Source organism: Nonomuraea sp. NPDC049152 (assembly GCF_040648355.1).
GTDB lineage: Bacteria > Actinomycetota > Actinomycetes > Streptosporangiales > Streptosporangiaceae > Nonomuraea.
In genome coordinates, this window is record NZ_JBEZDO010000043.1 from 1 (window position 1) to 53,610 (window position 53,610).

General features: G+C 68.9%; 59 protein-coding genes and 2 pseudogenes (1 of these 61 only partly in view). 20 read left to right on the forward strand and 41 right to left on the reverse strand.

The annotated features are described in order from the left end of the window. Window positions 1-81: 81 nt before the first annotated feature. From AB0B45_RS45955 to AB0B45_RS45980, 6 genes are all read right to left on the reverse strand, one after another. On the reverse strand, window positions 82-621 hold the full coding sequence (locus AB0B45_RS45955; protein WP_358144470.1) for a hypothetical protein: 540 nt from the start codon (window positions 619-621) through the stop codon (window positions 82-84). Window position 622: 1 nt separating this feature from the next. Further along, window positions 623-877, reverse strand: a complete 255-nt coding sequence (locus tag AB0B45_RS45960; RefSeq protein ID WP_358144472.1) for an Ada metal-binding domain-containing protein — start codon at window positions 875-877, stop codon at window positions 623-625. An 89-nt stretch (window positions 878-966) separates the two neighbouring features. Next, entirely contained in the window at window positions 967-1,788 is an 822-nt protein-coding gene (locus tag AB0B45_RS45965) for a 2OG-Fe(II) oxygenase (RefSeq protein WP_358144473.1), read from the reverse strand. 188 nt (window positions 1,789-1,976) lie between these two features. Further along, window positions 1,977-2,483, reverse strand: a complete 507-nt coding sequence (locus AB0B45_RS45970) for a disulfide bond formation protein DsbA (protein ID WP_358144587.1) — start codon at window positions 2,481-2,483, stop codon at window positions 1,977-1,979. Further along, window positions 2,386-2,886, reverse strand: coding sequence for a GNAT family N-acetyltransferase (locus AB0B45_RS45975; protein WP_358144588.1), 501 nt, complete (start codon window positions 2,884-2,886; stop codon window positions 2,386-2,388). Before AB0B45_RS45975 ends, AB0B45_RS45970 begins: the two co-directional genes overlap by 98 nt. Before the next feature lie 274 nt (window positions 2,887-3,160). Next, window positions 3,161-3,463: a helix-turn-helix transcriptional regulator gene (locus AB0B45_RS45980; RefSeq protein ID WP_358144475.1), complete on the reverse strand. Its 303-nt coding sequence runs from the start codon at window positions 3,461-3,463 to the stop codon at window positions 3,161-3,163. A gap of 66 nt (window positions 3,464-3,529) precedes the next feature. On the opposite strand from AB0B45_RS45980, the gene map reads away from it, so the two are divergent. Both map and AB0B45_RS45990 read left to right on the forward strand, forming a co-directional pair. Further along, entirely contained in the window at window positions 3,530-4,312 is a 783-nt protein-coding gene (gene map / locus AB0B45_RS45985; RefSeq protein ID WP_358144477.1) for a type I methionyl aminopeptidase, read from the forward strand. Between the two features lie 559 nt (window positions 4,313-4,871). Next, window positions 4,872-5,435 (forward strand): hemerythrin domain-containing protein, encoded by a 564-nt coding sequence (locus AB0B45_RS45990; RefSeq protein ID WP_358144479.1) that lies wholly within the window; start codon window positions 4,872-4,874, stop codon window positions 5,433-5,435. Window positions 5,436-5,557: 122 nt separating this feature from the next. On the opposite strand, the gene AB0B45_RS45995 is transcribed toward AB0B45_RS45990, so the two are convergent. Both AB0B45_RS45995 and AB0B45_RS46000 read right to left on the reverse strand, forming a co-directional pair. Further along, window positions 5,558-6,394, reverse strand: a complete 837-nt coding sequence (locus tag AB0B45_RS45995) for a class II glutamine amidotransferase (RefSeq protein WP_358144481.1) — start codon at window positions 6,392-6,394, stop codon at window positions 5,558-5,560. Between the two features lie 256 nt (window positions 6,395-6,650). Then, window positions 6,651-7,328, reverse strand: a complete 678-nt coding sequence (locus AB0B45_RS46000) for a helix-turn-helix domain-containing protein (protein WP_358144482.1) — start codon at window positions 7,326-7,328, stop codon at window positions 6,651-6,653. On the opposite strand from AB0B45_RS46000, the gene AB0B45_RS46005 reads away from it, so the two are divergent. Then, entirely contained in the window at window positions 7,327-8,154 is an 828-nt protein-coding gene (locus AB0B45_RS46005) for an alpha/beta hydrolase (RefSeq protein ID WP_358144484.1), read from the forward strand. The two genes, AB0B45_RS46000 and AB0B45_RS46005, sit on opposite strands and share 2 nt — an antisense overlap. 194 nt (window positions 8,155-8,348) lie before the next feature. On the opposite strand, the gene AB0B45_RS46010 is transcribed toward AB0B45_RS46005, so the two are convergent. The 3 genes from AB0B45_RS46010 to AB0B45_RS46020 all read right to left on the reverse strand — a co-directional run bounded on the left by AB0B45_RS46010 (window position 8,349) and on the right by AB0B45_RS46020 (window position 11,107). After that, the gene (locus AB0B45_RS46010; protein WP_358144487.1) at window positions 8,349-9,500 is read right to left on the reverse strand and encodes a serine hydrolase domain-containing protein; all 1,152 of its coding nucleotides are present in this window, start codon (window positions 9,498-9,500) and stop codon (window positions 8,349-8,351) included. 106 nt (window positions 9,501-9,606) lie between these two features. After that, window positions 9,607-9,912 (reverse strand): transcriptional regulator, encoded by a 306-nt coding sequence (locus AB0B45_RS46015; protein WP_358144489.1) that lies wholly within the window; start codon window positions 9,910-9,912, stop codon window positions 9,607-9,609. Between the two features lie 82 nt (window positions 9,913-9,994). Beyond that, window positions 9,995-11,107 carry a DUF2867 domain-containing protein gene (locus tag AB0B45_RS46020; protein WP_358144589.1) on the reverse strand — a complete coding sequence of 371 codons (1,113 nt, stop codon included), beginning with the start codon at window positions 11,105-11,107 and terminating at the stop codon, window positions 9,995-9,997. Window positions 11,108-11,187: 80 nt separating this feature from the next. Between AB0B45_RS46020 and AB0B45_RS46025 the strand changes: the two genes are divergently transcribed. Continuing rightward, on the forward strand, window positions 11,188-11,760 hold the full coding sequence (locus AB0B45_RS46025; RefSeq protein ID WP_358144491.1) for a TetR/AcrR family transcriptional regulator: 573 nt from the start codon (window positions 11,188-11,190) through the stop codon (window positions 11,758-11,760). A 61-nt stretch (window positions 11,761-11,821) separates the two neighbouring features. Here AB0B45_RS46025 and crcB read toward each other — a convergent pair whose 3' ends face one another. From crcB to AB0B45_RS46055, 6 genes are all read right to left on the reverse strand, one after another. Beyond that, window positions 11,822-12,196, reverse strand: coding sequence for a fluoride efflux transporter CrcB (gene crcB / locus AB0B45_RS46030; RefSeq protein WP_358144493.1), 375 nt, complete (start codon window positions 12,194-12,196; stop codon window positions 11,822-11,824). Continuing rightward, the gene (locus AB0B45_RS46035; protein WP_358144495.1) at window positions 12,193-12,351 is read right to left on the reverse strand and encodes a hypothetical protein; all 159 of its coding nucleotides are present in this window, start codon (window positions 12,349-12,351) and stop codon (window positions 12,193-12,195) included. Before AB0B45_RS46035 ends, crcB begins: the two co-directional genes overlap by 4 nt. Further along, complete coding sequence (locus AB0B45_RS46040) at window positions 12,348-12,818, reverse strand: CrcB family protein (RefSeq protein ID WP_358144496.1); 471 nt, start codon at window positions 12,816-12,818, stop codon at window positions 12,348-12,350. Before AB0B45_RS46040 ends, AB0B45_RS46035 begins: the two co-directional genes overlap by 4 nt. Window positions 12,819-13,249: 431 nt before the next feature. Beyond that, entirely contained in the window at window positions 13,250-13,678 is a 429-nt protein-coding gene (locus AB0B45_RS46045; RefSeq protein WP_358144498.1) for a hypothetical protein, read from the reverse strand. Between the two features lie 453 nt (window positions 13,679-14,131). Continuing rightward, window positions 14,132-15,379, reverse strand: a complete 1,248-nt coding sequence (fmdA, locus tag AB0B45_RS46050; protein WP_358144500.1) for a formamidase — start codon at window positions 15,377-15,379, stop codon at window positions 14,132-14,134. 79 nt (window positions 15,380-15,458) lie between these two features. After that, window positions 15,459-16,124, reverse strand: a complete 666-nt coding sequence (locus tag AB0B45_RS46055; RefSeq protein WP_358144502.1) for an AmiS/UreI family transporter — start codon at window positions 16,122-16,124, stop codon at window positions 15,459-15,461. On the opposite strand from AB0B45_RS46055, the gene AB0B45_RS46060 reads away from it, so the two are divergent. After that, window positions 16,123-16,299, forward strand: coding sequence for a hypothetical protein (locus tag AB0B45_RS46060; protein WP_358144592.1), 177 nt, complete (start codon window positions 16,123-16,125; stop codon window positions 16,297-16,299). The genes AB0B45_RS46055 and AB0B45_RS46060 overlap by 2 nt on opposite strands. Here the strand turns inward: AB0B45_RS46060 and AB0B45_RS46065 are convergent. The 6 genes from AB0B45_RS46065 to AB0B45_RS46090 all read right to left on the reverse strand — a co-directional run bounded on the left by AB0B45_RS46065 (window position 16,226) and on the right by AB0B45_RS46090 (window position 19,384). After that, complete coding sequence (locus AB0B45_RS46065; RefSeq protein ID WP_358144503.1) at window positions 16,226-16,510, reverse strand: zinc ribbon domain-containing protein; 285 nt, start codon at window positions 16,508-16,510, stop codon at window positions 16,226-16,228. The genes AB0B45_RS46060 and AB0B45_RS46065 overlap by 74 nt on opposite strands. 384 nt (window positions 16,511-16,894) lie before the next feature. Further along, entirely contained in the window at window positions 16,895-17,350 is a 456-nt protein-coding gene (locus AB0B45_RS46070) for an XdhC family protein (protein WP_358144504.1), read from the reverse strand. Between the two features lie 71 nt (window positions 17,351-17,421). Further along, window positions 17,422-17,790, reverse strand: a complete 369-nt coding sequence (locus AB0B45_RS46075; protein WP_358144505.1) for a hypothetical protein — start codon at window positions 17,788-17,790, stop codon at window positions 17,422-17,424. A gap of 35 nt (window positions 17,791-17,825) precedes the next feature. Further along, window positions 17,826-18,599 (reverse strand): rod shape-determining protein, encoded by a 774-nt coding sequence (locus AB0B45_RS46080; protein ID WP_358144506.1) that lies wholly within the window; start codon window positions 18,597-18,599, stop codon window positions 17,826-17,828. After that, window positions 18,596-18,892: a TraR/DksA C4-type zinc finger protein gene (locus AB0B45_RS46085; protein ID WP_358144507.1), complete on the reverse strand. Its 297-nt coding sequence runs from the start codon at window positions 18,890-18,892 to the stop codon at window positions 18,596-18,598. Before AB0B45_RS46085 ends, AB0B45_RS46080 begins: the two co-directional genes overlap by 4 nt. Window positions 18,893-19,027: 135 nt before the next feature. Next, on the reverse strand, window positions 19,028-19,384 hold the full coding sequence (locus AB0B45_RS46090; RefSeq protein ID WP_358144508.1) for a hypothetical protein: 357 nt from the start codon (window positions 19,382-19,384) through the stop codon (window positions 19,028-19,030). Between the two features lie 125 nt (window positions 19,385-19,509). On the opposite strand from AB0B45_RS46090, the pseudogene AB0B45_RS46095 reads away from it, so the two are divergent. Further along, window positions 19,510-20,340, forward strand: a pseudogene (locus AB0B45_RS46095) (alpha/beta hydrolase); the annotation flags it as partial. 116 nt (window positions 20,341-20,456) lie between these two features. On the opposite strand, the gene AB0B45_RS46100 reads toward AB0B45_RS46095, so the two are convergent. Continuing rightward, window positions 20,457-21,188 carry a class I SAM-dependent methyltransferase gene (locus AB0B45_RS46100; protein ID WP_358144509.1) on the reverse strand — a complete coding sequence of 244 codons (732 nt, stop codon included), beginning with the start codon at window positions 21,186-21,188 and terminating at the stop codon, window positions 20,457-20,459. Between the two features lie 77 nt (window positions 21,189-21,265). After that, window positions 21,266-21,457: a hypothetical protein gene (locus AB0B45_RS46105; RefSeq protein WP_358144510.1), complete on the reverse strand. Its 192-nt coding sequence runs from the start codon at window positions 21,455-21,457 to the stop codon at window positions 21,266-21,268. 166 nt (window positions 21,458-21,623) lie between these two features. Between AB0B45_RS46105 and AB0B45_RS46110 the strand changes: the two genes are divergently transcribed. Continuing rightward, entirely contained in the window at window positions 21,624-22,484 is an 861-nt protein-coding gene (locus AB0B45_RS46110; protein WP_358144511.1) for an SDR family NAD(P)-dependent oxidoreductase, read from the forward strand. Between the two features lie 10 nt (window positions 22,485-22,494). Further along, complete coding sequence (locus AB0B45_RS46115; protein WP_358144513.1) at window positions 22,495-22,941, forward strand: MerR family transcriptional regulator; 447 nt, start codon at window positions 22,495-22,497, stop codon at window positions 22,939-22,941. Window positions 22,942-23,006: 65 nt separating this feature from the next. Here AB0B45_RS46115 and AB0B45_RS46120 read toward each other — a convergent pair whose 3' ends face one another. Beyond that, entirely contained in the window at window positions 23,007-23,432 is a 426-nt protein-coding gene (locus tag AB0B45_RS46120) for an STAS domain-containing protein (RefSeq protein WP_358144516.1), read from the reverse strand. 417 nt (window positions 23,433-23,849) lie between these two features. On the opposite strand from AB0B45_RS46120, the gene AB0B45_RS46125 reads away from it, so the two are divergent. From AB0B45_RS46125 to AB0B45_RS46140, 4 genes are all read left to right on the forward strand, one after another. After that, window positions 23,850-25,577 (forward strand): hypothetical protein, encoded by a 1,728-nt coding sequence (locus tag AB0B45_RS46125; protein ID WP_358144517.1) that lies wholly within the window; start codon window positions 23,850-23,852, stop codon window positions 25,575-25,577. Window positions 25,578-25,984: 407 nt separating this feature from the next. Next, complete coding sequence (locus tag AB0B45_RS46130) at window positions 25,985-26,842, forward strand: ABC transporter substrate-binding protein (protein WP_358144519.1); 858 nt, start codon at window positions 25,985-25,987, stop codon at window positions 26,840-26,842. Between the two features lie 3 nt (window positions 26,843-26,845). After that, window positions 26,846-27,673, forward strand: coding sequence for an amino acid ABC transporter permease (locus AB0B45_RS46135; RefSeq protein ID WP_358144520.1), 828 nt, complete (start codon window positions 26,846-26,848; stop codon window positions 27,671-27,673). Next, window positions 27,670-28,413, forward strand: coding sequence for an amino acid ABC transporter ATP-binding protein (locus tag AB0B45_RS46140; protein ID WP_358144522.1), 744 nt, complete (start codon window positions 27,670-27,672; stop codon window positions 28,411-28,413). Before AB0B45_RS46135 ends, AB0B45_RS46140 begins: the two co-directional genes overlap by 4 nt. Before the next feature lie 167 nt (window positions 28,414-28,580). On the opposite strand, the gene AB0B45_RS46145 is transcribed toward AB0B45_RS46140, so the two are convergent. From AB0B45_RS46145 to AB0B45_RS46155, 3 genes and pseudogenes are all read right to left on the reverse strand, one after another. Next, window positions 28,581-29,060, reverse strand: a complete 480-nt coding sequence (locus AB0B45_RS46145) for a hypothetical protein (RefSeq protein WP_358144524.1) — start codon at window positions 29,058-29,060, stop codon at window positions 28,581-28,583. Window positions 29,061-29,305: 245 nt separating this feature from the next. After that, window positions 29,306-30,181, reverse strand: coding sequence for an alpha/beta hydrolase (locus AB0B45_RS46150; protein ID WP_358144526.1), 876 nt, complete (start codon window positions 30,179-30,181; stop codon window positions 29,306-29,308). A gap of 114 nt (window positions 30,182-30,295) precedes the next feature. Further along, window positions 30,296-30,433: pseudogene (locus tag AB0B45_RS46155) on the reverse strand (malonate decarboxylase subunit alpha); the annotation flags it as partial. 252 nt (window positions 30,434-30,685) lie between these two features. Between AB0B45_RS46155 and AB0B45_RS46160 the strand changes: the two are divergent. Beyond that, the gene (locus AB0B45_RS46160; protein WP_358144528.1) at window positions 30,686-31,702 is read left to right on the forward strand and encodes an ATP-binding cassette domain-containing protein; all 1,017 of its coding nucleotides are present in this window, start codon (window positions 30,686-30,688) and stop codon (window positions 31,700-31,702) included. Continuing rightward, window positions 31,699-32,535: an ABC transporter permease gene (locus tag AB0B45_RS46165; protein ID WP_358144530.1), complete on the forward strand. Its 837-nt coding sequence runs from the start codon at window positions 31,699-31,701 to the stop codon at window positions 32,533-32,535. Before AB0B45_RS46160 ends, AB0B45_RS46165 begins: the two co-directional genes overlap by 4 nt. Here the strand turns inward: AB0B45_RS46165 and AB0B45_RS46170 are convergent. The 4 genes from AB0B45_RS46170 to AB0B45_RS46185 all read right to left on the reverse strand — a co-directional run bounded on the left by AB0B45_RS46170 (window position 32,517) and on the right by AB0B45_RS46185 (window position 38,025). Then, complete coding sequence (locus AB0B45_RS46170) at window positions 32,517-35,675, reverse strand: BTAD domain-containing putative transcriptional regulator (RefSeq protein ID WP_358144532.1); 3,159 nt, start codon at window positions 35,673-35,675, stop codon at window positions 32,517-32,519. The genes AB0B45_RS46165 and AB0B45_RS46170 overlap by 19 nt on opposite strands. Before the next feature lie 145 nt (window positions 35,676-35,820). After that, window positions 35,821-36,003: a hypothetical protein gene (locus tag AB0B45_RS46175; protein ID WP_358144534.1), complete on the reverse strand. Its 183-nt coding sequence runs from the start codon at window positions 36,001-36,003 to the stop codon at window positions 35,821-35,823. 16 nt (window positions 36,004-36,019) lie between these two features. Further along, window positions 36,020-37,780 carry a bifunctional UDP-sugar hydrolase/5'-nucleotidase gene (locus AB0B45_RS46180; RefSeq protein WP_358144536.1) on the reverse strand — a complete coding sequence of 587 codons (1,761 nt, stop codon included), beginning with the start codon at window positions 37,778-37,780 and terminating at the stop codon, window positions 36,020-36,022. 80 nt (window positions 37,781-37,860) lie between these two features. Beyond that, window positions 37,861-38,025, reverse strand: a complete 165-nt coding sequence (locus AB0B45_RS46185; RefSeq protein WP_358144538.1) for a hypothetical protein — start codon at window positions 38,023-38,025, stop codon at window positions 37,861-37,863. A 195-nt stretch (window positions 38,026-38,220) separates the two neighbouring features. Between AB0B45_RS46185 and AB0B45_RS46190 the strand changes: the two genes are divergently transcribed. Then, window positions 38,221-39,420, forward strand: a complete 1,200-nt coding sequence (locus AB0B45_RS46190) for an ROK family transcriptional regulator (protein ID WP_358144540.1) — start codon at window positions 38,221-38,223, stop codon at window positions 39,418-39,420. 365 nt (window positions 39,421-39,785) lie between these two features. Here AB0B45_RS46190 and AB0B45_RS46195 read toward each other — a convergent pair whose 3' ends face one another. From AB0B45_RS46195 to AB0B45_RS46205, 3 genes are all read right to left on the reverse strand, one after another. After that, complete coding sequence (locus AB0B45_RS46195) at window positions 39,786-40,481, reverse strand: alpha/beta fold hydrolase (RefSeq protein WP_358144542.1); 696 nt, start codon at window positions 40,479-40,481, stop codon at window positions 39,786-39,788. Between the two features lie 193 nt (window positions 40,482-40,674). Continuing rightward, the gene (locus tag AB0B45_RS46200; protein WP_358144544.1) at window positions 40,675-41,298 is read right to left on the reverse strand and encodes an isochorismatase family protein; all 624 of its coding nucleotides are present in this window, start codon (window positions 41,296-41,298) and stop codon (window positions 40,675-40,677) included. 39 nt (window positions 41,299-41,337) lie between these two features. Beyond that, complete coding sequence (locus tag AB0B45_RS46205) at window positions 41,338-42,540, reverse strand: MFS transporter (RefSeq protein WP_358144546.1); 1,203 nt, start codon at window positions 42,538-42,540, stop codon at window positions 41,338-41,340. 11 nt (window positions 42,541-42,551) lie between these two features. On the opposite strand from AB0B45_RS46205, the gene AB0B45_RS46210 reads away from it, so the two are divergent. Then, complete coding sequence (locus AB0B45_RS46210; protein ID WP_358144548.1) at window positions 42,552-43,379, forward strand: DUF5937 family protein; 828 nt, start codon at window positions 42,552-42,554, stop codon at window positions 43,377-43,379. 322 nt (window positions 43,380-43,701) lie between these two features. Here the strand turns inward: AB0B45_RS46210 and AB0B45_RS46215 are convergent, their stop codons facing one another. Next, window positions 43,702-44,556 carry a hypothetical protein gene (locus AB0B45_RS46215; RefSeq protein ID WP_358144593.1) on the reverse strand — a complete coding sequence of 285 codons (855 nt, stop codon included), beginning with the start codon at window positions 44,554-44,556 and terminating at the stop codon, window positions 43,702-43,704. Window positions 44,557-44,745: 189 nt separating this feature from the next. On the opposite strand from AB0B45_RS46215, the gene AB0B45_RS46220 reads away from it, so the two are divergent. Beyond that, window positions 44,746-45,582, forward strand: a complete 837-nt coding sequence (locus AB0B45_RS46220) for a LysR family transcriptional regulator (protein WP_358144590.1) — start codon at window positions 44,746-44,748, stop codon at window positions 45,580-45,582. A gap of 154 nt (window positions 45,583-45,736) precedes the next feature. Here the strand turns inward: AB0B45_RS46220 and AB0B45_RS46225 are convergent, their stop codons facing one another. Further along, window positions 45,737-46,195: a DUF2690 domain-containing protein gene (locus tag AB0B45_RS46225; RefSeq protein WP_358144551.1), complete on the reverse strand. Its 459-nt coding sequence runs from the start codon at window positions 46,193-46,195 to the stop codon at window positions 45,737-45,739. A gap of 111 nt (window positions 46,196-46,306) precedes the next feature. On the opposite strand from AB0B45_RS46225, the gene AB0B45_RS46230 reads away from it, so the two are divergent. From AB0B45_RS46230 to AB0B45_RS46240, 3 genes are read left to right on the forward strand one after another with little or no spacing between them, the layout of a single operon-like run. After that, the gene (locus AB0B45_RS46230) at window positions 46,307-46,777 is read left to right on the forward strand and encodes a hypothetical protein (RefSeq protein WP_358144553.1); all 471 of its coding nucleotides are present in this window, start codon (window positions 46,307-46,309) and stop codon (window positions 46,775-46,777) included. A 5-nt stretch (window positions 46,778-46,782) separates the two neighbouring features. After that, window positions 46,783-47,070, forward strand: a complete 288-nt coding sequence (locus tag AB0B45_RS46235; RefSeq protein WP_358144555.1) for a DUF3817 domain-containing protein — start codon at window positions 46,783-46,785, stop codon at window positions 47,068-47,070. A gap of 43 nt (window positions 47,071-47,113) precedes the next feature. Continuing rightward, entirely contained in the window at window positions 47,114-47,746 is a 633-nt protein-coding gene (locus AB0B45_RS46240) for an HD domain-containing protein (RefSeq protein WP_358144557.1), read from the forward strand. Window positions 47,747-48,614: 868 nt separating this feature from the next. Here the strand turns inward: AB0B45_RS46240 and AB0B45_RS46245 are convergent. The 3 genes from AB0B45_RS46245 to AB0B45_RS46255 all read right to left on the reverse strand — a co-directional run. Continuing rightward, window positions 48,615-48,815: a hypothetical protein gene (locus tag AB0B45_RS46245; protein ID WP_358144559.1), complete on the reverse strand. Its 201-nt coding sequence runs from the start codon at window positions 48,813-48,815 to the stop codon at window positions 48,615-48,617. A gap of 288 nt (window positions 48,816-49,103) precedes the next feature. Then, window positions 49,104-49,769, reverse strand: a complete 666-nt coding sequence (locus AB0B45_RS46250) for an SDR family NAD(P)-dependent oxidoreductase (protein ID WP_358144561.1) — start codon at window positions 49,767-49,769, stop codon at window positions 49,104-49,106. Between the two features lie 270 nt (window positions 49,770-50,039). Then, on the reverse strand, window positions 50,040-53,610 hold the 3' portion of the coding sequence (locus tag AB0B45_RS46255) for a serine/threonine-protein kinase (protein ID WP_358144562.1). 29 nt of this gene lie beyond the right edge of the window; the window shows 3,571 of its 3,600 coding nt (coding positions 30-3,600); the start codon falls outside the window, past its right edge; its stop codon occupies window positions 50,040-50,042.

Genomic DNA, 53,610 nt, shown 5'->3' on the forward strand with positions numbered 1-53,610 from the left:
GCTGTGGGCCTTGCTGCGCGACAACCGAGTCTTCTCCCCGGTCCCACCGCAGCAGGTCACGGCTGCTGCCGCTTGACATGGTCATTGAGATTCCTCCCAGGTGATCGAATGGCGGCCGATGCGCCAGGAGCCGCCGCGGGACGTGGCGCCGCGCAGCCCGGCCAGGGTGCCGGGACCGGCCAAGGTCACAGTCTCGGGGCTGCCGATGGAGGCGAAGCCGAAGGTCCGCGCCGGGTCCCAGGCGGTGCTGTGCCGCAGGCGGCGGGCCATCTGTGCCCATCCCAGGGGCGCGCCGGCCACCACCCAGGCGTCCGGCTCGCCCGCCGCGAACCGCTGGGCGTGCCGGAGCCAGGAAGCCGCGCTCTCCGGCCAGTGCACGACGGTGAGGAGCCGCCCGCCTCGCGCCTGCCATTCGTCGGCGAACCGCCCGGCGGCCGCCACCGAGGCGGCATCCCGGCCGTGGCCGATGGTGACCGTGTCGATCCGCGGTCGCTGCGCGATGAGCATGGTCACCAGGGCGGCCAGCTCGGCCGCGGTGTGCCCGGCCGGGCGTGTCGGTTCCGCCGTCTCGGCGCTGACCAGTGGCGAGCGGGAGTCGCGAACCATCCGCGTCAAGCTCATGTCATCCTCGCTTGGTTGCTTTCCAGTGGGCGTACCGCTCGGGCAGGCAGCCCGCGCACGGCCGGTAGCCGGCGGCGATCGCGGTGGCCTCATCGGCGAAGAACACCCGATGGCGGACGTAACCGCCACGGGCGATGGCGCGCAGCGCCGAGGGGCAGTCCAGCCGCCCGTACAGCCGCTTTCGCCGATACCCGCCGAGTGTTCCCGGCACCGGGCTCCGGTACGGCCTGCCGTCCGGGCCGGTCAACGTGTACATCGAAGGTCCTTCCCGCTCAGCGGCGTCCCTGGACTGGGCACGAGGCCGCGGGTGTCATCGGTGCGCGGCTCGTCCATGCTGGTCTCGTTTCAGCGGGCGTTGTGGAAGATGACGCCCAGGACGTTGCGGGTTCCGGATTCGACGGCGTTGGTGCCGTGCCGCATGGCGTGGCGGCGGTAGCCGTTGGCGCCCCGGTAGGGCCGGTGCCGGACCGGGAAGATCATTCCTTGGCCGAGTTCCGGCCTGACGACGATGGCCTTGGACTGGGAGCGGGGTCGCTGCTCGACGAACACGTTCTCGCCGCCGGTGAAATCGGCGCCCGGCTGGTTGAGCATGATCGCGATCTGGAGCGGGAAGACGACCTCGCCGTAGATGTCCTGGTGCAGGCAGCTGTAGTCGCCTACGCCGTAGTGCAGGATCAGCGGGGTGGGCCGCGCCTGGCCGGCGGCCGCGCACTCGGCGACCAGGTCGGCGTGGGCGGCGGGGAAGGTGCGCTCGCCGAGCAGGCGGGCCCACTGGTTGGCCATCCACGCCATCGGCGGATAGAGGCTCTCGCGCAGCGTCCGGACCAGCGGGGGCAGCGGGTCGGCATAGTACTTGTAGGTGCCGCGGCCGAAGTCGTAGCGCTGCATCACCACTGTGCTGCGGTACAGGCCCTCATCGCCGAAGGCGTCGACGAGGGCCGTGCACTGAGCCGCTGTCAGCAGCGGCGGTGTCAGCGCCACCCCGGTCTCGTTGAGCCGGCCGTACAGGGCCTCCCAGTCCAGACCGCTCAGCGCGGGAAGCTCCGGATGGTGGCCGATGGCCGGCGCGCCGGAGTCGCCGGGCAGGTCGAACAGAGCAGCCACTCCTCGCTCGCCCACCGGCAGCGGCTCCCCCAGCGGGCTGTCCATGGTCGTGTACACGGTCATCGTCTCGGTCCTTTCGCTCCTCACTAGGTGGAACACCGAGACGGCCACAGAAGTTGGCGGTATTCGGACATCACACTCCGGCAGTCACGTCCGCGTCCGCGGGGTGCCGACATGCGGCAGAAGCCCTGGCGGGAGCTCGCGGCGGTGCGTGGCCGTACGGCGCGCCCTCCTCGCGCTGCCCGGACGGTTCAGCTGACGATCTCCGGAGCTGGTGGTCCTTTCAGCTCGTGGAACCCCGGCGTGCCGGCCACCACCAGCAATCCGTCCCACAACAACCCGGCGTGTTCGCCACGAGGCACCTGCGAAATGACCGGCCCGAAGAAGGCGATGCCGCCCGCCGCGACGATCGGCGTGCCTATGTGGCCACCCACCATCGCGATGCCCCGAGCGGTCGAAGCGCGCAACTCGTCGTCGAGATCTTCGTCGGTCGCCGCCTCGGCCAGCTCGGGAGCCAGCCCCGCCTCCTTCAGAGCTGCGGCGAAGTCCCAGTCGTCTCGCTTGCCGTACATGCTGTAGAACTCACCCAGCGCGGCCTTGCCGTACCGGCGCTCGACGGCCGCGCAGACCCGGGCAGGAAACCAGAGGTAGCCCTCGGTGTCACCTTCCGGATCCTCGTCGAGGTGCTCGTTGAGGGCGGACAGGCTGAGGATCTGCCAGCGCACGGTGACCGGGCGGACCTGGGTCACCTCGAGCAGCCAGCGGGAGGCGTTCCACGTGTAGGGACATGACGGGTCGAACCAGAAGTCGGCGATCACACTCCAAGCCTATTTCGCCGTGATGTGGCGCCCGGGCTCCTGCTGCCGGCCCGTGGCGCCTGGACGGCCCTGAGGGCGAGGTCGACGTCGATGGGCGCCGCCGGCCAGTGCGGCCGTGCTGGGTGTCCCGGACGTCCTCGAGGACGCCGCCCTGGCGCTCGATCGTCTTCGCCGAGGCGACGTTGTCCGCCGCACAGGTGATCAGCACCCGGTCCAGGCCGAGCAAGCGTGCCTCGTCGAGGATCCGGCCCAGTGCCCAGGTGGCCAGCCCGCGCCGGCGCGCGGACGGCCGGATGCCGTAGCCGATATGGCCGAAGTCGTTGGGCTCGTGCCGAAGGGCGATCGCACCAGGCGGGCGAGTCCACCTCGTCGGACGGCTGCAGCCCGAACCCGTCCTCGTGGACGCCTGGACCCCACTCCTGGTGCGCCTCGAGCCAGGCGGCGTACAGGCGGACGGTGGGCGTGATCAGTTCGGGCACGGCGAGGATAACGCGCGGTCACGTCGCGTCTGCTACCGCTCGTCGTGAACTAGCTGTACTGACCGGGGACATTGGTTGAGCACCGCGCCCACGGGCTCTCTGCCGTCGGCACCTGCAACGGAGCTGCGGGCTCGAGACTCACGAGGCCAACCGGTCGCGTGCGTTGCGACCTGATCTTGTGGGTTCGACCTCGCCGTCAGGCTGGTTGATCTCGGCCCACACTTCATCGAGGGAAAGGCCGAGGACATCAGCGATCGCCGCGATGGTCGGGAAGGCAGGGGTGGCTACGCGACCAGACTCGATCTTCCGAAGGGTCTCCGGTGAGACACCTGCATCTAGCGCGGTATCGAGCATCGAGCGCTCCCCCCTGGCCCGACGTAGGAGGGCGCCGAGGCGCTGCCCGCGCTCGACCTCTGCGGGAGTGAGCGGCAACCTGACCATGGCTCCGATTATAGTACCGGTATAGTTTGGCCGGGATAGTTATTGGTAGCACGAGAAGGGCGCCGCATGATCGAGATCCTGAACCCCATCGAACTGGCCCGAGCAAAGGACACAGGCGCCCTGGTCGCCGGCATCCTGCAGACCCTGAAGAGCCGTAGCACGGTCGGCACGAACCTCCTGGACATCGACCGGTGGGCCGAGACCATGATCGTCGAGGCCGGAGCGCTGTCCTGTTACGTCGACTACGAGCCGTCCTTCGGACGCGGACCATTCGGCCACTACATCTGCACGGCCGTCAACGACGCCGTACTCCACGGGCGGCCCCACGACTACACGCTTGCCGACGGCGACCTGCTGACGCTCGACCTCGCCGTTTCCAAAGACGGAGTCGCTGCAGACTCCGCCATCAGCTTCATCGTGGGCGACTCACTGCCCCCGGAGAGCGTCGCGATGATCAACGCGACCGAACGCGCGCTGTACGCAGGGATAGCCGCTGCCGGCCCCGGAGCTCGCATCGGTGACATCTCCCATGCCATCGGCTCCGTCCTCAGCGAGGCTGGGTACCCGATCAACACCGAGTTCGGAGGTCATGGCATCGGATCAACGATGCACCAGGACCCGCACGTTTCGAACACCGGGCGGCCCGGCCGTGGGTACAAACTGCGCCCTGGGCTGCTGCTGGCATTGGAGCCGTGGGTCATGGCGGACACCGCCGAGCTCATCACCGATGCCGACGGGTGGACGCTCCGAAGCGCGACAGGCTGCCGGACAGCGCACAGTGAGCACACGATCGCAATCACCAACGACGGAGCCGAAATCCTCACCTTGCCGAAGCAGGTGCAGCCGTGAGGTCGGAGCGACCCGTTTCCCTCCGCTCCAAGCACTTCACCGCGAATCGTTGGTGAAATGAAAGGCTGCCAATGTCTCAGGTTGCCCGAGTTGCCGCAGGCGGCCAGCTCCTGGCCGACCACGACCGACTCGCCCTCAGCCACCCGCACCGAGCCCGCGCGCAGGTGCGCGAGCACGACATACCCGCCACGATTCTCCAACTCGAGAATCACATGGTTGCCGGCAAGGGCGCCCGCGCCTCCGCGAGCCCGGACCGCCTGGGTCAGGGCATAAGGCACCAGTGCGAGTTGCGACCGCCGCGCCACGTGGTCCGCCTCACCGTCGTGGACCGACACCAACCCGCAGCCGGCCACGAACTCTATCGGCGCCACCACCACGGACTCGACCGCGGTTTCCGCGCACCCACACGCGTGGGCCCGCGCGGGGCCGCATCGTGCATGTTTCGGACGGCGTCAGCGGGAACGTGAACGCGACGAGGAAAAGCACCACGCCCAGCACGACGACTTCGCCCGTCACGGCGTGATCCCACCATCCCGGACGCCGACAGGAAGGTAGAGACATGGACGCGCAGGAAGATGTGATCGCGATACTGGTCACCGACCACCGCGAGGTCGAGCAGATGTTCTCCGAACTGGAGCTGCTGACCGGCGACATCGGGGAGAAGGGCAAGACGCTGGCCGAGCAGGTGGTCATCGAGCTGGTCCGGCACTCGATCGCCGAGGAGGCGTACCTGTATCCGGCGGTGCGCGAGCACGTGCCGGGCGGCGACCAGCTGGCCGACGAGGAGATCGCCGAGCACGCCGAGGCCGAGCAGACGATGAAGCGGTTGGAACGGCTGGAGCCGGGGGATACCGATTTCTGGCCTACCGTCCGCCTGCTGATGGGGCAGATCCGCCACCACATGCAGGAGGAGGAGAGCGACCTGTTCCCGCGGTTGCGGCAGGCCTGCACCGAGGAGCAGCTGAGAGAGCTGGGCGCCAAGGTCGAGCGGGCCAAGAAGATCGCGCCGACCCGGCCGCATCCCTCCGCGCCCGACACCCCGCCCGGCAACAAGCTGCTGGCACCGGGGGTCGGTCTGGTCGACCGGATCCGCGATGCGCTCACCGGTCGAGGGCGCTCCTGACCCTCGCCTGACGGCCGGCCACGTCGGCCCGGCGTCGCGCACGGTGCTGCGGGCGGCCGGTGAAGGCGGCGTGGGATGGCTGACTTGGGGCCGGCCATCCCGCGCCGCAGCGGCGTACCCGGTCAGGTCAGCTGCGCGACGTTGAACCCGGCCAGCAGCTCGCCGTCGGGCGGGATGACGCCGTAGCTGCTCTCCGGAAGCTCGTTCCAGGCTCCCGGCAGGTCGCCGAGCGGCTCGGACACGACCAGGCGGGTATCTCCCGACAGCCCCCGCAGCCACGCGACATCGGGATGCAGCGCGCGCAGGGACTCGATGCTGGAACTGTAGAACAGGGTGCGCGACTGGCGCCGGCTGGAGTAGCGGAAAACCCACACCCGCTCGCCGTTCGACGTCGCCACCGTCATCTGCAGCGGGAACTCGATGCCCTGGTCGTGGCCGAGCCGTTCGACCAGGCCGGCCATGCGGGCCACCGCCTCCGGCGGATCGTCGTCCAGACCGAACGTCAGCGCCAGGTAGAACATCACCTCCGAGTCCGTCGTGCCCTCGATGCGGGAGAACAGCGCCGGGTCGACGGCCATGCACAACTCACGCCGGAGCCGATCGAAGCCCGCGACCACGCCGTTGTGCATCCATATCCAGCGCCCGTGACGGAACGGGTGGCAGTTGGTCTGCTGCACCGCCGTACCGGTCGACGAGCGGATGTGGGCGAAGAACAGCGGTGAGCGGACATGCTCGGCGATCTCCCGCAGGTTACGGTTGTTCCACGCCGGGCCGGTGTCCCGGAAGATCGCCGGAGTGACGATGTCACCGGTGTACCAACCGATGCCGAACCCGTCGCCGTTCGTCGTCTCCACGCCCAGCCGCGAGCGCAGACTCTGGTCGATCAGCGACGGCTCCGGCCGGTACAGCACGTCGCACAGCAGCACGGGCGTCCCCGAGTAAACGAGCCATCGGCACATGAGCCGCGCCTTTCCTCAGCGGGTCCTACCACCTCAGCCGTACCCCCTTGGCCGGGTGGTATGGCGCGGTCGCGTTCCTGTCACCGGTGATCTCGACACCGGCGGCCACCGCCGAGTCCAGCCGGGCGAACCCGGCCCGAGCCGCAGGACCACCCCTAAGGGAACCTCCGCTTGCGCCTCGGAGAATGCCCAGGTCACCCAAGGTGTGTACGGCCGCAGCGGGTGCTACGCGGCGTTGCCGTCCAAGATCGGCGGTTCAGGAATCGCCCCGGAGCCGGTCGCGCTGGATCTGACGAGCGAGGGCGCGACGCACAGAGGCCGATGCGGTGGTGGTCACCTTCGACGGGATGTCGAGACCACGGCTGATCGCGTCGTACGCGTCCTGGTAACTGCGCGGCATCTCTCCCCGGTGCAGTCTCAGATCCTCTTCCACGAGGCGTCGCAACTCGTCGACGTTCTGGGGTGTGAAACGCTTCCTGCCCCTGGCGATGGCGGTGACGTAGCGAGTGCAGCGGGCGGTGCCGTCGAAGGTCTCGGAGATCTCCTCTGCGAGGCCCCACAAGCGTCCATCAAGCCATGGGGTGTCGTGCTGGTCGAGGGAAAGCCCCATCGAGGGTGAGTCGCCGGTCTTGTACTTCGCCACCTGCTTGGACACGGCGGGCTGACTCATGCCGGTGAGCTGGGCGATTCTGTCCTGCGTCCAGCCGAAGTCGGCGAACAGCTTGATCATTTCGGCGCGAAGCCTCCGCATCTCCTCGCCTGCACGGATGACCTCGTTCATGTCGGCGAGCATCTGCTCCGCCTGCTCCTCCGTCAGCGTGTCGAGGTTCTGACGCGTGTCCTGTTCGCCTGCCATAGCCCGGTTATACACCCGAACCCCCGCCCTCATAACCAGGTTGTATAACCTGGTTATTTCTGGCAGGGTCCAGGCCATGCCCACCTTCTCCGCGCCTGACGGCACCCAACTCGCCTACCGCGTACACGGAGCAGGCGACCCGCTCGTCTGCATTCCGGGAGGTCCCACGGACGCCATCTACCTCGGCGACCTCGGCGGCCTGTCCGCACACCGCCAGCTGATCCTTCTGGACCTCCGCGGCACCGGCCGATCCGCGATGCCCGAAGACACCGCCTCCTACCGCTGCGATCGCCTGGTCGACGATGTCGAGGCCCTGCGCGAGCACCTCGGACTCACCCGGATGGACCTGCTCGGCCACTCTGCCGGCACGAACATCGCGGTGCAGTACGCGGCCCGCTACCCGAACAACATCGGCAAGCTGGTCCTGATCACCCCCAGCTCGGCAGCCGTCGGCGTCACGATCACCGGAGCGATGCGGCGCGAGCTCGCGCAGCTCAGGAAGGGCGAACCGTGGTTCCCTGCGGCGTTCGCCGCCTTGGAGGCGATCACCGCAGGTTCGGGCGGCGACTGGGAGGCCATCGCTCCCTTCTTCTGGGGCCGGTGGGACGCCGCGGCACAGAATCACCCTGCGGCCGGCCCGCCGAGCAACAAGGAAGCTGTCGCTCACTTCGCGACCGAGGGTGCCTTCGACCCGGAAACCACTCGCGCGGCACTCGCCGCCCATGAGGGGCCCGTGCTGCTGCTCGCCGGGGAGTTCGACCTGAACAGTCCTCCTCCGGCGGTGGCCGAGATCGCCGACCTGTTCCCTGATGCCTCACTCGTCGTGCAGTCGGAGGCAGGCCACTACCCCTGGCTCGACGACGCCGACAGGTTCGTGGCGGCCACTGCGGCCTTCCTGCGGTAGTGACCTGCTCACATGCCTCGCCCGGGTACGGCGTTGTCCGATCGACACCGGCCAGGAATCCGATCTCCTGTACGGACAGGTCGAACCGAGCTCCAGCCGGCCCGCGGGGGGGTGCATACCACCGCAACCAGAACCGCGCCCATCTGGGATTTCGGGTGTGCGGTGTCGCCGACGCCAATGGTTTCAGCTGAAGGTCAGCGCTTCACGGGCGCGCTCGCGTCGAGCAGCAGCTTCTTGGCGTCGGAGGCCGCGAACCCGCTGGTGGTCCTGCACACGGCGCCGACGGCGTGCGCGGCCCAGGCCTGCTCGCCCGCGTCGGTGCCAGGGTGCCAGGTCATGTTGATGCCGGAGGAGGCCTGCTTGCCGCCGTCCAGGGTGCTCAGCGACAGCGTGGCCATGCCGATGACGCCGCCGTCGTGCCCCCACAGCTTCCCGCACGGCGTGTCGTAGGCGACGAGACCGAGACCGTAGTCGAAGGTGACGGGGATCCCGGGCCCCGGCGTGATCGGGCCCGTCCTCCGCATCTCGGCGAGCTGCGCCTGGCCGATCAACCGGCCGGTGAGCAGGGCGTGGAAGAACCGGTTGAGGTCCTCCATCGTCGAGACCATCGCGCCCGCCGTGCCGCCCCACGACATGTTGAAGGTGGCGAAGTCCCTGAGCGGGAAGGAGCCGAAGAAGGACGTGTACGCCTTGGCGTGCGGTCGCGGCAGCTCCGGCGTGCTCGGGAAGAACGTGTGGGAAAGGCCAGCCCGCTGGATCACATGCCGGGTGATGTAGCGCTCGGCGGGCATTCCGGTGACCTTGTCGAGCAGCAGGCCGAGCACGATGTAGTTGGTGTTGGAGTAGCTGCCGGGAGAGTCGCCCGGCTCGCCCGACGGGCCGACGCCGAGGCCGAGCCTGATGAGCTCCTCGTCGGTGTACTGCCGCACGCGCATCTGTTCGAGGCTGTCGGGGCCGGTGATGAGCGCGGTGTCGTAGTCGCCGAGGTGACTGGTGTGGTTGAGCAGCATCCTGACGGTGATGCGCCGGTCGGGCAGCAGCCCGGGCAGGTACTCCTCGACGGGGGCGTCCAGCCGTACCCTGCCCCGCTCGACCTGCTGCAGGACGGCGGTGGCGACGAAGGTCTTGGTGATGCTGCCGATCCGGTGGTACATGGCCGGCCGTGTGGGGCGAGCGGCCTCCAGGTCCGCCAGTCCCGCCGCGCCGCGCCAGCGCTGCCATCCGTCCTGGACGGCGGAGTAGGCTCCCGCGATGCCGCCCTTGGGGACCTCGTCGAGCGTGCGCCGCAACTCCCGCCGGTCCAACCCCGGCCCCGCCGCGTGCGCGGCCGGCGCGATGCCGGCCACGACGAGCAGCGCCCCGAGGCCCAGTGCGGCGATCTTCTTTACAGCTTGCTTCAGAATGGGATCAGCCTTTCTCGCAGCTTGTTTCAGGATGAGATCGACAGTTGGATCAAGTACCGGTGATCCGTCGCAGGACGGCGGTGTAGGCGGCGAACGCGGCCCTCCCCTCGTCGGTGAGGGACAGCGAGGTGCGGGGCCGCTTGCCCACGAAGCTCTTGTGCACCTCCACGTATCCGGCCTCCTCCAGCGTGAGCATGTGCTTGGACAGCAGAGAGTCGCTGACCTCGATCGTCTCCTTGAGGAAGCGGAAGTCGGCCCGGTCGACGCCGCGAGCGCCGCCATGATCGACAGGCGGACCGGCGCATGGATGATCTCGTCGAGCTCGTGCCCCCCGTGCTTGGTCTGGGACAGGCATCCAGCGCCCTCGCCACGTCAGGCTCTAAGGCTGACCCCTGCCCACAACATGCGCGGAGGCGCCACGTACCACTCCGATGGAATCACAGTCGCAGCTCGTGATCGCCTGTTTTTGCCGCGGCGTCGCGGAGCAGCCCAGGTGCCAGTCGGCGATGGACGGCCGACAACGGAGGCCACACGCTATGGCCCAGGCGCCGGTCGTAGCGCAGGAAGGTCCCCAGCGACACCCGCCCGTCGGTTGCCCGTACGACAAGGTTGCCGGTCAGAAACCAGGAAGCGGCCTCGAGCCGGATCCAGTCTGCGCCACGTTCGGCGATCCGCCATCCGGCCACGGTGTCCGGCGATCGCCCTCGGCTGAGCCGGAGACCGAGGAGACCGCGCCAGATAAACCGCTCCGCGACACTGGGGACGTCACCGAACATCGCCCGAGCCCACTGCTCCGGTGTCGCGTCCGCGTCCGTGGAGACGGTGAAGTGGTCGACGTAGTCGATATCGGACAACGAGCTGAGAGCGCGGACGGACTCGGGGATGTTGTGTGTTCCCACGGCGCTTTCAACGGTGGCCGCGCTGCCGCCTTCTCGGCCTGGGCGGCCACGGTCCTGCCACGCGCGTTCCAACTGCCGGGTCAGTGCCGGGAAGACGATGAGACGTCGGAACGGCGCGATGGTGGCCATGTACAGCAGCCCGGACAGGCCGTTGGGTTTCACGAGGACTGCCATGCGAAGCTCGTGCCCGCCGCTCGCGGCCGGCGCCCACCCTAGGTGCATGACCGTGTGGACGCTCTTGCTCGCCAGTTCGAGGGCACACTCGTTGTCGAGCTCGTACACCGAGGCGAACGGCGTGAACCCGGCGTCCCCGCCACGTGGGGCCGCACGGAGGTCGCTCGGCAGGCGGTCGCGCAGTGACTGGACCCGCGCCCCGATGCCCGCCTTGGGCTTGTCCCACCCGAAGAGAGCACCGAGCTTCCAGCGCACCGCGAAGAGGAATCGAACGAGCAAGGGATCCCTCGTGGGGCCGCCGGGCGCCTGCATCGCAGCGAGCATCATGGGGAAGTCGTTCGGCCCGGCGCCAGGTGTGCGGAGTGCCCACACGTCCTCGAGTCGGAAGTCGCCGGCGATCTCGTGGATCCGCCAGGGGCGAGAGGTGTGCGCAGTGTTCGGGAGCCCACCGCCGGTCATCTCACTGTCTCCGTTCATGTATACGCCATCGTATAATTTGAGGCTAGCTCGATTGTACGGTGGCGTATACACGACGGAGAGGTGAGGTGGGACACATCATGGGCGCAACTCGTACGCCGCGTGACAGGTGGATCGAGGAGGGGTTGCACGCGCTGGCCGCTGGTGGCCCGGATGCCGTGCGCGTCGAGGCGCTGGCCAAGAAGCTCGGCGTCACGAAAGGCGGTTTCTATGGGTACTTCGCCGACCGCGACGCCCTGCTGGAGGCGATGCTGGACGCCTGGGAGCGGGAGAGCATCGACGAGGTGATCGACCGCGTCGAGCGCGAGGGCGGCGACCCGAAGGACAAAATCCAGCGCGCGGGCATGCTCACCTTCTCTGACGACCGCCTGCTGCCCATCGATCTCGCGGTCCGGGACTGGGCCCGGCGTGACGAGGCGGTCGCCGAGCGCTTGCGACGGGTGGACAACCGGCGCATGGCGCTGCTGCGCGAGATGATCGGCACTTTCTGCTCCGATGCCGACGAGGTCGAGGCCCGCAGCATGCTCGCCTTCTGCGTGGCGATCGGCGAGCACTTCCTCGCCGCCGACCACGGCGACCGCACCCGAGCCCAGGTCCTCGCCCGCGCCGCCGACCTGCTGCTCAACCGTCCCCGCCAAGACCACAACCACTAACCACGTCGGCATCGGCCGTGCGCGGCCCAGCACCGGCCGGGCGCGCCGACACCCAGGCGCTTCAATTGAAGATGGCCTGGGCGGTCGCGAGGCCGAGGAACAGCGCGCCCAGGCCTGCGATGATCGAAACGATGACGTTGGCAGCGGCGAAGAAGGCCGCCCCGGCCTCGGCCAGCCGTAGCGTCTCAACCGAAAACGTGGAGTATGTGGTCAGTGCCCCGCACAGCCCGGTGCCCAGCAGCAGTTGCACGTCGGCGCCCGCCGCCCCGGACAGCGCCGCCCCTGTCAGCACGCCCAGGATCAGCGAGCCGACCACGTTCGCGGTGAAGGTGCCCCACGGGAAGACCGTGTCGTGGCGGGCCTGCACGGCCCGGTCGGTCAGGTAGCGCAACGGCGCGCCGACCGCGCCGCCCAGCGATACCAGTAGCCAGTTCATCTGGCCTGCCTCCCTGGGGAGTGAACGACCTCGACCTCGTCCAGGAGGGCCGGACCCTCGATGAGCAGACCGTGCGGCGCAACGCTCTCGGCGACCATCGGGGGGTGATGCCAGGTGAAGACCGTCAACCGCAACGCCCGTCCGGACGGGATCATCGTGTGCTCCCTGGCATCTTCAGCGCCAGAAGGCGCCGAGTGCCCCAGGCGCCGGCCGTCACGGCGGCCAGAGCCGCCGCGGCCGTCGCCACCAGATAGCCGAGCGCCAGGCCCGCCCGGCCACCGGCCACCAGGCGTTCGATGTCTGCACAGTAGGTAGAAAAGGTGGTGAACCCGCCCAGCACCCCGGTGGCGAAGAACGGCCGCAGCCAAGCCGGCGCCGTCCACGCCTCGATCAAGACCAGGAAGATCCCGATCACCAGGCATCCGGAGGCGTTGACACCCAGCGTGGTCCACGGAAAGGAGCCGGCCGCGGTCGGCCACAGCAGGGCCGCCCCGTAGCGGGCGGACGCGCCGATCGCGCCGCCCGCGGCGATCACCGCCAGCACTCCATAGTGCGAACGGCGCAGCTCACGCTGCTGACGCGCATCGGCGAGATCGACATCGGGGTCGACGGGCTCGGTCACTGCCGCGAACCTCGCCTGGGACGCAAACCTCTCCCCACCCGTGGCCTGCGCCCGCGGACGCGGGCACGAACTGTCACGAGCAGGGACCGTTGGCGGCTGACCGCGGTTCGGGTACGGCGAGCCCCACCGCCGCGGGGACCCGCCCGTCGGCGCGGCGCCCTCACATCCCTCAGCGTAACGCCACGCCTGTCACCAGCGAAAACTCGTAAACCACGTCCGTGGACGCAACCGGACGAGCAGGCCGGACAGGTAGACCACGGCAGGACGTCGACTCCTGGTATGTCCCTGCACGGTCGCTTCGCTGACCCGGAAACCGCGCCGCGTCAACTCGCGTGCGCACCCGCCGATTTCCCACTCGGGATTTCTCCCACGCCGGGCTGACGATCAGTTCCGTGATCGCACGGGTCGTCGCCGGCCGTACGCGGTTCACCTCACGGCGTACCGGCGATGGCGCATGCCCGGCACGGGGGTCGCCCGCAGATGCACTGCATGATGGCGTTGAGAACGTTGTTGTCGTGATACAGGCACTGATCGTTGCAGGTGTGGCGCGGAACGAATCCTGCCTGGATCTCGTCGGGCCACGGCTCTTCGCCCTCGCGGCAGCGGACGAACTGCTCAGGGTCCGCCGAATGCAACCCGTGCATGCGTGCCCGGGCCTGGGTCTCCAACGTCCGCGTCTCCGCCGCCATGGTCTTGAGCTGGGCGGCGAGGTCGGAGTACCGATCGTCGCCGGTTCGTACGTGCGCGGCCCGCAGCGCCATCACCGCATTGCCCAGGAATCGGCTGGCGTCCTGGAGGTCTGTGGTGTGGTGCATTTGCATGCCCGTCACGCTTCGAACCCACACGGCGTCGTTGTTCATAGATCAACCCTTCGGTGCGTCAGGCTCGCACACCTGTTCGGGAATAGCTCCGGTTTCACTGGACATGTCAGGGTGTTTTGTGACTACACGCTAGGATAACGGTGTCTTTGCGCACGTTTTTGGAACTCGGGGCATGGTTGACCATTGGCAGAGACGTGGTGTTCGGCCAAGAGGGCCCGCCGAACGGCACTCCAACCTGGTGCGGAAGATGCGCCGACCCATCGCCTGGCACCTCGAAGCACCCGGTAGCTCTTGACGATAAAAAGACCAAAATATTAACCGCCGGATCCACATTCTTGATCCTGTCCGGCGGGCCGTGAATCCCGGCCACCGCGCGATCTGCGTTCGTCCTCAGGATCGGTCGATGATCACGCGGTGGCCGCTCTCGTCGTCACACCTCTCCCAACCAGTAAGATCACCCCCAGAGTCGGCGCACATCTCCTGCCGGGGCGGTCAGCTCGTCACGGCGCACTGCCCACGCTCCCTGCTGACTGGTCCCTCCGCGTTCGGCCGTACGTCGAAGTCGAAGATCCCGATGGGCAGGTAGAGCGAGCAGCATGCGTTGGGGATGTCGACGATCCCGCTGACACGCCCCTCGATCGGGGCCGAGCCCAGGAGCAGGTAGGCCTGTTCGCCGGTGTAGCCCCACTTCTTGAGGTACTCGACGGCGTTGAGGCAGGCCCTGCGATAGGCCACCGTCGCGTCGAGGTAGTAGTTGGTGTCGGTGTCGTGATCGACCGAGATCCCGATGAACGAGAGGAACTCGGAGTATCGCGGCTCGACGTTGCCGGGCATGAAGACCGGGTTGGTGGTGATGCCGTACTTCTCCATGCCACCCTTGATGAGCTCGACGTGGAAGTCGATGAACCCGCCCATCTCGATCGCGCCGCAGAAGGTGATCTCGCCGTCGCCCTGGCTGAAGTGCAGGTCACCTCCGGAGAACTTGGCGTCCTTCACGTGCACCGGGTAGAAGACCCGGGCCCCGCGGGTGAAGTTCTTGATGTCGTGGTTGCCGCCGTTCTCCCGCGCCGGAACCGTACGGGCACCCTCGTTGGCGACTCGCTGCGCCACCTCGCCGCTTGCCGTGCCGGCGATGGTGTTGTCAGCCAGCGGTGCCAGGCCGAGCGGCGGGACCCGTTGCGGATCGGTGTCGATGAGAGCCTGCTCGCGGCGGTTCCAGGACGCGAGCAGATCGGCTGATGGCGCGGTGCCGAACAGCCCGGGGTGGGTGATGCCGGTGTACCGCACACCTGGCAGGTGGCGGGATGTGGCGATCTGGCCGTGGAAATCCCAGATCGCCTTGTAGGCGTCAGGGAAGTAGTCGGTCAGGAATCCGCCGCCGTTCGCCTTGGCGAACACGCCGGTGTAACCCCATCCCTGTCCTGGCGCCTCCCCGACCTGCTGCGGAACCGGTCCGAGGTCAAGGATGTCGATGACCAGGAGATCGCCTGGCTCGGCTCCGTCCACCCCGATGGGCCCGCTCAGCACGTGCGCGACGCTCAGGTCGACGTCCCGTACGTCGTTCGCGGAATCGTTGTTGCCGATTTGTGCGTCCGTCCATTCCCTGCATTCGACGCGGAACTCATCTCCGGGGCGGACCATATCAGCCACCGGAATATCCGGGTGCCATCGGTTATGCCCAGGTATCTTCTGGTCCCGCATTGACATCGATTGATCGACGCCGAATACGACGTTTGGCATGATGAATGCCTTTCCTTGATAGTGGTGTCATCGGGTATTAGCGCGCCGCATCACCTCCTCCGCCGCTGCGGTCGTCGCGTCAGGTCCAGCGGGGGCGATGCGTCCGGTCACGGGCGCCCATCGCCTCATCGCTCGGGCTCGGTGCCGCCGCGGCCGGTTCCCGTCCTCGCGTCAGCGGCCACAGCGCGATGAAGACCACCAGGCCGAACACTGCGAGGATGACGGCGATGAGCCTCGTGTTCTGCCAGTAGCCGGCAAGGAGCATGAACGCGGGAATCGCCGCCGTGACCCATCCCTGGATCGCCGTGATCCAGCCCGTGTACCTGGTGATCTGCTCGTGTTTCAAGCCCAGCAACACGAAGAAGAGGAACCACAGGAACCCCCAGTAGAGCCAGATGACACCGAACGCCGGATCACCCAGGAGTTGGAAGTTCGCGTAGGCGTATCCGAGCGCCATGATGGCCACGAACAGGGAGAAATAGCCGACTCCCGTGGAGTCGAAACCGCCCAGCAGGTTGATCCCGACGTACAGATAGGTGAAACCGAAGAGATAGATCCCCGACGCACCGAGGATCACGGCCGCGTTCCCCGGGTTGGTGATGATCAGCACGGTGGGCGTGATCACCTGCAGGCCGCCGACGAAGAGGTTGAAGACACCAGCCGCGCGTGGTTCGACCTTCCCCAGGAGCATCATCCCGTTAATGAAGAGCACTGCGCCGACGTAGAGTAGTCCGACGGCTCCCATGAACGACGCACCTCCTGATGTTGTGATGTGGCGGCGTCACCCATTCCGGGCGACCCGCGTTCGTGATTGGTTCCCGCACGTGATCGCGTCGCTCTTCCTCATCAAGGCCGAGGCAGGCGTGACAACGCTGGATGCGGCGGTTGTCGTCGGCGCCGCTGGAGAGGCACGCTCGTGACGACCTCGGGCGCTTCCCGGCTTTGCTCCTCGCGGGTGAGCGCGGCAGCCACTGCCGAGGGCACCCTGCTGAGGTACGGCGCGGAGAACACTCGCCGGGCCGGGTGGTCACAGGCGGGGCAAGCGAACACCGCCGCGGCGGTCCCTATCGGCAGGTGCACCTCGAATCGCCCGCAATCGAGGCAGCGGTACTCGTACGTCGCCATAGGCATCCCCACCAGAGATCGAACTCGCCCTTCTCCGGCCTTCGGCACCGCAGACCCATCGCCGGTCTATGGCGATTCAGGCATACTTCAGGCATACTCCACATCAATCCCATGTCAAGGTCCGCGGATATGGCCACAAAGCCACCGAAAATACCGGCCTCAAGCGAAAAGTGGGCAATGATAGCAGAGCCGCGCCCGGGCTGACAGTAAACGTGAACAAACGTTTAACGCGGGGCCCTGACGATTTCCCGATGGCCCATGAGAACTTGCCGGACGTTTGAAGGATTTCGGGATTGGGTCATTACTGAACCATTTCATGGGCCCGGTGGCTGTAGCCGGCGGGTCGGCAGCGGCGAGTGGCTGATGCCCTGACGCGTGCAGGGTGGGCTCTCAGAAGTGGAAGCCGCCGGGCCGGCCGTTCCTGTCGGCGATCAGCCCCGCGAGGGTCGCGAGAGCGATCTCCGCAGGCGTACGGGAGCCGATGTTGAGCCCGACCGGACGGTGCACGCGGGCGATCTCCTCCCGCGGGACGCCCAGCTCGGCCAGCGCCTGCACGTGCGGACCCGTATGGCGAGGGCTGCCCATGATTCCGATCCATCGGGCCGGGCTCTTGAGGAGGTCGCGCAGCACCGGCCCGATCTCCTCCCGGTGGTGGTCGGTGAGTACGACGTCGGCGGTGCCGTCCAGGAAGTCGCCAGGTTCGGAAACCGCCGTGAAGCCGTCGAGCACCCGCCTGGGATCAGGCTCCAGCAAGATCGGCGTGAACCCCACCTCCACGCCGAACCGCAGCAGGTGGCCGGCCACCGGAGAGGCGAAGACGGCGACCAGCGTCCTTCCCGTCTCCATCAGGGGCGTATCGCTATGGGCGACCTCGCACGCTGGATCATGGTCGTGGCTGTGGGTCATACCCGCAGTCTCTACGGCTTGGGCGTGAAGTTGTAGTTCATCAGGAAGAGTCGTCCGCATCGCACGCCGGCTCGACCCGGCCGAGCCCGGCCTGGCCCGCCGAACGACCCTTGCGTCGCCGTCTTGTGCGGGACGCGCGACGGACCGGAGCAGGGCGCGGCGCCTGTGCTCCGCCCTTCGTGGATCTCCGCGATACTCCGCTCGGTCGCGGCCAGGTCGGCGAGAACTCCCTGAAGGGAGCCGTCTCCGTTGTCGACGCTCTCCGCCAGCGCCCTGAGCTCGTCGAGCCTGGACACGCGCCACATGAGCTGACCCTGAAGGTCCTCCTGGATCGCCTGAACCTGGACGTCGCTGAGCTGGACGTCGCCGTACTGAGTCATGGGTGCTTCCTTCCGCGAGTCGAATGAGACGGCGATCACGCCGTCGGCAGGGCCACCAGCGCCGCGAGAGGCGACAGGCAGAGGCGGGCCAGGCCCCTGACGGTGGCGTGCGCCGGTTCGGGCGCGGAGCTCACCACGAGGCCGAGCCGGGAGCAGAGCCGCGCCGCCAGTCGCGGCTGGCAGGCTCCGCCTCCGGTGAGCAGCAGGCCGCGCTCTCGCGCGCTCCCCCTCATCGCCGACGGCAGCCTGGCCAGCAGCTCGGCCGTCATCGCGGTGATCCGGTCCTGGACGTGCGACGGCAGGACGGGCTGTGCCGGTGCGGGAAGCTGCAGCGCGACCGCGTCGACGACCGCGGCGTCGCGGATGACGACGGCCTCGATGATGCCCGCGCCGATGTCCACGAGGAGTTGCGGGCGTGGGTCGGTCACGTCGAGTCCACAGCCGACGGCGGCGGCCAGCGGCTCCTCGACCGCGGCCACCGGGCAGCCCGCCGCCCGGCGTACCGCCTCGGCGGCCGCGGCCCGCTCCGCGGGCGAGGCGCTCACCGGGACGCCGAGCAGCACCTTCCGCAGAGGCCGCTCGGCGTCCACCGTCACGGCGCGCAGCGCTCTGTCCACCAGGCGGGCGCAGGTCGCGGTGTCCACCACGATGCCGTGCCTGACAGGCCAGCGGGTCTCGTCCCGCGACGTCAGGCCGGCGGGCTGGTCGATGATCACAGGGTGGCCGAGAACCACTGCCCTGACCCGGGCAGTGCCGAGGTCGACCGCGGCATGGCCCTCCAGCCAGGATGCGCGGCCGGTGATGGTCATGCCGCCGTCCCGGTGCGCTCGCAGCCGCCGCAACACTGCTCCTGCGGAGCCTGCAGCAGGCGGGCGAACGGGATGAGGGCGCCACAGCGGCGGCAGGTGCCGTACACGCCGCGATCCATTCGATCGAGGGCCGCCTCGACGGCGGCGACCCGCTGCCCGGCCGAGACCGCGGTCGCGGCGCGGCCGAGCTCGGCGCGGGCCGTGACCAGCCGCTTCTCCAGCAACTCGCGTAGCTCTTCGAGCTGGGCCAGGTGGCGGCTGTAGTCCTGCATGAACGTGTGCACTGAAGCCATGACGGCATCGCTCCTGGTGTGAGGAATCCAGCGGTCGCCCACGAGTGGCGGGCAGGCCGACGAGCCCCCTGCGTCCGGGCGCGCATCGGTGCCGGGACCGCCGCTCAAGGCGAGGGGGAGGAAGGGAGAGAGCCTCTAGACCAGGGGCGGGCTGCGCGAGCCCGCGGTGCGATGCCCGGGTTGCTGGGGGCCGACGATGGCCGCTGAACCCGCGGCGGGCCAGGCGAGATCGAGCGTCTCGGGGCCGGCCGCGTCCTTGTGTCCGACCGGCCACACGCTCGGCAGGTGTTCGGGGTTTCTGACCGCCGGCAGCGGCAGCGTCGACAGCGTCGAGACCTCAGCGCCCGGCGTCAGGACGTCGGGGGCGGAGGACTGACGATCGTGAACGCCACCGGCCCACGTCGGGGTGCAGGCGACCATGGCCAGGGCGAGCAGGAGCAGGCCCACCGCCGCCGTGAAGGCAGCGGAGCCGCGATCGCCCCAGGTCACCATGAGGCCGACCATAGCCCACTTCCCCGCCGGGGGCACCGGCACGGTGTGACGCGGAGGAACAGGTACGGGCGGCGACTGCGGGCAGATTCGTCGGGGACGAACCGTGAAAAGAGGGGGTCGGTTTCATGTTCGACGGGTTCGAGGAATTCGACATCTCCACGCGGGGTACGGCGATTCACGGACGTCGGGGCGGCAGCGGTGCGCCGATCCTGCTGCTGCACGGCATCCCCGAGACCCACCTGATGTGGCATCGGGTGGCGCCGCGACTCGCCGAGCGTTTCACCGTCGTCGCCACCGACCTTCGAGGCTTCGGCGACAGCGGCAAACCACCGAGCACGCCCGATCATGCCCCGTACAGCATGCGCGAGATCGCTTGTGACCAGGTCGACGTCATGAACGTGCTGGGATTCGACCGGTTCAGCGTGATCGGACACGACCGGGGGGCCCGCTGCGCGTACCGGATGGCACTGGATCATCCAGACGCCGTCACACGTCTCGCGGTCCTGGACATCGTCCCCACGGGTGAGGCGTTCGGCCGGGCGGACATGGATTTCAGTCTGGGGTTCTGGGTCTGGTCATTTCTCGCCGCGCCGGAGCCCGTACCCGAGCAGTTGATCGCCCACGCGCCCGCTGTGCTGGTGAATCACATGCTCGACACGTGGTCCGAGGTGCCGGACGCCTTCCCTGCAGAGTTGCGCGCCGCGTACGTCGCCGCGTTCGGCGATCCCGACACCGTCCATGCCATCTGCGAGTCATACCGCGCGGCGGCCACGATCGACTACCTGCACGACGAAGCCGACCGAGGCATACGGCGAATCACCTGCCCGACCCTTGCCTTGTGGAGCCATACCGGCCCCCTCGCCGACTGGTACCCGCCGCTGGAGATATGGCGAACCTGGTGCGACGAGGTGCGCGGCGAGCCGATCCCGGCCGGGCACTTCCTCCCGGAGGAGGCACCCGACCAGACGACACGTCACCTCCTCGACTTCCTCGTCTCGATGAATACGTCCTTACCGGGTGATGGGTGGGCCGGTGTCGACGGCTCGCCGCACGACATGGCGCCAGACGCTGTTCAACCGGCGGCTTGCAGCCGGAATTGCAGGTCGGAGGCGCCTGGCGTCTCCAGGACCGACACCGCGATCAGGCCGGCGGCTGCGGCAAGGCCCTCGAATCCTGAGCGGGTGTACCAGTGCAGCACCCAGGGGCGGTCCACGATGGTGCTCTCGCCGTCGCGGTGCCGCTCGTAGCGCAACACCGTCGTCTGGGTCCGCTCGGAATCGCTACGCTCCTCGGACCGTACCGAGACCCGCAACTCGGCACCGTCGTCCGCCGCAGCTATGCGCACGCGGCCGATCTGTTCGGCAGGTGTGGGCGATGGCACAAACAGCGGCACCAGGGCGGTGCCGCCTACGGCGAGGTGGTCGCGGATGCCGCGGAGGGCGGCCAGAGCGGTGGAGTCGTCGGGAAGCAGGTTGAAAGTCGGGCCGGCAAGGAAGATCGCACGGTAGCGGCGTGGCAGATCGAGCGCCTCCATGCGCTGGTGGTGGACGACGACGTCGACGCCCTGCTTCCGCGCCCGGCGACGGCACCGGTCCAGCATGTCCGCCGAGGCGTCGACGCCCTCGACGTCCAGGCCACGCCGACGCAGGTCGAGCAACGGATCACCGTCCCCGCAGCCCAGTTCCAGAGCCGGGGAACCGGCTTCTTCGACAAAGGCCGCGTAGGGCTCTGGATCTTGGGCGACAGACTTCAGCGGCCCATACAGCTCGGCGACGATGCCTGTGTAGAAATCAGCATGATCCACGCCTGCACCCTACGATTCAGCCGAATGCTCGGCGACTCATTTCCGGCGTGCCTGCGTGCGGCCGCGTCCTGTGGCGATCAGCGCATCGCGCTCAGGGCACGTTCGATCTTCTCGCCCGGGTACCCCCGTTCGAAGCTACACCTGGGTCTTTCCGGTTCATTCCGCGGAACCTCGTTGTCCGCGGCGCGAGCCGCGGACTCATCGACGTTGGTCTTGTCGGCGATGAAGGTCGCCGGCAGGGCTTGGACGGCCGGGCTGTTGATCGTCATCGGCTACCGGGACACCGCCGGCCGGGGCCATCCCCGCGCGGCGGTCAGGGCGGCGCCGGGGAGTCGGGGGCTGGGGCCGGGAGGCGAGCGACGCGGGGCGAGGCCGGCTGTTCGCGGTCGCGCCGGTTTTGCGTTCGAGCGCGCTCGAAGCCATAGCGTCGCCGCCATGACGACAAAGACCTGGATCATCACCGGCGCGTCCCGCGGTTTCGGGCGCGCACTGGCGGAGTCGGCGCTCGCGGCGGGCGACCATGTGGTGGCGGCGGTGCGCCGGCCCGAGAGTGTGGCCGACCTGGAGGCCAAGTACCCGGACAACTGCCTGATCGCGAAGTTCGACGCCCGAGACATCGCCGCGGCCGTGGACCTCGTAGGGGACACCCTCGGCCGCTTCGGTCAGCTCGACGTGCTCGTCAACAACGCGGGCCGAGCTGTGGTCGGAGCGGTCGAGGAGGTCAGCGACGCGCAGCTGCGTGAGCTGATGGATCTGCACCTGTTCGGCCCTGCCGCGCTCGTCCGCGCGGCTCTGCCCGCGATGCGTGCGCGGGGCACCGGGACGATCGTGCAGATGAGCAGCCAGGGTGGGCGGATGTCGTTCCCCGGCGTGTCGACGTACTCCGCGTCGAAGTTCGCCCTCGAAGGCTGGTCCGAGGCCCTGGCTGGGGAGGTCGCGCCGTTCGGGATCCGCGTGATGATCGTCGAGCCCAGCCGGTTCAGGACCGACTTCAACGCGGCCGACGTGCTCGAGTTCACCGAGGCGTCCGAGACCTACCGTGACCTGCTCGCCGACGTCCGCGCGGACATGGCAGGGACCGACGGCCTCCAGGAAGGTGACCCGGCGCGGGCGGCCGAGATCATCGTGTCCCTCGCGCACGGTGACGAGGTGCCGCTACGGCTGCCGCTCGGGCGCGAGGCGGTCGAGCGTATCTCGGGTGCGTACCGGCGTGGCCTGGACGAGGTCGAGCGGTGGGCCGAGACCGCCCGCGGCGCCGACTTCCAGGGCGTCCCGGCGTCGGTCCGGCCGATCTAGGCTGGCTGTCATGGCCACCGACGATCTGATGACCAGAGCGCTCGAAACACTCGGGGACGAGGGCCCGCTGTCGGTTGAGGCGATCCACCGCCTCACCGACCTGGCCGACGTGCCCGAGTCGATGATGATCGCTGAAGTCGCCGACCTCCTCGACCTCTCGCCCCACACGCTGCGCTACTACGAGCGGGCCGGGCTGGTCGAGGTGGCCCGCGACAGCAACGGTCACCGCGTCTACGACGCCGAAGCGGTGCGACGCCTGGTGTTCCTCACCCGGATGCGGCTGTCCGGTATGCCGATGCGCGACCTGCAGCACTACGTCTCGCTCGTCGACACCGGGAGCACACGGCGCCCGAGCGGCTCGACCGGGCCGGACGTTCAGGACCTCGACCCCGCCACAGGCACCGACCGCACGGCGCTGCCGCGTGAGCCGCTGCGACGGGCGCTATCGGCAGAGTGAGGGACACCGACGTTCGCCGTCCGCATCAGCACAGGATTCCCGGGGTGTCGATGAGAACCGTTTCATCAGGCCCAGACGAAGCTGGTAGGCGAACCGGTGTCACCAGGTGCACGCGATTGCGTTGACCAACTCGGCGCCGACGCGGCCGGCCGAAGGTGAGGCAGGTGCTCGGCGCGAGCCTCCAGCAGATGATCGAGGCCCAGACAGCCGAGCACTCGATCCACCCGGGCCGGCACGTTGGTCAGGGCGAGGTCACCGCCCGTGCGCACGAGGCTGTGCTTGAACGAGATCAGCACGCCCAAGCCCGAGCAGTCCATGAACGACACCTGGCTCATATCCACCTCGAGCACGGGCGCAAGCCCGATGCGGTTGACCACGGCCCGCACCAGTTGCGCCCGCAGATGCTCGGCGGTCGCCATGTCGATCTCCCCGTGAGGCGAGACGACCACGCGGTCGCGCTGGTCCGTGCACGTCACCTTCAGCCGCTGCATCCACGAACCTCCACAGATCCACGGAAAATGCCCGAAATGTGCGGCAAGCTCACCACATCTGCTGCCGCCGCGTCCCTCTCAACAAAGCAAATCCCCAGCAACAACATCGCCAACCGGCCGGTCGTACACGTTCCCGGATGGTCAGGACACCTGCGGAAGCACCTGTGGTTCGCTCGGCCGCTGTGATGATCACGCCGTCTGGCCGGAGCCTTCAAGGGGTGTCTGACTAGTCTTGCAACACGGAGACAAGTTCACCATCACCCGTGTTGAGGCGGGGCGCGGCCAGGGGCGGAGCAGGAAGTCGAGGCGTGTGACGTGGCGGACATAGACGACCTACCCGCGAACCTTGACGTCCTGAGGCTCGTGCGGAGGTACGAGCCGGTACTGCGGTTCACGGCTGGGGAAATGTTCTTCCCCATGCCTGTCGAGGACTATGTGGCGCAGGCGGCGCTTTGGGCCTCCCCACAAGACGGCGACACCGCCGCCCTGTTGCTCGATCATGGGCAGCTCGACCCCGATCGGCTGGCCGCGGCGGCACTGGAGCATCCGAACGCCTACCTCTTCCTGCGGTATGCGCCGAAAGCCCTGCAGGGCCGCGAAGCGCGCGCGTGGCGAAAGAGGCCGGATCGCCCGAAGTTCACCGGGGTCTCCCGTCTTGCGGCTGTCGGATTGCTGGGCAGGTTCATCTCTTCCGGTATGCGGCTGTCGCTGATGCTGCGCGGCACTGTGCCCGGCGGTCTGTCGGCGGCGGCCCAGCAGCAGTACGGCGCGACGCTTCCGGTCCGTCACGCCTATCACGCACACGTCAGCACCGACGGCGGATACCTGATCATTCAGTACTGGTTCCTGTATGCCATGAACGACTGGCGCAGCGGCTTCAGCGGCGTCAACGACCACGAAGCGGACTGGGAACAGGTGACCGTCTACCTCGCTTCAGACGGCACCGAAGCAGCATCGGAGGACCCCGACAGGTGGGTCCTGTCCTGGGTGGCGTTCTCCTCCCACGACGAGGCCGGGGACGAACTGCGCCGTCGGCCCGACGACCCGGACATCAGCTGGGTCGACGACACCCATCCCGTGGTCAACGTTGGAGCGGGCTCGCACTCCGGCGCCTACCTGGCCGGCGACTACCTGGTGCGAGTACAGCCACTCGCGCTGAGGCGAACCTTCGGCGTGTTCACCAGCGTTCGATCCTTGGTGTTCCCCTGGGCCCCTAACGGGCCGTTCCTGGGCATCGGGATCCCCTACGTCGACTACCGCCGCGGCGACGGCATACACATCGGCCCCGGAACGTCGCGGCCGTGGACGCCGATCCTCATCGACTCGAGTACGCCGTGGGTGCGCGACTACCGGGGATTGTGGGGCTTGGACACCGCTGATCGGTTCGGCGGCGAACGGGCGCCGGCCGGGCCCCGCTATGAACGCAACGGGGCGATTCGCGCATCGTGGGCGGATCCCGTCGGATGGGCAGGCCTGGACAAGATCCCGCCGAACCGCGCAGCGCGGGCGGCCGCGGACGCGGCCCGCATCGCCGAGCTCGACGCGCGCATCAACGAGCTCGACGCCAAGATCAACACCGGGCAGCGGGAACTGCGGCGGGCAGTCGGCGGCATCGAGGTACTGCCGCCCACCGTGACCTCTGCCGACGGGGGCGACGACGGCGCGGCCACGAGGCTGGCCGCACGGGAACTCGCCCTGAGGGAGCTGCGATCGCAGCGCCGCAGCGCGGTCAACGAACGTGACCAGCTACGCCATGTTCGGAGCGAAATGCTCTATTCACCGCCCCATGCTCATTTGCGTCATCGGGCGGTACCCGAGAAGGCCGTCGCCCCCGGCCTGCTGCTGCGGTTCTGGTCAGGTGCGTCGCTGTCGGTCCTGCTGTTCCTGCTCGGCGTGGCACTGCTGTTCGACCTCGGCCCGTTGTTCCTGGTCGTCGGCATCGCCATCCTCGTCGTCATGGCCGTCGAGGCGTTGCTGCGTGGCCGGCTTTTCGTGTTCCTGCCCGCCGTGGCGATCATCGCCGCCGTCAGCCTGCTGATCTGGCTCGTGGTCACCCAGCTACGCATCGCCCTTGGTGTCCTCGCGCTGGCAGCCGCCGTCGCGAGCGGCATCGCGAACCTGCGTGACCTGCTCACTCGGCGGTAGCCCGCTACCGAGCCCTCCCTTCTTGACGACCCGACTCAGTCGAGCAGCGTGCCCGTGAGGAGGTCGCCGGACCGGTGAACTCGGCACGTGCATACGGCCCCGTGCCGTCCCACCGTCCTTTCGAACCGGACCACTCCCCCGTGTCGCGGCGCGGGCTCCTACTCGCCTCGCCGCGGGTTCCGTGCGCCGGACGGGAGAACCCTCGCCTCCAGCAGCACCGACGGGACCGTGCGCCTACGGTCACGGCGTCGACCCCGCCCGCAGACGGGTGGCATCAAGGTGTTCTACGCTGTCCAACGCGGTCACCGCATGACTTGACGCGGTTCTGCTGTCAAATCGATGCACGGGGCGAATTAGGCTTCACGAAATGCAAACATTCATGACATACCTCTTTGAGGAGGCCTGACATGGCCCTCTGGTCCAAGAACCGCCGCAGGGACACCATCAGCGCGCTCGCCTTGACCGCCATCCTGGGGCTGTCCGCCTGCGGCGGCTCAGGAGGCGGCGCCACCTCCGCGAGCGCCAGCCCCGGCGGCACGGGCGCGGCCGGTGCGCAGCTCGTCAACCCGGGCAAGCTCACGACTTGCACGAACATCCCTTACGAGCCGTTCCAGTTCAAGGACGCGAGCGGCAAGGTCGTCGGCTTCGACGTCGACATCGTCGATCTGGCGGCCAAGAAGCTGGGGGTGACGCAGGACATCGTCGACATCGACTTCGCCGTGATCAAGAGCGGCGCCGCCATGGCCGCCAAGAAGTGCGACGTGGCCGCCGCCGGTATGACGATCACCGACGAGCGCAAGCAGAACATCGACTTCTCCGTGCCGTACTTCGACGCCACGCAGGCGCTGCTGGCCAAGAAGGGCACCGGCGCCAAGTCCCTGGAGGATGTCAAGGCCAAGGGTCTCAAACTGGGCGCACAGGCCAGCACCACCGGCCTCGACTACGTCAAGAAGAACGGGTTCGACCCGACCGAGTACGCCGACTCGCCCAAGGAACTGCTGGCTCTGCAGGCGGGGCAGGCCGACGTGATCGTCCAGGACCTGCCCGTGGTCCTCACCTGGCTGAAGAAGCCGGAGATCGCCGCCAAGTTCGAGGTGTTGGCCAGCCTTGACACCGGCGAGCAGTACGGCATCGGCCTCAAGAAGGGCGCCGACCCTGTCCTGCTCAAGACGATCAACGACACGATCACCCAGGCCAAGGCCGACGGCACCTACGACCAGATCTTCATGAAGTGGTTCGGCAAGAAGCCCGGCGAGCTGGGCTAGTCCATGGCGGATCAGTCTGTGGCGGCTGCGCCGGGCCGTGCCCGGCTCAGCCCTCGTAAGAAACAGAAGATCACTCGTGGCATCCAGTACGTCGTGCTGGGTGTCGCCCTTGTCGCGCTGGTCCTGTATGTGGACTGGGCGAGTCTTGCCCAGAACTTCGCCAAGGGCGACGTGGCCGACAAGGCGCTGCCTGAGCTGTTCACGATCGCGCTGCGGAACACGCTCATCTACACGATCGGCGGCTTCGCCCTCGCCTTCGTGCTTGGGCTGATCTTCGCCCTCATGCGAATCTCTCCGGTGCGTCCCTACCGGTGGATCGCGACGATCTACATCGAGATCTTCCGTGGCCTACCGGCCCTCCTGATCTTCCTGTTGATCACCTTCCTGCCTCTGGCGCTGCCCGGCTTCGAGGTGCCCGGCGGCACCTACGGCCAGGGCATCCTGGGGCTCGGCCTCGTCGGCGCGGCCTACCAGGCCGAGGTCTTCCGTGCCGGGCTGCAGGCCGTACCGAAGGGACAGACCGAGGCGGCCAGGTCGCTGGGCATGTCGGCGGCCAGGGCGCAGTTCACCGTGGTGATCCCCCAGGCGATCAGGATCGTGATCCCGCCTACCACGAACCAGTTCGTCAGCCTGCTCAAGGACTCCTCACTGGTGCTCTTCCTCGGAGTCTCGGGGCAGTACGTCGAGCTGGCCAAGTTCGGCAACGATCTGGCTTCTCAGTACGCCAACGCCACGCCCATCATGGTCTCGGGACTGACGTACCTGATCGTCACCGTCCCGCTCGGCTATCTCGCAACCCGGCTGGAGAAGCGTAAGGGGAGTGGTCGATGACGCCCGCCATCGAGATCAAGGGGCTGCACAAGCACTTCGGCGCGAACGAGGTGCTCAAGGGCATCGACATCACGATCGAATCGGGCCAGGTCGTCTGCGTCGTCGGCCCCTCGGGTTCGGGCAAGTCCACGTTGCTGCGTTGCGTGAACCTGCTGGAGCAGCCGACCAAGGGCACCGTGCACGTCGAGGGAATCGAGATCACCGACCCCGACGCGGACATCGACTCGGTCAGGCGCCGCATCGGGATGGTGTTCCAGCAGTTCAACCTGTTCCCCCACATGACCGCGCTGCAGAACGTCATGATCTCGCAGCGTCGGGTGCTGAAGCGGAGCAGCAAAGAGGCCGAGATCGTCGCCAGGGACAACCTGAACAAGGTCGGCGTCTCAGAGAAGTCCGACGCCTACCCCGCCCAGCTCTCCGGTGGGCAGCAGCAGCGGGTGGCCATCGCCAGGGCGCTGGCCATGAACCCCGACCTGATGCTGTTCGACGAGCCCACCTCCGCGCTCGACCCCGAGTTGGTCGGCGACGTGCTCGCCGTCATGCGCAAGCTGGCGGAGGAGGGCATGACCATGCTCGTGGTCACGCACGAGATGGGCTTCGCCCGCGAGGTGGCCGACCGGGTGGTGTTCATGGACGGCGGCGTCATCGTCGAGGACGGCCCGCCCGCCCAGGTGATCGGCGACCCCAAGCACGAGCGCACCCGCTCGTTCCTCAGGCGCGTGCTGCATCCGGAGGGCTGAGCAAGGGAAGCCCTCACCCTCACTCGTATCACTGCGGGCAACGGCAACTCCGGTGTCAACCCCGCCGGTGGCGGCGTCTACGTCAACTCCGGCGGGTCCCGCGGCACCGATGGCGACTCCGTGCCCGCGAACGGGTCCCGCGCCACGGCGCCCGCCCGGAATTTCCGTCAGGCAACGTGCTGGGGCTGAGCGAGCAGCGCGGTCAGTGTGGTCAGCGCCTCGCGCACCTCGTCGCAGCGGTCAGCGGGGATGATCACGCGGACGCCGGTGTACACGCGCTCCTGGTACAGCCGGAGCTCGACCCAGCCGAGGCCGACCTCGACGCTCAGGAAGTCCGGGTTGGCGGGGTCGCCGTCGATCGCCACCACGAACTGGTGCGGGGCGTCGTCCGCGAGGCCCAGCAGGTGGGCGAGCCGGGTGACGTTCTCACGGTCGAGCGGGACCGCCTTCTCGTTCATCCCGACCGCGACCACGTCCTCACCGTTCACGACCATCGTCCAGAAGGCCAGCGTGTCGGTGTCGCGCAGCTGCGGGCGGATCGCCTCGTACGAGGAGTCGGGGGTGCCCGCCAGGGCGAGCAGGTGAAGCGACGGGACGGTGTCCGTGTGGTCGCCGGGGAAGGTGAAGCTGCGGGAACCTTCGTCCATCGGGGGGAAGTCATGCACGGGGGACGACTCGCTCTCTGGGTCGGTTTCGGGTGGACGAGTCGACCGTAGCCTTCCCGGGAGTGGCGTCGCGTTCCGGCCCGAGCGCCCCCCTTACAGAATGCGTAACCGATAGGTTACTGTCCACGCGGGCCGACGGCTGACCGCGCGGCCGGCCCGCCTCCCACCTCCCGCCGGCCGCCGGCCGCCGGCCGCCGAGAGCGGGCCGATTCACTTTCTGCGACGCCCTAGCGTACGGAGCAGATCGCGGATCCGATCACCGACGTCACCGCGTCCGCGTGTGAAATCAGGGTCAGGTGTGATCCGCCCTGGAACGTGGTGACCTTCGAGCGTGCCCGGTTCGCCATGGACCTCTGCGAGTCCGGAGTGATGATCCGATCACCGGTGCTGATGAAGTACCAGGACGGGATCGTCTTCCACGCCGCGGCCTTCGACGGGGTCATGAACGCGCTGGTCGAGGCGGCTCGTTGGGCGGCCCACAGGCGTACGGCGGTGTCCCGCGGCAGGTCGGAGCCGAACGAGCGGACGAAGGGTTCCTGCTTGAGATACAGGTCGTTCGCTCCTTGGGGTGCCCCCGCGTAGGGCACCGTGTCGTAGAGCGAGTCCGGATTCGCGCCGAGAGCGGACCCGGACCCGCTGAGCTGGGCGGTGGTCTCCCCGACATCCGGGACGGCGGCGTCGACGTACACGAGCGCCTTGACACTGGGGACGTTCGCGGCGGCGTTCGTGATCACCGAGCCTCCGTAGGAGTGTCCGACGAGCACGATCGGGCCGCGAACGGTTTTCAGGAAGGCGGCGACGGTCGCGGCGTCGCTGGTCAGGTCGCGGAGCGGGTTCGCTATGGCGCGCGCGACATAGCCCGCCCGTCGCAGGGCGTCCGCCTCGCCGTTCCAGCTCGAGGTGTCGGCCCAGGCCCCGTGAACCATGACGACCGTCGGTTTGGCCTGGCTCGGTGACCGGCACGGCAGCGGGTCGGCGAGGGCGGATGCCGCCGTTGCCGCCGGGTCCGCCTGGGCGTTGACCGTCGACCACGCCACCGGCACGGTCGCCACGGCGAACGCCGCCAGGAATGTCGTCGTCTTCCTGCGGCGTGAGAGTGCCATCTCTTCTTCCCCTTTGTCGGCCCGGGTGCCGCTCGTAGCGCTGGGTTGACCGGTTGCCCATGGCGGGACCCAGGCGGTGATGTCCCCGCCATCGCAGGGTGGTGGCGACGCTGCGAACGGCCGCGGGCTCTCCAGGATCAGGTCCACCCAGTCTCCGGAGGTGTCCACCCTGGGCACCTTGTCCACGAGTTCGTTCACCTGGACGACGGTCACTCCGTCGGAGAAGGCGGCCGCCTCGGCGATGGTCGGGGTGTCCTCGGCGCTCCCTCACCCCCGTCCAGCGTTGACCCTGAGCTGATGCCTCGAAAGGTGTGGAAATAACCCAAAAGGGACTAAATGCCTTGGCCGGATCCGGTGACCACGGCGGCACGGCGACTTTCGCTGCCTGAAACCGCACGAGGATCGGGACGAGACCACTTAAAGGGCCGGTACCGAACACCGGGATCTCTGGGTGTGAAACCGGGGCGAGGGCACCGTGAAACCGGGGTCGTGGAACGTCGAGCCATGACTACGACAGAGCTCGACCGTTTCGGGGGCGGACCGATGCCCGCCGGGACCGACCTCGCCGTCCTGGCCGAGGGGCTGGTCAAGACGTTCGGCGAGCATCGTGCCGTCGACGGGATCGACCTGGCCGTGCGGCCGGGTGAGATCTTCGGCGTCCTGGGCCCGAACGGCGCCGGCAAGACCACCATGCTGCGGATGTTGGCGACCCTGCTGAAGGTCGACGCCGGACGTGCGGAGATCTTCGGCGTCGACGTGGCCGGTCAGCCACACGTGATCAGGCAGCTGGTGGGCGTCACCGGGCAGTACGCGTCGGTCGACGAGAACCTGACCGCTCGCGAGAACCTCTGGCTCTTCGGCCGGCTGCAGGGGGTCACCTCCCAGCGCGCCAAGCTCATCGCCGTGGAGCTGCTGGCCCAGTTCGGTCTGGAGGAGGCCGCCGACAAACCGATCGCCCAGTTCTCCGGCGGCATGCGGCGGCGTCTCGACCTGGCCGCCAGCCTGATCACCAGGCCGCCGCTGATCTTCCTCGACGAGCCGACCACCGGCCTGGACCCGCGCACCCGCGGTCAGATGTGGGAGACGATCCGCGGCCTGGTCGCCGGCGGCTGCACGGTGCTGCTGACCACGCAGTACCTGGACGAGGCCGACCAGCTCGCCGACCGGATCGCGGTCATCGACCACGGACGCAAGGTGGCCGAGGGTACTCCTGACGAGCTGAAGACCGCGGTCGGCGACTCGACCCTGCAGCTGCTCCTCGCCGAGCCGGGCGCGGTGCCCACCGCGGTGGAGGTCGTCCGGCGGGTCCTGGGCTCCGACCCGATCCTCAGCCCCGAGCATGGGCGGCTCAACGTCGCCCTGGACCAGGCCGACCTGGCCGCCGACGTGCTGATCGCGCTGCGGACCGCCGGAGTCTCCATCGTCTCGGTGAGCGTGGCCAAGCCCAGCCTGGACGAGGTGTTCCTGGCGCTCACCGGCCACGGGACAGGCAGCGAGAACGACACGGAGGAGAACCGATGAGCACCACGATCGCACCTGCCCGCGAGACCGTGCGGGCGGCCGACCGGGTGGCGGCCGCGCGGCGGCACGTCTCGGCGGGCGAGACCGTCAGTCAGACGCTGACGATGGCGTGGCGGGCGCTGAAGAAGATGCGCAGGAATCCCGAGCAGTTCTTCGACGTGGCACTGCAGCCCATCTTGTTCACCGCGATGTTCGCCTACATCTTCGGCGGCGCCATCGCCGGGAACGTGGAGAACTACCTGCCGTTGATGATCCCCGGCATTCTCGCCCAGACCGTGCTGACCACGTGCATGGCCACCGGCACGCAGCTGCGTGAGGACATGGAGAAGGGGGTTTTCGACCGGTTCAAGTCGCTGCCGATCGCCAGGATCGCGCCACTCGCCGGCCCGATGGTGGCCGACCTGCTGCGTTACACGATCGCGGCGGTGCTGACCTTCGCCATGGGCCTGGTGATGGGATACCGCCCCGGCGGTGGAGCGCCCGGCGTGCTTGCCGCGATCCTGCTGGCGATCTTCACGGGCTGGTCGCTGGCGTGGATCTTCACCTGGGTCGGCACGATCGCCAGGAGCGCCCAGGCGGTGCAGGGCATCTCCATGATGATCCTGTTCCCGCTGACGTTCCTGTCCAACGCGTTCGTCCCGGTGGAGACCCTGCCGGCCTGGCTAGCCGCGTTCGTCCGGATCAACCCGGTCTCGCACCTGGTCACGGCCGCCCGCGACCTGGCCAACACCGGCACCATGAGCGGGGACGTGGGCTGGACGGTCCTGGCCGGGCTCGTCGTCATCGCGGTCTTCGCCCCGCTGTCGGTCCGCAGCTACAAGCGACACATCTGACGCATCCCCCTGACCAGGGCGCGGGCCTCGTCGAGCAGGTCGGGACCGCGCCGCTCGCCGTACTCGGCACGGACGGCTGCGACCGCGCCGGGCGCGGCCCGCTCGGCGCGCGCTTCGATCCGCTCGAAGGCCATGCTCGGCATGGTGCGGTTGTAGCCGAACCGTTCGGCCAACACCAGCGACCTGACGGCGTCGCCGGGCGCCATGCCGCCGCGCAGCAGCCCCCAGACACCTAAGGCGAAGAGCATCGTGCCGCACACCGGATAGTCGAGGAAAGGGATTCCCGTGTTCAGCACCGCGTCGATCCGGGTGACGGCGGCACGGAACAGCTCCTTGCCGTACGGCAGGTCGGCGGATCCGGCGTGGTAGGCGTGCGCCGCCAGCGCGAGCGCCTCGGCGACGACCAGCCACGGCTCGAAGCCCGTGGGAGCTACGGCAGGCAGGCGGAGGTCACGCGCCCGCTGGACGGCCAGGCGGTGCTGCGCCAGGGCATCGGCCGCGTCGCCGCGGGCGAGGGCGACCTCGGCGGCGCAGAGCGGCACGATGGCCAGCCCGCCGAGCACCGGCTCGTTCTCGTTGATCCGGCTGATCCGCTTGAGCTCGGCCTCGGCCGCCTCCAGGTCGCCTTCAGCGAGAGCGGCGAACAGCAGCAGCGAGCGCAGTTGCGTCTCGTCATCGGTCGCGCCCAGCCTGCTCAGGACAGGAAGGGCGATCCGCGCGTGGCCGACGGCCCGAGGCCGGTCGCCGAGCTGCATGGTCAGCTGAGCCAGCAGCGTATGCAGGAGCGCGACGTGCCACGGGCCGTCGTCCTCCCGCGCCAGTTCCAGAGCCCGCTCGGCAGCCGCGACGGCCGGCGCCCACTCCCCCGCGTTCTCCAGGACGTGAACGCTCGTCTGCGCGGCCATCTGCGCCAGGTAACGGTCAGGATCGCGGCTCAGCTCGTCAAGCCGGCGGAGACCGGCCTCGCCGTCGGTGGAGTCGTAGGCGAGCATCACCGTAGCCATCGCGGCGACGCGAGGGTCGGTCTCGTCCCGGTTGGGAAGGCCGCGCAGCAGGTCGCGTAGATGATCATCGCCGTTGTCAGCGATGATCATCGTGTTCATGAGCGTGATCACCACGGCCACCCTGGTGGCGTCCTCAAGCTCGGGTGGTGGCAGCCAGCCGGTGAGCGTCTGCGTGATCGCGTCCCTGAGCGCGAGGATCCGGGGGTGGTCGCCACGCATGGACCAGAACGCCCCGATGCCTGCCAGCACCTGGACCACCGTCGCGGTGTCGGGCTCGCTCAGCGCCTGGCGCAGCAGTTCGGCCAGGTTTCCCTCCTCGGCCCGCAGCGCGTCGGCCGCCGCGAACTGGCCGGAGCCGAACAGTGCCTTCCCCTGCTCCAGGGCAAAGGCCACGGCCCAGGCCCGCTGAGCGGCGCGGGCGGGCGCCTCCTCACCGGCCTCCGCCAGCCGCATCCGGCCGAACTCCCTGACCGTCTCCAGCATCCGGTAGCGTACGCCGGCATCACTCTCCCGGACGCTCAGCAGCGACTGCTCGGCCAGAGCCCGTACGGCATGCAGTGCGTCGGGCCCCAGCAGCTGCTCGGCCGCGTCCAGTGTGAAGCCGTCGCCGAAGAGCGACAACCAGCGCAGGGCACGGCGCTCCGGCTCGCCCAGCAGGTTCCAGGACCAGTCGATGACCGCCAGCAGCGTCCTGTGCCGATCGGGCGCGCTGCGGTCACCGCCGCTCAGTAGGGCGAACCTGTTCGCCAGCCGCCTGCCGATCTCCTCCACCGACATCACCCGCGTCTTGGCCGCGGCCAGCTCGATCGCGAGCGGCAGCCCGTCGAGCCGGGTGACGATCTCGCCGATCACCTCGCCGTCGAGCCGCACGTCCGGGCGGGCGGCCCTGGCACGCTGGCGGAACAGCTCCACCGCGTCGCATGAGCCCAGCTCGCCGAGCGGGTAGACCTGTTCCGCCGCGATCGACAAGGGGGCGCGGGAGGTGGTGAGCACGCGCAGGTCGCGGGTGGTCGCGACGAGAAAGGCGACCAGGCCGGCGACGGACTCCACCACGTGCTCGCAGTTGTCCAGGATCAGCAGCGCCGGCGCCTGGCCGAGGTGCTGGGCGATCCGGGCGCGGATGTCGGCACGCCGGTCAGGGGACAGGGCGTGGCGCCCGCTGAGCGAGTCGCGGACCCCGAGTGCCGAGCCGACCTCGCCGACGACATCCTCGGGCGAGGTGACGCCGACGAGCTCGACGAAATGGACGATCGGCTGCGCGGCGTTCCTGCCGACGACGTGGGCGAGCCGTGTCTTGCCCAGCCCACCAGGACCAGTGATGGAGACCACCCGGTTGACGTGCAGCAGGCCCTGCAGCGCGCTGATGTCGCCGTCCCGGCCGAGCAGCGAGGAGCCGTCGAACAGGATGCCCTCGCGCACCGGACGGTCGGCCGCCAGCAGCTCGGCGTGCACGCGGGCGAGCTCGGGCCCCGGGTCGGCGCCAAGGTGCTCGGCCAGGGCGGCGCGGTGGCCGTCGTAGCGTTCGAGCGCAGCCGCGGCGCCGCGCACCGCGGCCTCGCTGCGCAGCAGACAGACGAGAAGCTCCTCGTCGTACGGCTGCGCCGCCACGGCCTCCTCCAGCAGCGGCAGCGCCTCCTCGTGCGCGCTGCTCCTGCTGCGGGCGACGGCCAGCAGGCGGCGTGACTCGGTCAACTGGCCCGCGGTCCTGGCCCGCAGGTCGGCCAGGGCGCCGATGGACGTCTCCAGACCGCCCGCCGCGAGGTCGAGCGCCTCCTGCGCGTGGCGGGCGGCGGCGGTGACGTCGCCCTCGGCCAGCGCGCCGCGTGCCCGACCGACGAGCACGGCGACCAGCAGCGCGTCGACCTGCTCGTCTGGCAGCCCGAGCCGGTAGCCGCGCGGCGTACGCACGACGGCGTCGGCCGAGGTCGCGGCCCGCACCCGGGAGACCACCACCTGCAGCGCCTTCGTCGGGTTGGCCGGTGGTTCGTCCCCCCACAGCTCCTCGACCAGCCGCTTGTCGCCCACTCCCGCCCTGCCGTCCAGCACGAGGACCGCCAGCAGAGTCTGGGCACGATCGCCGACCACGCGCCGCGCCTTCCATCGAACGCCGTCGAGCAAGGTCAGCACCGGAGCCATGAAGCCCAGCCTATGGGGACTTGCCGTGCCGGACTCAGTCACGCAGGCGAAGGGTCGCGGGCATGGAGGTCTGGAGTGGCACGTCGCGGTCGACGCGCTGGACCGGCTGGTGGTCGTCCCACTCCCAGCGGAGTGGGTCTCTGGGTCACCCGGCGGCGGTCACGGGTAAGGACCGCGCCACCGCGGGCGGCACGATCGTGTGCGCGGCGCGGCGTTCGTGCCGGTCGAACGGCACCAGGTCGACGGCGAAACCCGCCGTGCTTCCTCCGTGACCACGAGGAAGCACGGCGGGATGCGAGCCGTCGTTGCCCGGGTAGCCCAGGCCCACGCACGGCCCGATCTCACTAGCCGTTGGCGTTCAGGGCCACGGCGCGGTCGAGGGCGGGCGGGGAGACAGGGCCGTTGCGCAGATAGTCGCGGAAGGCCTCGTAGTCACGCTCACCCCGCACGGCGTCGGTGTATCCGGCGAAGGCCGAGTAGCCGTCGGCCCCGATCAGGGTGTAGGCGAGTCCCGCCAGCCGGTAGGTCTTGGCCGGGTCGAGCGGCTGCCCGTCGATCAGCACGTTCTCCGGCAGCACGCGGTCGCCGACAGGCTTGGCCAGGTCGTAGGAGAAGCGGACGTTGCCCGAGACGGCCAGGGGCGCGAAGCGCACCGTCCCGTTCGCCTGCGCCTGCCACTGCTGCTCCAGCGCCTGCTCGAGCTGGCTGCCCTTGACGGAGACGGTCAGCACCGGATTGGCGTAGCCCCACGTGTTCCACGCCTGGCCCAGGGTGACCGTGCCGTCACCGGTGTACTTCAGGTCGGCGCGCAGGGAGTTGGAGCCCTTCGCCGGAGCCACGGCCACCATCGCCAGGTCGGCCCCTCCGCCAGGAGTGCGCCGCGAGTCGGCGAGCTCCACGTCGGCGACGAGGTTGCCGAGCGTGCTCTCCCCGTCGGTGTCGCGCGCCCTGGTCAGGTCACCGGTGATCTTGCCGACCGGCTTGGCGGCGGTCTCGAGGCCCTTGGCCGTCCAGTAGTCGACCATTTTCACCATGTCGGGGTCGGCGGGGACGTCCCGGGTGACGGGGTGGTTGGTGGAGACGGTCTGCGACCTGATCACGTCACGGGTGCGCGGGTCGATCTTCAGGTTGATCTCGTTGATCAGCTTGCCGTGGAAGGCCGCCTCGACGACCGGGCGAGGGTTGCCCGCAGGGTCGGGAATGGAGCAGTTGAACGGCGCGTGCCAGTGGCCGGTGACGATCGCGTCGATGTCGGGCGAGGCCTGCCGGGCGAAGTCCATCACCGGCCCAGACGGGTTCGCGCACTGGTCGTAGAAGTCCCCCGTGGTGGTGCCGCCCTCGTGGACGTTGGCCACGATCGCCTTCACGCCCATACGCCGGAGCTTGGCCGCGTACTTGTCGGCCGTCTCGACCAGCGCCAGGTTGTCCAGCGACGGCTGGTAGGAGGTCGAGCCGTTCACTGTGGTGGGGGTGGTCAGGTTGATGAAGCCGACGGGGATACGCCGCCAGCCCGCCTTGACCCACTTGATGACGTACGGCTCGAGCACAGGCCTGGTCGAGCCCTTGCGGGTGATGTTGGCGGTGGAGATGGCGAAGTCGGCGCCGTGGAAGAGCCGGCCGGAGGAGTCGGTGAAGCAGCTGTCGACGCCGATCACGCCGAAGCACTTGCCCTTGCCCATGTGGTCGCGCAGGAACTCCAGCGACCTGTCGAGCTCGTGGTTGCCGACCGTCGTGAAGTCGGTGCCGATGCGGTTGAGGAACTCGATGGTGGGCTCGTCGGCGTGCTGGGACACCTCGGTCGGCCAGCCGCTGAAGTTGTCGCCCGCGCTGAAGGTGATGGAGTTCTCGTGCCCGGCCCTGAGGTTCTTCAGGTGGGTGGCGATGTACGGCGCGCCGCCGACGACCAGCGTGTTGCCTTGAGAGTCCTTGATCGTGCCGTTGGCCGCGTCGTTGTGGGGCCTGATGTAGCCGTGGAAGTCGGTGATGGACAGTAACTGCACGTCCACGGGACGTGCGCCGGCCTCGGCCGCGACCGGTGGAACCGTGGCCAGGCCGGCCAGGCAGACGCCTGCGGCCATGGCGATCCCGCTGCGGAAGAAACGCACACGAGCTCCTTGTGTGATGAGGGATGGGGAGTAATGAGAGGGAGGACGTCATAGGGGGCCGGCGCTGACAGCCTTGTGGGTCAGCCCTTCGAGCCGGTGAAGGCGATGCCGGCGATGTGCTGCCGCCGCATGAAGACGAAGAGAACGATCACCGGCAGCGAGGCGACGACGGAACCGGCGGACAGGATCGGGAAGTTGGTCAGGAACTGCTCGCGCAGGGAGGCGAGGCCTGCCGAGAGCGTCACCTGGCCCGGCCGCTCGCCGCGGCCGCCCTTGCGTAGATCCGGCCACGCGCTCCCGCGCCGACGACCGCGATGGTCACTGCCATGCTGAACTCCCCACATATTTGGGAGTCCATAGATACTCACGAAGACGGCTGTCCGGTCAAGCCCTGACATCCCTGAAATTACTGCTGGCGCAACGAGGTCTCTCCGTACATAATGAGGAGTCCACCATTAGTAAGGAGTGGTCTTCTGCAGGTCAACGGTGGGGATCTCCAGCGGCTGCGCCAGCTGAACTCGCTCAGCAGCATCCGCGCCCTGCGCGACGCACGCCACCCGCTGACGCTCACCGAGCTGGCGGCGCTGACCGGGCTGTCCAGGGGTTCCATCGTGGACGTCGTGACCGACCTGCACGACCGGGGCTGGATCACCGAGGTCGAGCCGACCCTCGGCGGCATGGGACGGCCGGCCCGCCGCTACCGGTTCCGCGCCGACGCGGGGCACGTCCTCGGCATCGACATCGGGGTGCACAAGATACTGGCCGCCGTCACCGACCTGAACGGGCGGACGGTCGGCAGTGGGCGGACCTCGGTGGACCAGCGCACCAGGAGGGCCGAGCGGCTCGACGCGATGAGCAGGGCCGTCGACGCGGCGCTACTCGCCGCCGGGCTGGCGCCCGCCGACATCTGGAGCGTGGCCGCCGGCAGCGTGGGCGTGGTGGATCGGGAAGGCATGATCACCCGCGTCGATGCGCTGCCCGACTGGGAGGGCGTGGACCTGATCGGCCACCTCGGCGAACGCCTGCCCTGCCCGATCACGATCGAGAACGACAGCAAGCTCGCCGCCCTGGCCGAGCAGCGGCTCGGCGTCGCGGCCGGGGTCCGCGACCTGGTCTACCTGCACGCCGGTCGACGTCCCGGGGCCGCGCTCGTCCTCAACGGCCACCTGCACCACGGCTTCAGCGGGGCCACCGGCGAGGTCGGCCTGCTCGACATCACCCGCTGGCGGAAGATGGCCGGTCACCTGGAAGGCTGCCCCCTGGCCGAGGGCGCCCCACCCGAGGACGCCGCAGGGCTGGTCTTCGGCGCCGCCCGCAGGGGGGATCCGGCCGCCGTCGCGGCCGTGCAGGCCTACGCCGACGACCTGGCGCTGGGAACAGCCGCGATGGTGCTCACCCTGGACCCCGAGCTGGTGGTGCTCGGCGGCGGCTTCTCTCGTTCGGCCGACGTCCTGCTCGACCCGCTGCGGCGCGCGCTGGAGCCGCACTGCCTGCGCGTGCCCGAGATCAGGCCGTCGACGCTCGGCGAGGAGTGCGTCGTGCTCGGCGCGGCCTGCCTGGCCCAGGACCACATCGACAAGCAGTTCTTCTCCCCCGAGGGCGAGATCTCCCGCCCAGCCGCCCCCCAGCGCATTCCCTGAGCTCTCCGCGTCCACCTCGGCCGACCCCCAAGCGACCGACACTTCCCCAGCGTGGGCCCGACGGTTCCGAAGTCGGTAGGCAGATCCTGGAAGGGGATACGCCAGGCCCCGTTCGTCTCTTCGCCGTAAAGCTTGATGACGACGCCGCTGGCGTTGTCGCCCTCGTCCCTGGCGATCGGAGTCTTGCCCTTGATGCGGTCACGCATGGCTCACCCCCAAGGCTTACCGAGCGTGACCCAGGTCAGTGATCATGAAACCGCCGTACGTCAAGGATCAAACGCCCACTGAGCAGGCTGTACAGCCCCCGCCCAGCTCGCCGCCCGGTGCCGTTCGAGCAGCGCGGCTACCCCCGGCACCGCCCGTCGTCATCGACGGGTCTTGGCCGCGAAGTCTGTGAGGGTTCGGGAGAACAGCTCCGGCTGTTCGAGGTTCCACAAGTGGCCGACGTCGGGCACCAGACGCAGTTCCGCACCGGGGACGGCGGCGGCGATCTGCCTGGCGTGGGCGATGTTGGGCTTGTCCTTCTCACCGCTCAGCACCAGGGTCGGCACGCCGATCTCGCCCAGCCGGGGCAACAGGTCAACGCCGCCCAGTTCGCGCAGCCCGGCCAAGAGAGTCTGCCTGCCCGCCCGCCGCAGGTCCTCCACGGCGGTGACCAGGTACTCCGGGCGGCCGCCCGAGTACATGCCCTTGAACATCCCGACCAGCACCCCGGCAGGCAGCAAACCCATGACGGCCCGTTGCACCGCGTCCGTCCCGCCCGGCCTGGCGGACGCTCCGGAGACGACCAGCCCGGCCAGCCGTTCCTGGACGGCCAGCGCCGTCAGCAGGGCGACTGTGCCGCCGCCGGAGATGCCGACCAGGTGCACGGGCTCGGGCTCTGCGGCGATCACCTCACCGATGGCAGCGGTGGCGCGGTCAAGGGTCAGCGGCCCGGGAGTGTCACCGTGGCCAGGCAGTTCGGGGGCGACGATCCGGTGCTCGGCGCCGAGAGCGTCGATCTGGGGCTGCCAGGCGCGAGGCCCCGATCCGAAAGCGTGAATCACTACAAATGTTGACATAGCTCCTACAAGTCTCTCAGCGCAGAAGTACTTTCCAGCGGGTCAGCACTTTAGATGGCCAGGCAGCTCGGCAGTAGAGCCCGGCGCTGAATGACAGGACTCCGGTGAGGCTGACGGTGCCCACGGTGACCCATCATCGCCCACCTCGTCGACGTCCTGCGCCGCACGGCCCGAGCCAGTCCCGAAGATCAAGTCACTGGCTGCCCGCGGCGGCGAGTTGCCCGACCAGGGTGGCGAACGGCATGTCGAGATCGGCGTACACGTCCGCCGCAGCAGGGTGCGCGTTGTCGGCGAGCATCTCGACGGCCAGCGTGGCGTAGTCGCTCACGATCACCCCGGCCTGCTGGAGCCGGAGGAGGCCGGTCTCTCTCTTGACCGCCGAGAAGGTGCCGGAAGCGTCGACGGCGACGTAGACGTCGTAGCCTGCCGCGGTCGCGGTGATCGCGGGGAACGCCGCGCAGACCTCGAGCGAGACCCCGGCAATGATGAGCTTCCTACGTCCGGTGGCTTCGACGGCGCGGCGAACGCGCTCGTCATTCCACGCGTTCACCGTGCTTCGATCGATCACCTGTAGCCCTTCCGGCAGGACGGCCCGCAGCTCGGGAACGAGAGGCCCCCACATGCTGTCCGCGGCGGTGGTGGTGACCACGATGGGGAGACCCAGGCGCGACGCCGCCTTGGTCAGGCAGGTGACGTTGTGCTTGAGCTCGCTCACGGTGATGTCACGCACCCCGGTGAAGAGCCCGATCTGGTGATCCACCAGAAGGAGGGCGGCGTCGTCCGCGGTGGGGGGGTGGAATCGGCGGTTCATGTTCATCTTTCCGTTCTGCTTGAGGTGGTCGGGAACTTGTCGGGGCTAGCCGGCCACAGTGCGCCTGCGTATGGGGCCGGCGATGAGGAGCGCGCCCAAGGCCGAGAGGGCGCCGACGAGGCCGATGACGTTCCACAACGCCTCCGGTCCCAGTGGGAGCAGCGCGGTGCCGATCATCGGAGCGAGGACCGCGCCGGCCGCCCAGCTCATGCCGGAGACGCCGGCGTAGGTGCCCTGCTGTTCCGGGAGCGCGAGTGCCGCCACGATCGTGGGGAGGGTGCCCGCGATGACGATCTCTCCGGCGGTCCAGATCGCCACCGTGAGCGCGAGCCCGCGCGCGTCGTGCACGAGCGCGGTGAGCGCGAAACCCGCTGCCACGATGGCGGTCCCAGCGGCGAGGACGCGGCCGGGATCCCGCCGCGCCAACCAGATGCCTGTCAGCGGCTGGAAGGCGATGATCAAGACGCCGTTGAGCGCCATGGCCAGGCCGAAGTGCGTACGTGTGATGCCCTGCTCGGCAATGGCCAGCGGAAGCGTGGTGAACGCCTGGGCGTACAGCAGGCCGTACGCCGCTGTGACGGCGCAGACCGCGAGCATCAGCCGGTCACGCGACACCCCCCGCAGCCCCGCGGCCGGCAGAGGTCCTTCGACCGGACGTGATTCGGGTACGGCACGCCACACCACGGCGGCGAAGACCACCGCTACGGCCGCGTTCACCCCGAACATCGCATGCGCGCCATGATCGGCGAGTCGGCCGCCCGCGACCATCGCGACCGCGTAGCCGAGGTTCATCGCCCAGAAGAGCAGCGCGTACGCCCTCGGTCGCTGTGCGGGCGAGACGAGGTCGGCGACCATCGCCTGCGAGGCCGGACGGTACGACTCGATGGTGAGCCCTAGCAGGAACGCGATCGCCGCCACGGCGAAGAACCCGCTCGCGGCGCCGAGGAGGACCATCGCGGTGGAGGTGGCGAGCATGCCACAGGTGAGGGTCAGCCGACGGCCGTACCGGTCGGCCAGCCACCCGGCGAGCACATGGGAGAGCAACGACCCGACGCCGAAGACGGTCATGACCACCCCGGCCTGCGGGAGGGTGAAGCCCTGGATCTGAACCAGGTACACCGACAGGAACGGTTGCACGATCGCGCCGGCACGGTTGATGACCGTGCCGAGCCAGAGCGTCCAGAACGGGCGCGGCAACGACAGTGGACCGGGAGGCGCCAGGGGCGGCCTGGACGTGAGGACTGCCATGCCGTTCATGGTTGACCGACGGCCGGCTCGCCGAGCTGGACCTGCGGCTGTTGTCCGCGTTGGTCCCGCCCGGCCCGTACTTCGCCGACTTCCTGACGCCCCCTCCCACCACCCCGCTGCCGGACATCGCCGCCGAACTGGAGGTGGTCGGCGCGGCCGATCTGGGCGAGGTCGTTTCCGAGGCTCGGAGGCTCCCCGGCGCCGACACCCCGGTCGTGCGGGAGTTCCTCGCCGACCCGGCCGCAGGCGTCGCCCGTGCGGCCGCCGAACTGCGCCTGTACTGGGACACGGCGATGGACCGGTTCTGGCCGCAGATCCGCGGCTTGTTCGAGTCGGAGGTGCTGCGCCGTTCCCGTCAGCTGGCACGCGACGGCGCGGGCGCGATGTTCAACGACCTGCACCCGAACATCACCTGGAACGAAGGTCGCCTTCGCGTGCGGACCCGCGCATGGCGGCGCAGCGGGCCGCTCAGCGGCGACGGCATGATCCTGATCCCGAGCGTCTTCCACTGGCCCGACACGACCGTGATGGCGGAGCCCTACCAGCCGAACCTGGTCTATCCCGTGCCCGGCGTCGGCACGATCTGGTCGCGGGGGACCGTGCCCACCCCTGACGCGCTCGACGCCCTCATCGGAAGGACCCGTGCCCGGATCCTCGTCACTCTCAGCGACGCGGGCACGACGAGCATCCTGGCGCGGCGGCTGTCCATGGCGCCCGGCGCGGTCAGCCAGCACTTGACGGTGCTGCGAGAGAGCGGCCTGGTCACTCGGCGCCGCAGCGGTCGCGAGGTGTTCTACGAGCGATCCCAGCTGGGTGACACGTTGTGCGCGGCCTCGTGAGCCTTTGCATGCCTCAATGTCCTTCGACGTGTGTCCGCGCCCCGGCGACACCAGCCAGCCGAACACCCTGACCTCGATCAGACACGTGCAGATTCGATCGTGATTGCGGCTACTGGAATGAAAGCACTTTCAATAGATAATTACCTGAAACGTGGCCACACCGCGAAAAGTACCGTCGCGGCGCTGAACCACTGCCGCAGGGAGTGCCGAACGCCGGAGGTGCCGGAAGGACGACTTCCGGCACCGCCTTCTCAACGATCAACGGGAGCCCAACACGCGTAGGGAGCCGGTGCTGCCTCCGTTGGCAGCGCCGTTGCCGCTGTCAGCGATGATGGACGTGGCGGCGGGAGTCTGGTTCACGGACTCGGCGCCGGCGAACTGGGCTGCCGACATCGCGGGCACGATGAAGGCGAAAGCTGCCAGAGTTCCGGTCACGAGAACGTTCTTGAACTTCATCATGATAGATCGCTCCATATGAATCGGTGACGCCCTGGGCGGTACCCGGGCTGATGAAACACCGAATCGATAGTGCGTATAGCCACCGGCTCGACGGCTTTATTTCGCATATGGGGATATACGTACATTCAAGAAATGCATGGCATATATTTAAGGGATCCACCGCCTCCCGCAACTCGTGCAGCAGTCGGTCGGACACGTCGTCGCTCTCCGCGAACAGGCGCCGCATCCTCGCCGCCTCGTGAGCGCACCGGCGCCGGGTGTCCTGGTCCGACGGGTCCAGCGAGCCGTACCCGAGCCCGACGAGCAGCGGGACCGTGGTGTCGAGCAGCGCGGCGTAACGCCGTTGATGGTCGCGGTGCATGTGGTCGGCCACCGCGTCCTCTGTACGAATCCGCTCCTCTTCCGCCGCCGCCTCGCTCGCGCGTACGGCGACGCGCGGTACGGCATGGACCACAAGGCCGAACGCGAACTGGAACCCGTAGACCGACACCGCGGACAGCGCCATCGACGCCATCGACTGAAGACCGGGCGTGTCCGCCATGACCGCCTGAACCACGGCCAGGGCGAGGTTCGCGCCGAGGTACCCGAGCGGCAGGTCGAACAGCAGCAGCACGCCGTACCAGCCGACCAAGCCGAAGGACCAGTCGGCGGCGTCCGGCATGCGGTCCGACGGCGCGGCGGAGGACGCCGCGACGACCGCGGCGAGCACCAGGCCCACGGAGACCCATCGCGCCGCGGGCGGAATGCCCCGGCCGCGCACCACGAAGACGGCGGCGCCGAGCGTAACCCCGGCCAGTACGACGAATCCGGTGACCTCCAGCCACAGCGGGTCGTAGCGCGCGCCGCTCCTGACGAGCTCCGGCAGGCAGAGGCCGAACTGGACGGCCGCGGTGACGTCTCCAAGCGGATCGCGAAGCTGGAGTCCGACCTTGGCGCGAGGTTGTTCGCCCGCTCACGCAACGGGGCCGACCTCACCGAGGACGGCAGAGCGTTCCTCCACCACGCGCGCGCCCTCGTCAGCATCGCCGACCAGGCAGTCGAAGTACTGCGCGGCCGCCACCGCTCGCTCCGGGTCGACGTGCTGGACACCCGGCTGGCGTCCATCGATCTGATCCGGGCCTTCCACCAGACGGTGGAGGGAGTGGACATCGACGTCATCACCTCGAACGGGCTCAGATCCGCACGCGGGGCGCTCGCCTCCGGATCCGTCGACGCGGCCTTCGCCCGCGTCAGCGGGATGCTGGAGGAGGACCTCCGGTACGTGCCGGCCTACCTCGAACCGATACATCTGCTGGTAGGCCGCGACCACCCCCTTGCCGACCGGCGGGAGGTCGAGATGGAACGACTGTCCGGATCGACCGTGTGGATGCCCGGCAACCACCCGGAAAGCGAGTGGGCCGAGTTCTACCGCTCGCTGGGCGCCGCGTTCGACGTCCGGATCGACGCCTCAGGGCCGGACTTCGGCTGGGACTACTTCGTGGAGGAGATCGGCTCCGGTGAACGCATCGGGTTCGTGGGCGAGCGGTGCCGGCTGCCCTGGCATCCGCGCACTGTCCAGATCCCACTCGTCGACCCGACGCCCGTCTACCCGTGCTCGCTGCTCTGCCACCGGCAGAACCATCACCCGGTGCTGGCCCGGCTGATCCGCTTCATCGTGAGCGATTTCCGGCCGTTCGACCCGCGAAACCAGTGGCTGCCGGACCCCGACCGTGCCGCTTTCGCCGTGGATCCCAAGCTCCCTTAGTAACTGCCTGGACATCCGATCGAACCGGTGGGGAGACCGCTCGACCAGATCGGACACACCATCACACCCACCGAGAAGCGCCTGCACTCCGCTGTGGACTCACCACCGTCGCCATATCGAAGATCAAATCAGCGTGTTCATCCCCTGCAAGCCCTCAGCGGCAGGCCATCGCGGTCTTCCCGTGCCCGGAGTCCTTCACGGTGGGGCCGGTTGACGCCTCGGCCCAGGCGTACACGCATCTCCCGGAGGCCACCGCCAGCATCGGACCCCAGTGACGTCCGCCCTTGCCCGCTGTGTACCTACGGTAGGACGTCTTCCCCTTCTCCTTGAGGTCGGTGGCGAGCAGGATGGCGCCGGTCGCCTCCGGGGAAACCTTGATCACGCCCCAGCCCGCCTTGCATTTGCTCGACCACATGAGCGTGACGTCGCCGACGTCTTCCTTGTTGACGTAGGTGAGCAGGTCGCCCGTCCTGATCGCGCGGGAGGAGCGGGCGCAGCCGGTCTTGTACGGGTCCTTGCCGGTGTAGTCGACCACGATCGCGCCGGCGGGGGTGCTCACGAGGAGCGCGGTCGAGGCGGCCAGCAGTGCGGTAGCGAGGATTCGGATCGTCATGGAGGGCGACTCCTTGGCTTGGCTGTTGAAGATCGTCGGAGCCTACCCCCTTCAGGCTGCCTGAAGGTTGCCTGCTAAGCTTCAGGCAACCTGAAGGTGTGAGGGGCATACATGGAAGATCTCTTGCTGTCGATTCATGTCCTCGCCGGCATCGTGTTCGTCGGAGGCTCGGCCGTCGCGACGAGCCTGTTCCCCCGCTATGCGCCGGCGGCCGCCACGGTGTCCGCCGACTCGCCACCGGGAGCCTCGGCTGGGCGGAACCACGCCGTAGCCGTCATGCTCCACCGCATTACCCGGGGATACAGCCTGCTCGGCCTCATCGTGCCCGCCGCCGGCATCATCCTGGCCTTCGTCCAGGGCCGGAGCGGTGAAATCTGGATCACCGTCGCCATGATCCTCACCGCTGCCGCCGGCATCCTGCTGGCCCTGCAGATCTATCCGCGCCAGAGCGCCGCGCTCACCGCGCCTGGCCGGCCCGACCAGGCGCGGACGCTGTCCATGCTCGCCGGCGTCTACAACCTGCTGTGGGCGATCGTCGTCGTCTTGATGATCGTGCGCCCCGGCGCGACCTACGGAGTGTGATCTCGGTGCGCACATTGCGGATCGCGGCCGGCATCGAGGCCCTGTCTCTGGTGGTCCTGCTGGTCAACCTGCTCACCGTCCACGCCAGGGCGGTCGCGTCGCTGGTCGGCCCCCTGCACGGCACGGCCTACCTGGCGGTCATCGTGACCACCTTGCTGAGCCCGGCCGCCGCCGCATCCGGCGTCCGATGGCGCGCCGCGATCCCGGCAATCGGCGGACTGCTCGCACTACGGCACATCCGCCACCGTTCCTCGGCAAGTCAGCCCCCTGTTCCGAATCCTCTAGGGAAGTGAAGAAATGGACGAATATCGGGATCTGCCGTTTCCCCGCACCGACATGGCGCTGAACGCGGCGAACTTCTTACGAGACATCGTGGACCCGGCGATCTTCAACCACAGCATGCGCAGCTATCTGTACGCGCGCTTCATCGGTGAGCAGCAAGGTCTGCGACCCGACCTCGAATACGACGACGAGCTGCTGTTCCTGGGTTGCGTGCTGCATGACGCCGGACTCAGCGACGAAGGCAACGGTGATCAGCTCTTCGACCTTGACGGCGCCGATCTCGCGGCCCGATTCCTCACCGAGCAGGGGATGTCATCCGAGAGAGCCGAGATCGTGTGGGATGCGATCGCCCTGCACCTGTGCCATGAGATCGCCCTGCGCAAGCGGCCCGAAATCGCGCTCGTGACGGCAGGCGCCGGGTTCGACCTCAGCCCTGGCGAGCCGTACACCCTCCCGGCCGGCTACGCCGACCGCATCCATGCCGTACTGCCGCGCCTGCATGCCACGGCCGTCCTGTACGACACGATCGTCGGCCAAGCACTCGACAAACCCCAGAAGGCTCCGCCCTTCAGCATGGCCGGCGAACTCGTCCGCCAGAAGACCCAGGTGCCCTGGCCCACCTGGCAACAGCTGGTAGGCCAGGACCCCAGCTGGAACGACTACGACGGCTACCAGGCGAGGACGTGAACGCCGTCGTCGTTCACCCACGCACAAGCGAGTCCGCACCGGACGGCGGATGTCATCGGCATTTCGCCGCCCCTACGGCCTGCCGCCATCAAGTCCGTAACCGCAGTTAATGGTCGACCGATTTGATCCGACTCGCCAATGCCTCATCACTGGTCCGCTCCCCAGGAGAAAAGACGAGGGGCCCAAGGCCACCTTCAAGCGCGTCTACTTGATCGACCGGCGCAAGACCGACGCTGACGGCTACCTCGTAGACCGAGGTCGCCGACCTGCCGAACCTGCGCAACCCTGCCCACATCGGCACGGACGACCCCGCCGGGGGTTACGGTCTCGGCGACCCCTTCAAGTTCCCCCTGCAGTCCGTGGAGGCCCTGCCCCCTCTGCCGGGCAACAGGATCGCCGTCATGCAGGACAACAACTTCCCGGACAGCGCTGGCCGCGTCCCGGGCAAGACGGACGCCACCGAGATGATCGTGATCGGATTCCCGAAGCGGTAGGACTGAAAGGCGGTAGAAGGTCCGTGGTGACACGTCGGCCGCCGCCGCGATCTCATCTACGGCCACTCTCTGTGACAGCCGTCAGCCTCAGAAGCATCGAAGAGGCCGGCGTCGCTTACCTGGATGGCTGACGAGCCGTAGGACCGGCAAGCCGAAGGCCCCAACCGGTCGGTGATCCGGTCGAGGCCTTCTCGCGCGATACGTGCAGATTCGATCGCGATTCCGTCTACTGGGACGAAAGCACTTTCAATAGGTAATTACCTGAAACGTGGCCACACCGCGAAAAGTACTGTCGCGGCGTGGGACCCCGCAGCAGGGAGGGCCGAACGCCGGAGGTGCCGGAAGGACGACTTCCGGCACCGCCTTCTCAACGATCAACGGGAGCCCAACACGCGTAGGGAGCCGGTGCTGCCTCCGTTGGCAGCGCCGTTGCCGCTGTCAGCGATGATGGACGTGGCGGCGGGAGTCTGGTTCACGGACTCGGCGCCGGCGAACTGGGCTGCCGACATCGCGGGCACGACGAAGGCGAAAGCTGCCAGAGTTCCGGTCACGAGAACGTTCTTGAACTTCATCATGATAGATCGCTCCATATGAATCGGTGACGCCCTGGGCGGTACCCGGGCTGATGAAACACCGAATCGATAGTGCGTATAGCCACCGGCTCGACGGCTTTATTTCGCATATGGGGATATACGTACATTCAAGAAATGCATGGCTTTTATTAAATAATGCCTAGCTCGACTGGGGCGATCGCCGGGCCGATGCCTCCTCCGCTGACAGCGGGCCGCGCCGAGCAGCGCTGTGGAGAACGGCATGAGCGAGACCGAGGCCAGGAACGCAAGGTGGATCCACGGAGGCGGGCATCAGGTGGGCTGCCCGGTGGGGCGCACGACCACCGTGTTGACGTCCACGCCTTCGGGCTGGGCCAGCGCCCAGGCGATGGCGTCGGCGACGTTGTCCGCGCTGAGCAGCGGCCCGGCGGGGCGGCCCTCCGGCCAGAACGAAGTGTCCACGCGGCCGGGCGCGATCAGCGTCACGCCGACGCCGTCGCCGGTCACGAGCATGCGGGTGTTCTCGGCGAGCGCGGTCACCGCCCACTTCGTCACCGAGTACATGTTGCCTGGCGAGTGGACGAACCCGGCGACGCTGCCGACCAGCACGATCCGGCCACGGGTCTCGCGCAGCGCGGGCAACGCGGCCTTCACGAGCAGGGCAGGGCCGAGCACATTGGTGAGGACCATGTCGCGCAACTGGTCCGGGGAGCTCTCGGTGAGCGGGCCATGAGTGGAGAAACCGGCGTTGGCGACAACGTGGTCGAGCCTGCCGTACTCCTTGACGGTCGCCACCACGGCATCCTGTACAGCGTCATAGTCGGTGGCGTCCCCGGGCAGCCGTAACACGCCAGGCACCCGGGCGAGCCTGGCCTCATCGCGGCCGGTGATAGCGACCGCCTGCCCGTCGGCGACCAGCCGCTCGGCGAGCGCCAACCCGATGCCGCTCGCTCCTCCTGTGATCAACGTCGTCTTCATGGCCAAACAGTAGGGGCACAGCCGATCAGTGACCAATAAGTCCGCTTATGGCAGACCAGAAAGCAACCAATCCGAACCAACAAGCCCAAGGATCTAGAATCTCCGCTCGGGCCGGTGCCACCAGCCGCAAAAGGCGTCAGCCCACGATGGTCCCGATCGCGTGACTGACGTCCTCGCCCGCGGCGCCGTCCCCCCGAGTGACCTGCGCGACGACGAGGTGCTGCGCAAGATGGTGGCCGAACTCGACTTCGAGAAGGCCATCCTGGAGCGCTAGCCCTTGGGGCACGGATCGGAGTAGGGCACGTCCTTGCCGACCAGGGTGTTCCAGTCGGCCCGCGACAGCGTGCCACCCGCCCGCTCGCACACCAGCGGCGCGGCGCGCTCCCCGCTGACCGGCAGGTCGCTGACCCTTCCGTCGTGCGCGAGCACCCGCAGGTCGCCGCTGGGCATGAAGACCAGCTTCGGCATCTGGTCGCTGAGGTCCACGTTGTCCATCGTGGCCGACACCGGCCGCGGGCTGCCCAACTGCCTGCCGCTGACCAGGTCGAACAGCGTCACCCTGTCGTCGTGGGCGACCGCGAGCGTCTTGCCGTCGGGGGAGAAGGCCGCCCCGAGCACATCGCCCGCCACCTTGAACAGCTGACCGGTCGGCTTCCACGTGGTGGCGTCCCACAGGGCCACCCCCCGGCTGCCGTACGGCGAGACCGCCCGCCGGCCGGTGCCGTCGTAGGTCATCCAGTCGTGCGCCATCGTCCCCGGCGCGGCCGAGACCGGCAGCGTCGTCATGCCGGCCAGGTCGATGACGTCCACCCCGGCCGGGTCGCCGGTGGTCAGCCACCTGCCGTCGGGGCTGAACGACATGTCGCCCGCCGAGATGTCGTGGAAGACCTTGGTCACCGCGCGGCGGGAGAGGTCGAGGAGCAGGATGGTGCCCGCGCCGTAGCGGTCGTTGGAAACCGAGAAGGCGATGGCCAGCCGGCGCCCGTCCGGGCTGACGACCATGCGCACCAGGTTCTCGCCCCCCTGGGTCGCCGCGATGTCGATCTTCGCCACCCTGCGCCCGGTGGCTGTGTCCCACAGCGTGTAGGGGCTGCCGCCCAAGGTCGGCTCGGTGGTGACCAGGGTCTTGCCGTCCGGGCTGACCGTGGCGGCGATCATGTACTTGGCCAGCCCGGCGTCGACCGAGATTTTCGGTGTGATCATCGGGCCCGACGGCCTGAAGGCCGGCACCTGCCAGGAGCGCACTCGCCCCGCCAGGACGGAGAAGGCGGTGCGGCCGTCGGGGGCCAGCCACAGGTTGCCCGAGCCCGCGGGCGCCCCCGGTCCCGGAGCGGTGAAGCGGTCCAGGTCGTAGACGGTGGCCTGGCCGGTGTCGTCGAGCAGGGTCAGTCGCCGCGCGTCGGGGCTGAGCGCCGGACGCTGGGCGGCTATCGACACGGCGGTGAAACGCAGCAGCATGGCGCGGTCGGCGACGCGCCAGAGCGTGACCGTGGGCGGCGGGGCGATGATGCTGCCCGAGCCGCTCAGGCCGCTGAGCGTGACCATGTACTTCCCGTCGGCGGAGAAGTCGGCGGTGGCCGCCATGCCCTCGAAGCCGAGAGGGTCCGGGCGGGCCGTGTCCAGGTTCCAGAACCGCGCCTCGTCGCCCTCCTGCACGAGGACGCGCCGGCCGACCGGTGACGCCCCGGACACCCGGGTGGGCAGGGACTTGCGCATCGGCCTGGCCTGCCCGCCGGGCAGGTCGCGCACCAGGGTCGTCTTCCCCTCGCCATCGTAGATCGGGGCCATCACGACGTAGCGGTCTCCCGGGCCCACTTCCAGGTCGCGGGTGCCCGCGTACAGGAACTTGCCCGCCTTGGTGTCCCAGAGCCCGGTGAACGGGCTGCCGCGGTGGGTCGCCACCTCCAGGTAGCGGCCGCCCGGCGTGAAACGCATCGTGCAGTCGGCGCGGAAGGCCGATCCCCACGTCTTGTCGGTTCCGGTGGCGATCTGCTTTCCCGTCCGCAGGCTCCACAGCCGCAGCTTGGAGTCGGCGGCCAGCGCGAGCGTGTCGCCGTCCGGGCTCAGCGCCGCGCGGAAGGGACCGAAGCCGACGCCGGTCAGCCGCGCGGTCTGGCGTCCGGTGCGCACCTCGTAGACCCTGACCTCGTTCTCGCCCGCGCTCACCAGCAGCGAGCCGTCGGCGCTCAGGGCACGTCCGGTGTTGTTCAGATTCGGATCCTTGAACATGCGCTGTTCCGGCTGGGCCAGCGAGCTGAGCACCGCCTCCCTCGTCTCCGGCACGTCGGCCATCCGGTACGAGGCCACGCTCAGCGCCATCGCCCTGGCCGGATCGCTCTCGCGCAGGGCGTCGGCCTGGAAGGCCAGCAGCCTGGCGCGTTCCTGGGTCTGCTTGTCGGCCAGCTGCCGGCCGCTGGCCTGGCTCAGGCGGGTCTGCTGCCAGGCCACGATCCCGGCGATCAACGCGGTGACCAGCAGGAGGGAGACTCCGCCGCCGACCAGCCTGCGCCGCCTGGCCCGGCCGGCCGCCTGGGCGGTGCTGGCCTCGACGAAGGCCTGCTCGGTGGGGTTCAGCGTGAGGTGCTCGGGGCTCTGCGGCGCCCAGGTCATGACCTCGCGCAGGGCCGTACCTTGGAGCAGGTCCTCCGGCAGGCGCCCGTGCGCCGCCCAGCGGCGCGCGGCCTCGCCGAGCCTGCGGTGGCGTGAGAGCGCCTCGCGGTCGCCGCTGACCCACTCGTGCAGGCGTGGCCAGGCGCGCAGCAGCGCGGCGCGGCCCATCGAGACGGTGCCGGCGCCACGCTCGACCAGGCTGGCCCGCTCCAGCTCGGTCAGCAGCCGTTCGGCCTCCGGGCGGCCTTCGACCAGTTCCTCCGTGGTGGCCTGGCGGGTGGAGTCCTCACCCTCGCGCACGTCGACCAGGCGCAGCAGGAGTTGCCTGGCCAGGTCGCGCTCGTGCGGCGGGAGCGAGGCGTAGAAGTGCTCGGCGACCTGGCCGAGCGCGGGCCGTCCCGCCAGTGACTCGGGCGGCCGCATCGCCGCCGCCGCGTGCGCGGCCGCGGCCATCGGAGCCTGCTCGCCGCCGTGATCCAGCGGCCGGCCGCCGCTGAGCAGGGTGGTCAGCAGGGCGTGCGAGGTGGGCCGGTTGGCCGGGTCCTTGTCCAGCGCGGCGGCCACCGGCTCGCGCAACGCCGGGGGCAGCGCGGACAGGTCGGGCTCGTCGGTGAGGAGCCGGTGGATCACCGCGACGGTGGTCGGCGCGTGGAACAGGTCGCGGCCGGTGGCGGCGAAGCAGACCAGCGCGCCCCAGGCGAACACGTCGGCGGGCGGCTCGGCCCGGCCGCCGTCGAAGACCTCGGGCGCCATGTACATGGGCGTGCCCGTCAGCTCGCCCGTCGAGGTCATCGACAGCCCGGCGGCCCTGGCGATGCCGAAGTCGATGACGCGCGGGCCGTCGGGGCCCAGCAGGACGTTCTCCGGCTTCAGGTCGCGGTGGACCACCCCGGCCTGGTGGATGGCGGCCAGGGCGGTGGCCACGCCGAGCGCGAGCCGGTGCAGGTCGTCGCCGGAGAAGGGCGCGGCCCTGCGCAGGCTCGGGCCGGAGACGAACTCGCTGACCAGGTAGGGCCGCTCGCCCTCCAGATCGTGGCCGATGATCCTGGCCGTGCAGAACGACGCGACGCGCTGCGCGGCGGTCACTTCCCGCAGGAAGCGCCGCCGCAACGTCGAGTCCGCCGAAAGGTAGGCGTGCAGCACCTTGACCGCGACGCGGTTGGCCGCCTCGTCGTAGGCCTCGTAGACGATGCCCTGTCCCCCAGCGCCCAGCCTTCCGGCCAGCCAGTAT

Excerpts from the sequence above, each read along its gene's own strand:
- AB0B45_RS45955 (WP_358144470.1), bottom strand. The coding sequence starts at position 621 with ATGAGCTTGACGCGGATGGTTCGCGACTCCCGCTCGCCACTGGTCAGC.
- AB0B45_RS45960 (WP_358144472.1), bottom strand. The coding sequence starts at position 877 with ATGTACACGTTGACCGGCCCGGACGGCAGGCCGTACCGGAGCCCGGTG.
- AB0B45_RS45965 (WP_358144473.1), bottom strand. The coding sequence starts at position 1,788 with ATGACCGTGTACACGACCATGGACAGCCCGCTGGGGGAGCCGCTGCCG.
- AB0B45_RS45980 (WP_358144475.1), bottom strand. The coding sequence starts at position 3,463 with ATGGTCAGGTTGCCGCTCACTCCCGCAGAGGTCGAGCGCGGGCAGCGC.
- map (WP_358144477.1), top strand. The coding sequence starts at position 3,530 with ATGATCGAGATCCTGAACCCCATCGAACTGGCCCGAGCAAAGGACACA.
- AB0B45_RS45990 (WP_358144479.1), top strand. The coding sequence starts at position 4,872 with ATGGACGCGCAGGAAGATGTGATCGCGATACTGGTCACCGACCACCGC.
- AB0B45_RS45995 (WP_358144481.1), bottom strand. The coding sequence starts at position 6,394 with ATGTGCCGATGGCTCGTTTACTCGGGGACGCCCGTGCTGCTGTGCGAC.
- AB0B45_RS46005 (WP_358144484.1), top strand. The coding sequence starts at position 7,327 with ATGCCCACCTTCTCCGCGCCTGACGGCACCCAACTCGCCTACCGCGTA.
- AB0B45_RS46000 (WP_358144482.1), bottom strand. The coding sequence starts at position 7,328 with ATGGCCTGGACCCTGCCAGAAATAACCAGGTTATACAACCTGGTTATG.
- AB0B45_RS46015 (WP_358144489.1), bottom strand. The coding sequence starts at position 9,912 with ATGCCTGTCCCAGACCAAGCACGGGGGGCACGAGCTCGACGAGATCAT.
- AB0B45_RS46020 (WP_358144589.1), bottom strand. The coding sequence starts at position 11,107 with ATGAACGGAGACAGTGAGATGACCGGCGGTGGGCTCCCGAACACTGCG.
- AB0B45_RS46025 (WP_358144491.1), top strand. The coding sequence starts at position 11,188 with ATGGGCGCAACTCGTACGCCGCGTGACAGGTGGATCGAGGAGGGGTTG.
- crcB (WP_358144493.1), bottom strand. The coding sequence starts at position 12,196 with ATGAACTGGCTACTGGTATCGCTGGGCGGCGCGGTCGGCGCGCCGTTG.
- AB0B45_RS46035 (WP_358144495.1), bottom strand. The coding sequence starts at position 12,351 with ATGATCCCGTCCGGACGGGCGTTGCGGTTGACGGTCTTCACCTGGCAT.
- AB0B45_RS46045 (WP_358144498.1), bottom strand. The coding sequence starts at position 13,678 with ATGAACAACGACGCCGTGTGGGTTCGAAGCGTGACGGGCATGCAAATG.
- fmdA (WP_358144500.1), bottom strand. The coding sequence starts at position 15,379 with ATGCCAAACGTCGTATTCGGCGTCGATCAATCGATGTCAATGCGGGAC.
- AB0B45_RS46060 (WP_358144592.1), top strand. The coding sequence starts at position 16,123 with ATGAACGACGCACCTCCTGATGTTGTGATGTGGCGGCGTCACCCATTC.
- AB0B45_RS46055 (WP_358144502.1), bottom strand. The coding sequence starts at position 16,124 with ATGGGAGCCGTCGGACTACTCTACGTCGGCGCAGTGCTCTTCATTAAC.
- AB0B45_RS46065 (WP_358144503.1), bottom strand. The coding sequence starts at position 16,510 with ATGCCTATGGCGACGTACGAGTACCGCTGCCTCGATTGCGGGCGATTC.
- AB0B45_RS46070 (WP_358144504.1), bottom strand. The coding sequence starts at position 17,350 with ATGGAGACGGGAAGGACGCTGGTCGCCGTCTTCGCCTCTCCGGTGGCC.
- AB0B45_RS46075 (WP_358144505.1), bottom strand. The coding sequence starts at position 17,790 with ATGACTCAGTACGGCGACGTCCAGCTCAGCGACGTCCAGGTTCAGGCG.
- AB0B45_RS46080 (WP_358144506.1), bottom strand. The coding sequence starts at position 18,599 with ATGACCATCACCGGCCGCGCATCCTGGCTGGAGGGCCATGCCGCGGTC.
- AB0B45_RS46085 (WP_358144507.1), bottom strand. The coding sequence starts at position 18,892 with ATGGCTTCAGTGCACACGTTCATGCAGGACTACAGCCGCCACCTGGCC.
- AB0B45_RS46090 (WP_358144508.1), bottom strand. The coding sequence starts at position 19,384 with ATGGTGACCTGGGGCGATCGCGGCTCCGCTGCCTTCACGGCGGCGGTG.
- AB0B45_RS46105 (WP_358144510.1), bottom strand. The coding sequence starts at position 21,457 with ATGACGATCAACAGCCCGGCCGTCCAAGCCCTGCCGGCGACCTTCATC.
- AB0B45_RS46110 (WP_358144511.1), top strand. The coding sequence starts at position 21,624 with ATGACGACAAAGACCTGGATCATCACCGGCGCGTCCCGCGGTTTCGGG.
- AB0B45_RS46115 (WP_358144513.1), top strand. The coding sequence starts at position 22,495 with ATGGCCACCGACGATCTGATGACCAGAGCGCTCGAAACACTCGGGGAC.
- AB0B45_RS46120 (WP_358144516.1), bottom strand. The coding sequence starts at position 23,432 with ATGCAGCGGCTGAAGGTGACGTGCACGGACCAGCGCGACCGCGTGGTC.
- AB0B45_RS46125 (WP_358144517.1), top strand. The coding sequence starts at position 23,850 with ATGCCTGTCGAGGACTATGTGGCGCAGGCGGCGCTTTGGGCCTCCCCA.
- AB0B45_RS46130 (WP_358144519.1), top strand. The coding sequence starts at position 25,985 with ATGGCCCTCTGGTCCAAGAACCGCCGCAGGGACACCATCAGCGCGCTC.
- AB0B45_RS46135 (WP_358144520.1), top strand. The coding sequence starts at position 26,846 with ATGGCGGATCAGTCTGTGGCGGCTGCGCCGGGCCGTGCCCGGCTCAGC.
- AB0B45_RS46140 (WP_358144522.1), top strand. The coding sequence starts at position 27,670 with ATGACGCCCGCCATCGAGATCAAGGGGCTGCACAAGCACTTCGGCGCG.
- AB0B45_RS46145 (WP_358144524.1), bottom strand. The coding sequence starts at position 29,060 with ATGGACGAAGGTTCCCGCAGCTTCACCTTCCCCGGCGACCACACGGAC.
- AB0B45_RS46150 (WP_358144526.1), bottom strand. The coding sequence starts at position 30,181 with ATGGCACTCTCACGCCGCAGGAAGACGACGACATTCCTGGCGGCGTTC.
- AB0B45_RS46160 (WP_358144528.1), top strand. The coding sequence starts at position 30,686 with ATGACTACGACAGAGCTCGACCGTTTCGGGGGCGGACCGATGCCCGCC.
- AB0B45_RS46165 (WP_358144530.1), top strand. The coding sequence starts at position 31,699 with ATGAGCACCACGATCGCACCTGCCCGCGAGACCGTGCGGGCGGCCGAC.
- AB0B45_RS46170 (WP_358144532.1), bottom strand. The coding sequence starts at position 35,675 with ATGGCTCCGGTGCTGACCTTGCTCGACGGCGTTCGATGGAAGGCGCGG.
- AB0B45_RS46190 (WP_358144540.1), top strand. The coding sequence starts at position 38,221 with ATGAGGAGTCCACCATTAGTAAGGAGTGGTCTTCTGCAGGTCAACGGT.
- AB0B45_RS46195 (WP_358144542.1), bottom strand. The coding sequence starts at position 40,481 with ATGTCAACATTTGTAGTGATTCACGCTTTCGGATCGGGGCCTCGCGCC.
- AB0B45_RS46200 (WP_358144544.1), bottom strand. The coding sequence starts at position 41,298 with ATGAACATGAACCGCCGATTCCACCCCCCCACCGCGGACGACGCCGCC.
- AB0B45_RS46205 (WP_358144546.1), bottom strand. The coding sequence starts at position 42,540 with ATGGCAGTCCTCACGTCCAGGCCGCCCCTGGCGCCTCCCGGTCCACTG.
- AB0B45_RS46225 (WP_358144551.1), bottom strand. The coding sequence starts at position 46,195 with ATGACGATCCGAATCCTCGCTACCGCACTGCTGGCCGCCTCGACCGCG.
- AB0B45_RS46230 (WP_358144553.1), top strand. The coding sequence starts at position 46,307 with ATGGAAGATCTCTTGCTGTCGATTCATGTCCTCGCCGGCATCGTGTTC.
- AB0B45_RS46240 (WP_358144557.1), top strand. The coding sequence starts at position 47,114 with ATGGCGCTGAACGCGGCGAACTTCTTACGAGACATCGTGGACCCGGCG.
- AB0B45_RS46245 (WP_358144559.1), bottom strand. The coding sequence starts at position 48,815 with ATGATGAAGTTCAAGAACGTTCTCGTGACCGGAACTCTGGCAGCTTTC.
- AB0B45_RS46250 (WP_358144561.1), bottom strand. The coding sequence starts at position 49,769 with ATGAAGACGACGTTGATCACAGGAGGAGCGAGCGGCATCGGGTTGGCG.